General features: G+C 59.8%; 56 protein-coding genes and 1 pseudogene (1 of these 57 only partly in view). 27 read left to right on the forward strand and 30 right to left on the reverse strand.

Going from position 1 to position 56,010, the window contains the following annotated elements:
* Positions 1–175 precede the first annotated feature (175 nt).
* Positions 176–517, forward strand: a complete 342-nt coding sequence (locus NKH93_RS28665) for a hypothetical protein (RefSeq protein WP_352973939.1) — start codon at positions 176–178, stop codon at positions 515–517.
* A gap of 117 nt (positions 518–634) precedes the next feature.
* Here the strand turns inward: NKH93_RS28665 and NKH93_RS28670 are convergent, their stop codons facing one another.
* Positions 635–1,045 carry a hypothetical protein gene (locus NKH93_RS28670; protein ID WP_352973943.1) on the reverse strand — a complete coding sequence of 137 codons (411 nt, stop codon included), beginning with the start codon at positions 1,043–1,045 and terminating at the stop codon, positions 635–637.
* Positions 1,042–1,782, reverse strand: a complete 741-nt coding sequence (locus NKH93_RS28675; RefSeq protein WP_352974093.1) for a nucleotide-binding protein — start codon at positions 1,780–1,782, stop codon at positions 1,042–1,044. Before NKH93_RS28675 ends, NKH93_RS28670 begins: the two co-directional genes overlap by 4 nt.
* Positions 1,783–2,189: 407 nt before the next feature.
* Here NKH93_RS28675 and NKH93_RS28680 point away from each other — a divergent pair, with 407 nt between their 5' ends.
* Positions 2,190–2,597 (forward strand): plasmid mobilization protein, encoded by a 408-nt coding sequence (locus NKH93_RS28680; RefSeq protein ID WP_352973946.1) that lies wholly within the window; start codon positions 2,190–2,192, stop codon positions 2,595–2,597.
* Positions 2,594–4,816 carry a relaxase/mobilization nuclease domain-containing protein gene (locus NKH93_RS28685; protein WP_352973950.1) on the forward strand — a complete coding sequence of 741 codons (2,223 nt, stop codon included), beginning with the start codon at positions 2,594–2,596 and terminating at the stop codon, positions 4,814–4,816. The genes NKH93_RS28680 and NKH93_RS28685 overlap by 4 nt, the downstream gene beginning before the upstream one ends.
* Before the next feature lie 238 nt (positions 4,817–5,054).
* Here the strand turns inward: NKH93_RS28685 and NKH93_RS28690 are convergent, their stop codons facing one another.
* Positions 5,055–6,110 carry a GlxA family transcriptional regulator gene (locus tag NKH93_RS28690; protein ID WP_352973953.1) on the reverse strand — a complete coding sequence of 352 codons (1,056 nt, stop codon included), beginning with the start codon at positions 6,108–6,110 and terminating at the stop codon, positions 5,055–5,057.
* 125 nt (positions 6,111–6,235) lie between these two features.
* Between NKH93_RS28690 and NKH93_RS28695 the strand changes: the two genes are divergently transcribed.
* From NKH93_RS28695 to NKH93_RS28735, 9 genes are all read left to right on the forward strand, one after another.
* Positions 6,236–6,922, forward strand: coding sequence for a GntR family transcriptional regulator (locus tag NKH93_RS28695; protein ID WP_352973957.1), 687 nt, complete (start codon positions 6,236–6,238; stop codon positions 6,920–6,922).
* A 467-nt stretch (positions 6,923–7,389) separates the two neighbouring features.
* The gene (locus tag NKH93_RS28700) at positions 7,390–8,301 is read left to right on the forward strand and encodes a dihydrodipicolinate synthase family protein (protein WP_352973960.1); all 912 of its coding nucleotides are present in this window, start codon (positions 7,390–7,392) and stop codon (positions 8,299–8,301) included.
* On the forward strand, positions 8,294–9,811 hold the full coding sequence (locus NKH93_RS28705) for an aldehyde dehydrogenase (RefSeq protein WP_352973962.1): 1,518 nt from the start codon (positions 8,294–8,296) through the stop codon (positions 9,809–9,811). The genes NKH93_RS28700 and NKH93_RS28705 overlap by 8 nt, the downstream gene beginning before the upstream one ends.
* Positions 9,808–11,139 carry an NAD(P)/FAD-dependent oxidoreductase gene (locus tag NKH93_RS28710; RefSeq protein WP_352973965.1) on the forward strand — a complete coding sequence of 444 codons (1,332 nt, stop codon included), beginning with the start codon at positions 9,808–9,810 and terminating at the stop codon, positions 11,137–11,139. Before NKH93_RS28705 ends, NKH93_RS28710 begins: the two co-directional genes overlap by 4 nt.
* A gap of 82 nt (positions 11,140–11,221) precedes the next feature.
* Positions 11,222–12,073 carry a glycine betaine ABC transporter substrate-binding protein gene (locus NKH93_RS28715; RefSeq protein WP_352973967.1) on the forward strand — a complete coding sequence of 284 codons (852 nt, stop codon included), beginning with the start codon at positions 11,222–11,224 and terminating at the stop codon, positions 12,071–12,073.
* Between the two features lie 92 nt (positions 12,074–12,165).
* On the forward strand, positions 12,166–13,257 hold the full coding sequence (locus tag NKH93_RS28720) for a quaternary amine ABC transporter ATP-binding protein (protein ID WP_352973971.1): 1,092 nt from the start codon (positions 12,166–12,168) through the stop codon (positions 13,255–13,257).
* Positions 13,258–13,272: 15 nt separating this feature from the next.
* Positions 13,273–14,121, forward strand: coding sequence for an ABC transporter permease (locus NKH93_RS28725; protein WP_352973973.1), 849 nt, complete (start codon positions 13,273–13,275; stop codon positions 14,119–14,121).
* Positions 14,118–14,978: an ABC transporter permease gene (locus tag NKH93_RS28730; protein WP_352973975.1), complete on the forward strand. Its 861-nt coding sequence runs from the start codon at positions 14,118–14,120 to the stop codon at positions 14,976–14,978. Before NKH93_RS28725 ends, NKH93_RS28730 begins: the two co-directional genes overlap by 4 nt.
* A 19-nt stretch (positions 14,979–14,997) precedes the next feature.
* Positions 14,998–15,996: a 4-hydroxyproline epimerase gene (locus tag NKH93_RS28735; RefSeq protein ID WP_352973979.1), complete on the forward strand. Its 999-nt coding sequence runs from the start codon at positions 14,998–15,000 to the stop codon at positions 15,994–15,996.
* 506 nt (positions 15,997–16,502) lie between these two features.
* On the opposite strand, the gene NKH93_RS28740 is transcribed toward NKH93_RS28735, so the two are convergent.
* From NKH93_RS28740 to NKH93_RS28795, 12 genes are all read right to left on the reverse strand, one after another.
* Positions 16,503–18,653 carry a type IV secretory system conjugative DNA transfer family protein gene (locus tag NKH93_RS28740; protein ID WP_352973984.1) on the reverse strand — a complete coding sequence of 717 codons (2,151 nt, stop codon included), beginning with the start codon at positions 18,651–18,653 and terminating at the stop codon, positions 16,503–16,505.
* 12 nt (positions 18,654–18,665) lie between these two features.
* Complete coding sequence (gene virB11, locus NKH93_RS28745) at positions 18,666–19,691, reverse strand: P-type DNA transfer ATPase VirB11 (RefSeq protein WP_502896512.1); 1,026 nt, start codon at positions 19,689–19,691, stop codon at positions 18,666–18,668.
* Complete coding sequence (gene virB10, locus NKH93_RS28750; protein WP_352973991.1) at positions 19,688–21,151, reverse strand: type IV secretion system protein VirB10; 1,464 nt, start codon at positions 21,149–21,151, stop codon at positions 19,688–19,690. Before virB10 ends, virB11 begins: the two co-directional genes overlap by 4 nt.
* Entirely contained in the window at positions 21,151–21,948 is a 798-nt protein-coding gene (locus NKH93_RS28755; RefSeq protein WP_352973993.1) for a TrbG/VirB9 family P-type conjugative transfer protein, read from the reverse strand. The genes virB10 and NKH93_RS28755 overlap by 1 nt, the downstream gene beginning before the upstream one ends.
* Positions 21,945–22,658 carry a VirB8 family type IV secretion system protein gene (locus NKH93_RS28760; RefSeq protein WP_352760634.1) on the reverse strand — a complete coding sequence of 238 codons (714 nt, stop codon included), beginning with the start codon at positions 22,656–22,658 and terminating at the stop codon, positions 21,945–21,947. Before NKH93_RS28760 ends, NKH93_RS28755 begins: the two co-directional genes overlap by 4 nt.
* Positions 22,659–22,730: 72 nt before the next feature.
* A complete protein-coding gene (locus NKH93_RS28765; RefSeq protein WP_352973996.1) occupies positions 22,731–23,774 on the reverse strand; it encodes a TrbL/VirB6 family protein in 1,044 nt (347 codons plus the stop codon).
* A 182-nt stretch (positions 23,775–23,956) separates the two neighbouring features.
* Complete coding sequence (locus NKH93_RS28770; protein ID WP_352817800.1) at positions 23,957–24,691, reverse strand: type IV secretion system protein; 735 nt, start codon at positions 24,689–24,691, stop codon at positions 23,957–23,959.
* Positions 24,692–24,700: 9 nt separating this feature from the next.
* Positions 24,701–25,858, reverse strand: coding sequence for a transglycosylase SLT domain-containing protein (locus NKH93_RS28775; protein ID WP_352974001.1), 1,158 nt, complete (start codon positions 25,856–25,858; stop codon positions 24,701–24,703).
* Positions 25,842–28,244: a VirB4 family type IV secretion/conjugal transfer ATPase gene (locus NKH93_RS28780; protein WP_352974004.1), complete on the reverse strand. Its 2,403-nt coding sequence runs from the start codon at positions 28,242–28,244 to the stop codon at positions 25,842–25,844. The genes NKH93_RS28775 and NKH93_RS28780 overlap by 17 nt, the downstream gene beginning before the upstream one ends.
* Positions 28,241–28,534, reverse strand: coding sequence for a VirB3 family type IV secretion system protein (locus NKH93_RS28785; protein ID WP_352974008.1), 294 nt, complete (start codon positions 28,532–28,534; stop codon positions 28,241–28,243). Before NKH93_RS28785 ends, NKH93_RS28780 begins: the two co-directional genes overlap by 4 nt.
* A gap of 3 nt (positions 28,535–28,537) precedes the next feature.
* Positions 28,538–28,810, reverse strand: coding sequence for a TrbC/VirB2 family type IV secretion system protein (locus NKH93_RS28790; protein WP_023796406.1), 273 nt, complete (start codon positions 28,808–28,810; stop codon positions 28,538–28,540).
* 54 nt (positions 28,811–28,864) lie between these two features.
* On the reverse strand, positions 28,865–29,473 hold the full coding sequence (locus NKH93_RS28795) for a lytic transglycosylase domain-containing protein (protein WP_352974011.1): 609 nt from the start codon (positions 29,471–29,473) through the stop codon (positions 28,865–28,867).
* A 132-nt stretch (positions 29,474–29,605) separates the two neighbouring features.
* Between NKH93_RS28795 and NKH93_RS28800 the strand changes: the two genes are divergently transcribed.
* Genes NKH93_RS28800 through NKH93_RS28810 form a run of 3 tightly spaced genes read left to right on the forward strand, consistent with a single transcriptional unit; the run spans position 29,606 to position 30,914 of the window.
* Entirely contained in the window at positions 29,606–30,208 is a 603-nt protein-coding gene (locus NKH93_RS28800; protein WP_352974015.1) for a hypothetical protein, read from the forward strand.
* Complete coding sequence (locus NKH93_RS28805; protein WP_352974017.1) at positions 30,205–30,753, forward strand: thermonuclease family protein; 549 nt, start codon at positions 30,205–30,207, stop codon at positions 30,751–30,753. The genes NKH93_RS28800 and NKH93_RS28805 overlap by 4 nt, the downstream gene beginning before the upstream one ends.
* Positions 30,750–30,914, forward strand: a complete 165-nt coding sequence (locus tag NKH93_RS28810) for a hypothetical protein (RefSeq protein WP_224615604.1) — start codon at positions 30,750–30,752, stop codon at positions 30,912–30,914. The genes NKH93_RS28805 and NKH93_RS28810 overlap by 4 nt, the downstream gene beginning before the upstream one ends.
* Here the strand turns inward: NKH93_RS28810 and NKH93_RS28815 are convergent.
* The gene (locus NKH93_RS28815; RefSeq protein ID WP_352594310.1) at positions 30,911–31,255 is read right to left on the reverse strand and encodes a hypothetical protein; all 345 of its coding nucleotides are present in this window, start codon (positions 31,253–31,255) and stop codon (positions 30,911–30,913) included. The genes NKH93_RS28810 and NKH93_RS28815 overlap by 4 nt on opposite strands.
* A gap of 307 nt (positions 31,256–31,562) precedes the next feature.
* Here NKH93_RS28815 and NKH93_RS28820 point away from each other — a divergent pair, with 307 nt between their 5' ends.
* On the forward strand, positions 31,563–33,176 hold the full coding sequence (locus NKH93_RS28820; protein ID WP_352855467.1) for an RcgA family putative transporter: 1,614 nt from the start codon (positions 31,563–31,565) through the stop codon (positions 33,174–33,176).
* Positions 33,166–34,191, forward strand: a complete 1,026-nt coding sequence (locus NKH93_RS28825; RefSeq protein WP_352974021.1) for an RcgR family putative quorum lactone hydrolase — start codon at positions 33,166–33,168, stop codon at positions 34,189–34,191. Before NKH93_RS28820 ends, NKH93_RS28825 begins: the two co-directional genes overlap by 11 nt.
* Positions 34,192–34,273: 82 nt before the next feature.
* Here NKH93_RS28825 and NKH93_RS28830 read toward each other — a convergent pair whose 3' ends face one another.
* Positions 34,274–34,789, reverse strand: a complete 516-nt coding sequence (locus NKH93_RS28830) for a helix-turn-helix domain-containing protein (protein ID WP_352594307.1) — start codon at positions 34,787–34,789, stop codon at positions 34,274–34,276.
* Positions 34,790–34,885: 96 nt separating this feature from the next.
* Here NKH93_RS28830 and NKH93_RS28835 point away from each other — a divergent pair, with 96 nt between their 5' ends.
* Both NKH93_RS28835 and NKH93_RS28840 read left to right on the forward strand, forming a co-directional pair.
* A complete protein-coding gene (locus NKH93_RS28835; protein WP_352974026.1) occupies positions 34,886–35,485 on the forward strand; it encodes a hypothetical protein in 600 nt (199 codons plus the stop codon).
* 56 nt (positions 35,486–35,541) lie between these two features.
* Complete coding sequence (locus NKH93_RS28840; RefSeq protein WP_352526851.1) at positions 35,542–36,000, forward strand: hypothetical protein; 459 nt, start codon at positions 35,542–35,544, stop codon at positions 35,998–36,000.
* 766 nt (positions 36,001–36,766) lie between these two features.
* Here NKH93_RS28840 and NKH93_RS28845 read toward each other — a convergent pair.
* Together NKH93_RS28845 and NKH93_RS28850 are read right to left on the reverse strand one after the other, a co-directional pair.
* Complete coding sequence (locus tag NKH93_RS28845; RefSeq protein WP_352974029.1) at positions 36,767–37,645, reverse strand: MBL fold metallo-hydrolase; 879 nt, start codon at positions 37,643–37,645, stop codon at positions 36,767–36,769.
* Positions 37,632–39,137, reverse strand: a complete 1,506-nt coding sequence (locus NKH93_RS28850; RefSeq protein ID WP_352974031.1) for an aminotransferase class V-fold PLP-dependent enzyme — start codon at positions 39,135–39,137, stop codon at positions 37,632–37,634. The genes NKH93_RS28845 and NKH93_RS28850 overlap by 14 nt, the downstream gene beginning before the upstream one ends.
* Before the next feature lie 94 nt (positions 39,138–39,231).
* On the opposite strand from NKH93_RS28850, the gene NKH93_RS28855 reads away from it, so the two are divergent.
* The gene (locus NKH93_RS28855) at positions 39,232–39,714 is read left to right on the forward strand and encodes an Lrp/AsnC family transcriptional regulator (protein WP_023721564.1); all 483 of its coding nucleotides are present in this window, start codon (positions 39,232–39,234) and stop codon (positions 39,712–39,714) included.
* Between the two features lie 184 nt (positions 39,715–39,898).
* On the opposite strand, the gene NKH93_RS28860 is transcribed toward NKH93_RS28855, so the two are convergent.
* The 8 genes from NKH93_RS28860 to NKH93_RS28895 are packed head-to-tail and all read right to left on the reverse strand — an operon-like array spanning position 39,899 to position 46,511.
* Positions 39,899–40,591 carry an amino acid ABC transporter permease gene (locus NKH93_RS28860; RefSeq protein ID WP_352684729.1) on the reverse strand — a complete coding sequence of 231 codons (693 nt, stop codon included), beginning with the start codon at positions 40,589–40,591 and terminating at the stop codon, positions 39,899–39,901.
* Between the two features lie 18 nt (positions 40,592–40,609).
* Positions 40,610–41,326, reverse strand: coding sequence for an amino acid ABC transporter permease (locus tag NKH93_RS28865; protein ID WP_031194726.1), 717 nt, complete (start codon positions 41,324–41,326; stop codon positions 40,610–40,612).
* Between the two features lie 59 nt (positions 41,327–41,385).
* Positions 41,386–42,213, reverse strand: coding sequence for a transporter substrate-binding domain-containing protein (locus tag NKH93_RS28870; RefSeq protein WP_352508389.1), 828 nt, complete (start codon positions 42,211–42,213; stop codon positions 41,386–41,388).
* A gap of 24 nt (positions 42,214–42,237) precedes the next feature.
* Positions 42,238–42,978, reverse strand: a complete 741-nt coding sequence (locus NKH93_RS28875) for an amino acid ABC transporter ATP-binding protein (protein WP_352454991.1) — start codon at positions 42,976–42,978, stop codon at positions 42,238–42,240.
* 56 nt (positions 42,979–43,034) lie between these two features.
* On the reverse strand, positions 43,035–43,598 hold the full coding sequence (locus tag NKH93_RS28880) for a peroxidase-related enzyme (protein ID WP_352974035.1): 564 nt from the start codon (positions 43,596–43,598) through the stop codon (positions 43,035–43,037).
* The gene (locus NKH93_RS28885; RefSeq protein ID WP_023722143.1) at positions 43,595–44,077 is read right to left on the reverse strand and encodes a CMD domain-containing protein; all 483 of its coding nucleotides are present in this window, start codon (positions 44,075–44,077) and stop codon (positions 43,595–43,597) included. Before NKH93_RS28885 ends, NKH93_RS28880 begins: the two co-directional genes overlap by 4 nt.
* Positions 44,074–45,543 carry an NAD(P)-binding domain-containing protein gene (locus NKH93_RS28890; protein ID WP_023722142.1) on the reverse strand — a complete coding sequence of 490 codons (1,470 nt, stop codon included), beginning with the start codon at positions 45,541–45,543 and terminating at the stop codon, positions 44,074–44,076. The genes NKH93_RS28885 and NKH93_RS28890 overlap by 4 nt, the downstream gene beginning before the upstream one ends.
* On the reverse strand, positions 45,540–46,511 hold the full coding sequence (locus NKH93_RS28895; protein ID WP_023722141.1) for a LysR family transcriptional regulator: 972 nt from the start codon (positions 46,509–46,511) through the stop codon (positions 45,540–45,542). Before NKH93_RS28895 ends, NKH93_RS28890 begins: the two co-directional genes overlap by 4 nt.
* 213 nt (positions 46,512–46,724) lie before the next feature.
* Between NKH93_RS28895 and NKH93_RS28900 the strand changes: the two genes are divergently transcribed.
* Both NKH93_RS28900 and NKH93_RS28905 read left to right on the forward strand, forming a co-directional pair.
* Entirely contained in the window at positions 46,725–47,795 is a 1,071-nt protein-coding gene (locus NKH93_RS28900) for an NAD/NADP octopine/nopaline dehydrogenase family protein (RefSeq protein WP_023722140.1), read from the forward strand.
* Positions 47,796–48,145: 350 nt separating this feature from the next.
* Positions 48,146–48,688, forward strand: a complete 543-nt coding sequence (locus NKH93_RS28905) for a hypothetical protein (protein ID WP_156948253.1) — start codon at positions 48,146–48,148, stop codon at positions 48,686–48,688.
* A 21-nt stretch (positions 48,689–48,709) separates the two neighbouring features.
* Here NKH93_RS28905 and NKH93_RS28910 read toward each other — a convergent pair.
* The 3 genes and pseudogenes from NKH93_RS28910 to NKH93_RS28920 all read right to left on the reverse strand — a co-directional run.
* Positions 48,710–49,913: pseudogene (locus NKH93_RS28910) on the reverse strand (MFS transporter); the annotation flags it as partial.
* A 102-nt stretch (positions 49,914–50,015) separates the two neighbouring features.
* Positions 50,016–51,425: a chromate efflux transporter gene (gene chrA / locus NKH93_RS28915; protein ID WP_352974046.1), complete on the reverse strand. Its 1,410-nt coding sequence runs from the start codon at positions 51,423–51,425 to the stop codon at positions 50,016–50,018.
* A gap of 9 nt (positions 51,426–51,434) precedes the next feature.
* Positions 51,435–52,412 (reverse strand): chromate resistance protein ChrB domain-containing protein, encoded by a 978-nt coding sequence (locus NKH93_RS28920; protein ID WP_352974050.1) that lies wholly within the window; start codon positions 52,410–52,412, stop codon positions 51,435–51,437.
* Between the two features lie 125 nt (positions 52,413–52,537).
* Here NKH93_RS28920 and NKH93_RS28925 point away from each other — a divergent pair, with 125 nt between their 5' ends.
* The 5 genes from NKH93_RS28925 to NKH93_RS28945 form a co-directional block, all read left to right on the forward strand.
* Positions 52,538–53,008 carry a chromate resistance protein ChrB domain-containing protein gene (locus NKH93_RS28925; protein ID WP_023680167.1) on the forward strand — a complete coding sequence of 157 codons (471 nt, stop codon included), beginning with the start codon at positions 52,538–52,540 and terminating at the stop codon, positions 53,006–53,008.
* 64 nt (positions 53,009–53,072) lie between these two features.
* On the forward strand, positions 53,073–53,945 hold the full coding sequence (locus tag NKH93_RS28930; protein ID WP_352974053.1) for a DUF1259 domain-containing protein: 873 nt from the start codon (positions 53,073–53,075) through the stop codon (positions 53,943–53,945).
* A 62-nt stretch (positions 53,946–54,007) separates the two neighbouring features.
* Positions 54,008–54,592 (forward strand): ATP-binding cassette domain-containing protein, encoded by a 585-nt coding sequence (locus NKH93_RS28935; RefSeq protein ID WP_352974059.1) that lies wholly within the window; start codon positions 54,008–54,010, stop codon positions 54,590–54,592.
* Positions 54,579–55,493 carry an ABC transporter permease subunit gene (locus NKH93_RS28940; RefSeq protein ID WP_352974069.1) on the forward strand — a complete coding sequence of 305 codons (915 nt, stop codon included), beginning with the start codon at positions 54,579–54,581 and terminating at the stop codon, positions 55,491–55,493. Before NKH93_RS28935 ends, NKH93_RS28940 begins: the two co-directional genes overlap by 14 nt.
* Positions 55,494–55,956: 463 nt before the next feature.
* On the forward strand, positions 55,957–56,010 hold the start of the coding sequence (locus tag NKH93_RS28945) for a hypothetical protein (protein WP_352974073.1). It continues 591 nt past the right edge of the window; 54 of the gene's 645 nt are visible here — the first part of the coding sequence; the start codon lies at positions 55,957–55,959; its stop codon lies beyond the right edge, outside the window.

Genomic DNA, 56,010 nt, shown 5'->3' on the forward strand with positions numbered 1-56,010 from the left:
ACCTTCCTCTTTCTTTTGTGCGGCGGGGCCGGGGGTGGCGGGCCCCCCCCCCCGGGCGGGGGCGGCCCGATTATTTTATCCTCTTGGGTGCCCCGCCCCCCCCGGGCCCGCCGCCGCGCCCGGCCCCCCCCCCCCCCCCGCCCCCCGGCTCCCCACCGGCAAAAAGGAGGTTGCAATGAGCCGTTACACCATCACTGTCACTGGCACCGTCACCAGACAGATCCGCTCGGATCCAGACGCAGTCATCGGCTACGACCCACCACTTCGCACCTACTTCCTGCAAGCGTTCCCGCACGAAGAAACTGACGAGCCCGCGCTCTGGCTTGGCACCCGCGATCGCCCCTTCGAATCGCTTGAGGATCTTCGCCATGCAGCTATCTCACACGGCTACGACTTCATGGAGCTGCCGCCCGAATTAGCCGCAATGCTGGTCGACGACAAAGCGGCAGCAAGCGCGCGTCCGGAGCGGGACGGCATCCTCGGTCAGTTGCTGAAACACCTCGACCAACCCAAGTAGGCAAACGCAAAAAAGGGCCCGGGACGGAGTACTCCGTCCCGGGCCCTTTTTTTGCGCGTCGCAAAGAGCCACGAACATCACCCGTCACAGCATGCGATGGAGACTCCAAACCGCCGATTATTCCTTCGGCAGTTTGTGCTTATGAATGCGGATATAATCCTGGACAGCCTTTCGCAGCAGTTCGGTCATGCTGTGCCCGTTGCTGATCGCCAGCAACTTGAACTGTCGCTGCTCCGCAGCCGTCAGGTAGTACCCGCAGCGGATCATCTCCTCCTCGCGTATCTTCTTGCCGGCGATGGGATCCTTTTTCTGACCCTGCCGCAGCAGCTTGCGAAAGTCAGGCGTTGCACCCGATGCCGGCTCGAGCGTCTGCGGCATGGCCGATCCGGCATTTGGCTCCAGCTTCTGCCCCTCATTTTTCGGTGATGAAATGAACATGCTCGGCAGTGCCGGCGGCTGCGTGGAAATCGCCTTCATCATGCGGGCTTTCTTGTCGTCACCGGGTTTCGGTGCGGGTTCTTCGCTCATGCCGCGTTCCTTGTGGCTTCGATGAAGGTTTGCAGAAGGTCGTCGAAGACCCCTTCGCTCTCGGCAATCGCCTTCGCGTCAGGCACCGCGGGACTGTAAAGCGTCTGCCCGGTCTGAAGGTCGCGGTAGGCAACGCGATTATGCAGGACGTGTTCTGCAATCGGCGTGCCGTTGGCCTGGATGATGGCGCGCAGTTCGGTCAGGGCTCGCGCCCTGCCATCGATGATGGTCTGCTTGGTCAGCACAAATATCGCAGGCAGCGGTTTACCCCGGCTCTCGACCGCCAGCGGAATGTAGTGGTCGGTGATCTGGATGGCGGCGGTCACATCGTCGAGGGCAAAATAGACCGGCACGACGACAATATCGGCCGCGAAGAGCCCGGCCATGAGGTTGTCGTTTGTGGTCCCTTCCGTATCGATCAAGACAACGGAGCGTTCACCGTTGTGAATGGCTGCGGCGCCAAGGATTTCCTGCGGGGTCATCGCGCTCACCAGTTGCAGCCTGTCAGGGCGATTGCCGGCGTCACCCAGCATCTGGAACCAGCGGTTCATGTTCTGCCGCCGGTCTCCGTCGATGAGAGTGACCGAATAGCCCCGATGCAGCGCGACGGATGCGAGGGCGCGCAGCATCGTCGATTTGCCAGTGCCGCCCTTGGGGATCGCAGCGGAAATGATCATGAGGGCCTCCTTCCGGCGTGGGCTCCTTGTTTCCATGTTAACATGGAAACAAGTCATCATGGACACATGGAATAATCACAGTCGAAACGGGGTGACATAGTCAACGGGGCGAACCGGTTTGGCAACCCAGGCGCGCGCCGTAAGGCCCGCTCGGGGTGCAGACATTGCGCAGCTGCTATCAGTGAGGAAGGGGTTTGGCCGGTTGACCGCATTGCGGACCGCGCTCTGGTGTTACCATGTTAACATGGAAACAAGTCTTCAACACATCTTGGACACATCAAAGCAAATCGCGATGGAGACATTTTCGACGTTGCGGTTGTCGGACCGTGCCGTTGGCAATTGCGTTGGGTGAGAAGACGTGCGCTCGTATTTTCTATTCTCCTTGGCAGGATAGCCTATTTTGTGATACACACAAAATAGGCGGCGCGGCCCTGGCGGGCCTTAGCGCCCGCAAGCGAGCTTGAGAGATGGATGCAGACGCCCAGAAAGCCGCGGTGAAGAGTGCGTCACGACGCTATGGCGAGGTGACGCACATCCGGTTTTCGGCTGACGAGTTGGCCAGCCTCAAAGCCATTGCGGAGCGGGACGGCGTGACCGTCAGCGAAGTCGTGCGGCGTCTAGTGCGGGCAGAGGCCGGGCATCTGCCTGTCGCGTCAGAGGCGTTGCGGCCGGCGATCGTGGAGATGACCGATCAGCTGCGGCGCGTCGGCGTCAATTTCAATCAGGCCGTGCGTGCCATGAACGACGGCCGCATTTCTTCTGATGAGAATCTTGAGCAGGCGCTGATCGCCGTGGGCGACCTCGTGCGGCAGTTCCGCGAGGAACTGAAGGCGATGACTGGGGGCTCCCGCAAGGCGAGGGAGGCCAGGCCATGAGCGGTCGTCTTGCCGGCTACGCGGCCGAAATCGAACGCTATCTGCGGGGCGAGTCCGGCGTGAAGCGTGACGACCTGGACGAGGACAAATCTCAGACGGCCGCCGGACGCGCGGCCGGTGAATTCCAGGCGATGAAGAGTTATGAGGGGACCGGTGGCGGCGGACGCCTCGGGCAAGGACAAGCCGGCTCGGCGCTAGGTGGCGGCAGGAGCGCCGCTCGTTCTTCGCCGGGAGGGACAGGAGTGGCGGTGAGCTCCATGTCTAGCAGGACACCGAAGTCCACTGCTGCTGCGAGTTCGCCCAAGGCCGCCAGCGCGCCGATCATGGTCTATGGCGTCACGCTCGCCGGTTTCCGGCCGGAAGAGGAGGAAGAAGACTGGAAGCGGCGCGGCCGTGGTGCTGGTCGCTCGAGCGGTACAGGACGAGCGGCGCGGGCAGGCTATCAGGCGCGGGCCGTGGCGGCACGGGCAGGCTATGCGGCGGGCGCGCAGCCTGCTGTTTTTAAGGTCATGCCCAATCCGCCATCGACCAAGGAAGCCGCCGCTCGGCTGCTCAATTACATCGGCAGGCGCGAGGACGAAAAAGGCGAGAAACACGACATCGAGATTTTCGACGAGGATGGGCAGATCCTTGCGACAGGCGGCGCACGAAAGGCGTTCCTGGAAACGTTTTGCGAGACGTTCGAACCGCCCTTGGAAAACACCAATTTTCTGGAGGTTCGTTTCGAGCTGGCCGGCGAGGTCACCGATGCCGCCTTGAGTGAGGCGTTGAACAAGGCATTCGGTTCGAAACCGTTCATCTATGCACGGGGCGGACAGACGGTGCAAGTTTACGCACACACCGATGAGCGGGCTGGACCGCTTGCGAAAGTCCTTGCCGGCGGGCGGGAGAATTCGCGCAGCAAGGCGCTCGACAAGATCGAGGCGCGCTTGTCTGAAGCAATGGGCGCGGCGGGCGTGGTAGCCAAGGCAGAGGTAACGGCGGCCGTGAGCCGTGAACCCAAAGCGAAATATTTCGTGCAGAAGTTCATCCGCACCCACAGCCAAGTCCGCCACGCAAATGGCGAGCCTATGCCTGGGGTGAAGAATTCCACGAAGGCGGCGGCTGCGGTCTATGAACAATGGCGCCCGCAATTTTCGGGGCGTGAGCGGCGCAATGCCTATCACCTGCTTTTCTCGGCAAGAGCCGGCACCGATGCCAACGCCGTCATGGCCGCGGCGCGCGCCGTGCTCGAGGAGCGCGCGCCAGGATACAAGTTCGTCCTGGCGCATCACAAGGACACCAAGCACGTCCATATCCATGCGATGGTGCAGGCACGGTCAGCCGATGGCGAGCGCCTGAAATTCTACAAGCCGGATCTCGCAGCCTGGCGCGAGAGCTTTGCGGAAAAGGCACGCGAGAACGGCATTGCGATGGTAGCGACGCGGCGTATGGACCATGCGATGACGCGTCCGTTCACGAAGGAGCACGCCGGGGCTTATAGCCGGGCACAGAGCGACCCCCGCTATCAGGTCAGCGCCAGGACGATCGAGCGAGTGGAGGCCAAGCGGCAACGCCGTTTGGATGCACAATCCCTGGTCGTGAACGGCGATGCAATCGCTGCCGCGTGGCAAAGGACCGTGACGACGATGCGCGCAGTCGGTGTGGTTGGCCAGGCGCTCACGGCGGCCGAGTCGATCAGCAAAAACATTCTTCAGTTCGGTCGGGATCGGACAGGGAAGGGGCAGCCAGGTCCTGCCGCGGATCGCGGAGCTGATCAATCGGGGCAGAAGTCTTTTCTGTCCCATCCCGGTATGAGAGAATTGAATGCACTGATAGGAGATTTGGACATGGCGCAGACCCCCTTGGAAATGCGGCGTCAGATGGCCCGCGTCAATCAGGCTCTCGACAACATGCGCGAGACGCTGCCGCCGGCGAACCAAGGTCAGTTCGAACAGTATCGTGAAGAGGTCAACGACAAGATGCACGACCGCCTCGCGCGGCTGCAATTCGAGCGGCAGAAGCAGCGTCGTGGTGGTGGTGACGAGCCGACCCCCGAGCGCGAGGCGCGAGGGCGAGACCTTCCAACGGACGATTCCCGCCAGCCGGAACAGCCGCGCACCGGCACCGAGCAGGAGATGAGAGCCAAACAGAAGGACGCGAACAAGCAGAAGGCTCAGCAGGCTGAAGAGCAGGACCGCAAGACCCAGCGTTCAAACGACAACGACTACGAGCGTTGAGAAGAGGGGCGAGCTAGCGTCCTCGCGCGGTGGTCGATTGAAACGGCGCATTCGTTACAGAATGATCAGGCTGGATGGCAGCAATGCGCAAACTCGGTCGCAGAGTTCAATTTTGCGATTGCCCGAAAACAGACATGTCCTGTGAGACAGATGGGATCGCGGTTGCGCCAGAAGCAGACATCGGCGACTTAGCAAACTACGCACCCGAGGTGCACATTCCCTTCCCAGCGTTTGATGATCAATCTTTGGCGGGATTGCTGGCCGAGCGGGTCGGATGCCTAAGATTGGTAGGCGTCATACTGGTCTGCTGACGGAATACCCGGCTGAAATGCCCGGCATTTTCGAAACCGCATCGGTACGCGATTTCGCCTATCTGCAAGTCGCTGTCCTCCAGCAGGGACTTCGCATAATGCACCCGCAGCGCGAGATACGCCGCCATCGGGCTGACGCCCAGTTCAGTCCCGAAAAGACGCTCCAGCTGGCGCCTGGAACAATTCAACCGGCCTGCGATCTCGGTGATCGAGACTTTCTCCTGGATATTGCTTTCCATCAACAGCAGGGCCCGCTTTACGGCGCGGCTCGACGCTTCGGGAAACAGATCCCCGACGGGCTGCACGTCCCTGGTGTTTCGAATACGATCAAGGACAAGGATCTTGGCGGCTTTTTCCGCCGCTTTCCGACCGATGAATTGCGACACGAAATAGCCGGCAAGGTCAGCCGCGCCCGTGCCGCCGGCACAAGTCGAGCGGCCACGGTCGACGGAAAACAGACTATCGGCATGCGCGTTCACATCGGGGAACTCAGTCCGAAAATCCTTGATGTGGAACCAGCTGACGGCGGCGCTATAGCCATCCAGCAAGCCGTAACGGGCGAGCACGAAACTTCCCGTGCAAAGCGCGGTAAGAGGCACTCCCTTCTCGGCGGCCCTCAAAAGGAATGCCTCTTTCTCTGAACTGAGGGCACGGTTGGTGTCGAGCAAGCCACCGACCACGACGATGTTGTCAAAGTCCTTGGGATTGCCGATCTCCTTCGTCGGAAGCAATTCGACGCCGCAGCTCGCCCTGATCGGCAGGCCGCGTTCGCCAACGATCTGCCAGTCGAATTCGACCCTGCGGCTCCGGTCGCCCTCATCGCCAGCCAGGCGCAGCGTATCGATGAAGAGCGAGAGCGGCGACAGAGTGAAGTCGCGAACCAGGAGAAACGCAAAGCTCTTAGCCATTTTCACGCTGTCCTTGGGCGTTGCTCGATCCGCAATGGACGGATTCGTCTGTCTCCCTCCTGATGGGTGAGCCATCGACAATCTGTCCATATATTGTGTACCAAGAAAATACAATCCGTTGACTCGCTTACCAACGCATGCGATTCTTCCTCCCGTACTAGATGTCATTGACTATCAGAACCATTCCGAAGGTGCGCGCAATGAAGGGCAGCAAGGGCAGTCTCTACGACGATTTGAAGCGTCGCATCCTGACGATGGAACTTGATCCTGACGAGGATCTGGACGAGGTGGCGCTAAGCGAGCGCTACGGCCTGTCGCGGACCCCGGTCAGGGAAATCTTCCGCAGACTGGAGGGCGAAGGATACATCGAAATTCGCGCGAACAGGGGTGCTCGGGTTGTCCCGATGAACCATTCGACACTTCGGCATTTTTTCCTGGTCGCGCCCATGATCTACGCTGCCATCGGCCGATTGGCCGTCCAGAATTTCAAGCCCTCGCAGCTTGCGGACCTGAAGGACACACAGGAGCGTTTCCGCAAGGCAAGTGCGTCCAGCGACGCGCTCTCGATGGTGCTCGAGAACAACAGGTTTCACGAGATCATCGGCGAGATGTCCGGCAATGCCTATCTGCAGCCAAGTCTCGGCAGGCTGCTGATAGACCACGCCCGTATCGGTCACACTTTCTTCCGCCCGCGCAACGCTGACATGCGCAAGCGGCTCGAGACAGCAGTCGAACACCATGACGGCTTCATCTCTGCTATTGGCGCTCACGAAGAGGACGCCGTTGTGGACCTCGTGTTCGAGCACTGGGAACTGTCGCGCGAGAACATGGAGATGTTTATCGCGCCCCAAGGATTGAAGGCGGATGCCCTCGTTGGCGATTCTTGACCGCATCGCCGTAAGCGACCCGGCGAAATTCGAAGACCTCGACTTTTCAGGATCAGCGCCTAACCTTTGGGGTTAGGATCATCCCTTTTTGCTGAAATCGCCTAGGATCCGTCCAGGACGGGCTCGAAACGCGCCGCGTGCGAGGAGGAATGCTCGCTCTCGCTGCTTTTGGTCTTGCGGCTCCTCTACCACGAGCCCGCTTCTACTCGTGCGCTTAGGCAGTTTGCCCGGCAATCGCATAGGCTCTGCCCATGCGAGCAGGCAGTGTGTTATCAAAATATAAAAATTGTGTACGCAGATAATACAATCCATTGACTCCCCCGCGACCGTGTGCAATTTTCCAGCCATCAAATGCGATCGACGGGTCCGGGGCACTGAGAATTCTCGCGTGAGAAGTTCGCAGACGGCTTCGTGCGCCTCGAAAAGCGCATTCGTAGAAACGGCCACTCCATCGACGGAGGAATGACTTGAAGTTCGAGGGTATCTACACCCCCGCGGTGACGCCGCTTGAGCCCGATGGGCAGATTGATCGCACCGCTTTCGCGGCCGTTCTCGAGTCACTCATCGAAGCCGGGGTGCACGGTATTATCGTCGGCGGTTCGACGGGCGAATACTACGCGCAGAGCGCCCAGGAGCGCTTCGATCTTGCCGCCTATGCCAAAGAGGTAATTGGCACCCGGCTCCCGCTCATCATTGGTACTGGCGCCATCAGGACCGAAGACTCAGTCGAGTATGCCAAGGCTGCGAAGGAGATCGGTGCCGACGCCATCCTCGTATCGTCCCCGCCATACGCTTTGCCGACCGAGCGCGAGAACGCGGTTCACGCACTGACCGTCGACCGCGCGGCGAATTTACCGATCATGCTCTACAACTACCCGGCCCGCATGGGCATCACCATGCGAGAGGACTATCTCGCCCGCGTCGGCAAATCAAAAAATGTCGTGGCGATCAAGGAAAGCTCGGGTGAAACGAGCAACGTCCACCTGCTCGCCCGGAAGTTTCCGCACATCTCGCTTTCCTGCGGCTGGGATGACCAGGCGCTCGAATTCTTTGCATGGGGCGCCAGGAGCTGGGTCTGCGCCGGCTCCAATTTTCTGCCGCGCGAACATGTCGCGCTCTACGAAGCCTGCGTCCTCGAAAGGAACTTCGACAAGGGCCGCGCCATCATGACCGCAATGCTGCCGCTCATGGATTTTCTGGAGTGCGGAAAATTCGTCCAATCGATCAAGCACGGCTGTGAACTGATCGGCCTCAAGGCAGGCCCGGTGCGGGCACCGCTGCGCCCGCTCAATTCGGAAGAAAAGCGAACTCTCCAGACTGTCGTCGCCACCTTGAAGCGCACGGTCGCCCAGATCACGTCGGGAGCAAATCATGCATGACCTTTTGACCGCTGCCGAATACAAGGCGATCGCCGCGGACATTCAATTTCCGACCAATGCCTTCATTGATGGTGCATTTCGTCCGGCGAATTCAGCCAAGACATTCAAGACGACCAATCCAGCGACGGGCGACACACTTGCCGAGATCGCGGCGTGCGACGCTACCGATGTCGATTTCGCGGTGACCAAGGCCAGGCAAGCTTTCGACGACGGCCGCTGGCATCTCCGCTCGCCCGGTGAGCGCAAAGCCGTACTTCTCAAATTCGCGAAGCTTTTGGAGGATAACCGTCACGAACTCGCTGTGATGGAGAGCCTCGACAGTGGCAAGCCGGTCCGCGAATGCCAGACCGTGGATGTTCCGGACACGATCCATACCATCCGCTGGCATGCCGAACTGATCGACAAGCTTTATGACAACATCGCTCCCGTGGGCTCGAACGCGCTGACCATGGTCGTGCGCGAACCGGTCGGCGTCGTCGGGTGCGTCCTGCCCTGGAACTTTCCACTGCTGATGCTTGCCTGGAAAATCGGCCCGGCGCTTGCCGCGGGATGCTCGGTGATCGTGAAGCCAGCCCAGGAAACGACGCTGACGACGCTTCGTGTTGCCGAACTGGCCTATGAGGCGGGTATCCCGGCTGGCGTCTTCAACGTTGTCACGGGCGGCGGCAAGGATGTCGGCGAACCGATCGGCATGCACATGGACGTCGACATGGTGGCGTTCACCGGATCGACGCCGACAGGTCGCCGTTTCCTGCACTATGCAGCCGACTCCAACCTCAAGCGCGTCGTCCTTGAATGCGGCGGCAAGAACCCGGCCGTGGTGCTCGATGACGCTGAGGATCTCGACCTCGTCGCCGAACAGGTGGTCAACGGCGCGTTCTGGAACATGGGCGAAAACTGCTCGGCCACGTCGCGGCTCATCGTCGACGCCAAGATCAAGGACGAATTGCTCCAGCGGATCGGCGCTTATATGCGCGAGTGGAAGACCGGCGACCCGCTCGATCCCGAAAACCGCATCGGCGCGCTCGTCAGCAAGAGCCATTTCGAGAAGGTGAAGTCGTTCCTCGGCGACGTGAAGACTGAAAAGCTCTCCGTCGTCCATGGCGGTGCCACGCACAAGGGTATCTACATCGAGCCGACCGTCGTTGACGGTGTCACGCCTTCGAGCCGCCTGTTTCAGGAGGAGATCTTCGGACCGATCCTTTCGGTCACGACGTTCAATTCGCTTGCCGAAGCCGTGGCTCTCGCCAACGACACGAACTACGGCCTGACAGCGTCCGTCTACACCGGCAGCCTGCGCAAGGCGATCAAGCTTTCGCGCGAAATCCGGGCGGGTGTCGTGACCGTCAACTGCTTCGGCGAAGGCGACGCGACAACGCCGTTCGGCGGCTACAAGGAATCCGGTTTCGGCGGACGCGACAAGTCGGTCTTCGCCCATGACAACTACTGTGAATTGAAGACGGTCTGGATCGACGTCTCGGATCGTTCTGTCGACGAGACCGTCAGATGAGCGACATCGTCGTCAAGCGTCTTCCGGCGGAATCCGGAACCTCGGGCTGGGAGGCGCTCAGCAGACGCAGCTTCCCCGTCCGGACGCTCGACGGCGACGTTTCGGCCGACTGGCTGATCATCGGTGCCGGCTTCGCGGGCCTCTCCGCCGCGCGGCGGCTGTCTCAACTACGGCCTGGCGACCGGATCGTCGTGCTGGAGGCGGGAGAGATCGCCAAAGGGACCTCGGGCCGGAACTCCGGCTATATGATCGATGTCCCGCACAATCTGACGTCCGGCGAATATTCCGTCGCCGGTGAGACTGCGACAAGGACGGAGATCGCTCAGAACCGTTTTGCGATCTCTTTCGCCGCCGATGCCGCCGCCGAATATGGCATGACCGTGCGCACCTTCGACCCATCGGGAAAGATCAATGCTGCGGCGACAGACCGCGGGATGAGGCTCAACGAAAGCTACGGCCACTCGCTCGCTGGCATTGGCGAAGAGCACCGCTTCCTGGATGCGGACGAAATGCGGGAGATCACCGGCTCATCATACTACCGGGGAGGTCTCTACACGCCGGGCGCCGTGATGATCCAACCTGCAGACTATATCCGCGGGTTTGCGGCCGGGCTGGCATCGAAGGCCGACATATTCGAGCACTCGCCGGTGCTCAAACTGGAGCGCCGGAGCGGGATGTGGAAGGCCATGTCGCGCAACGGAAGTGTGACCGCTCCGAAAGTCATCCTGGGCGTCAATGGCCACGTCGAGGATTTCGGCCACTTCCGCGGCCGCCTTATGCACATCTTCACCTACGCATCGATGACCGCCCCTTTCACGTCGAGGTCCACCGGCAAGGACAGGTGGGCGTTACTCCCGGCCGATCCGATGGGGGCGACGGTCAGGAAGATCACATCAGATGGGTCTTCGCGTATCGTGATCCGGACCCGGTTCACCTACGACTGGACCGTCCAGGTCGGCGAGAAGCGCTTGGCCGGGATTGGCGCTGAGCAGCGGACATCCCTGGACGCCAGGTTTCCGGACCTCAAGGATGTGCCGTTCGAGCACGTCTGGGCCGGGCGGCTTTGCCTCAGCCGCAACCATGTGCCGGCCTTCGGCGAAATAGAAGAGGGCCTCTACTCGGCGTGCTGCGAGAACGGTCTCGGGACCGTGAAAAGCACGCTCGCGGGCGTCATGGCCGCCGATCTGGCGACCGGCACCCACTCGGACATGCTCGACAAATTCTCGGATCAGCCGGAGCCCGCCAGGCTCCCTCCGGAGCCGCTCGCATGGCTCGGCGTCAACACCGTGATCCGATTGCAGGAATTGCGTGCAGGCCGCGAGGGATGAGCCCTCGCCGCGCAATATGAGGACTGAGCCGACCGCAAAGTCTTCAAATGAGAATGGGAACAACAATAAGGAGTGAGTAAAAATGAAGACGTTGTGGAAAGCGCTCTGCGCTGCCGCGATGGTCGGTATGACCATGCTGTCCGCGCAGGCGGAAGAAAAGACCATTACCATAGGCACGATGTCCTGGGAGGACCTCACCCCCATCACCGGCATCACCAAGAAGGTGCTCGAAGATTCCGGCTACACCGTGAAGGTGGTGCCTTTCTCAGAGTGGGGCATCGCCTACGCCGCGTTGGCCAAGGGCGACGTCCAGATCCTCGCCTCGCAGACGGACTATGTCGCCCAGGACTACTGGGACAAGAACAAAAAAAAGCTCGAGAAGATCTCTCCGGTTTCGCACGGTCTTTTCCAGGGCGTTGCGGTGCCGAAATACGTGACGATCGACTCGATGGACCAGTTGAATGACAACGCCGACAAGTTCGGCGGCAAGATCGTCGGTATTGAGCCGGGATCGGGTCTGATGCGTGATACGGCGAACTCGGTGAAGGCATACGATCTGAAACTTCAGCTCGTCGAAGGCAGCACCGCGGCCATGACCGCGGCGCTCAAATCGGCAACCGACCGCAAGGAATGGATTGCTGTCACCATCTGGGAACCCTCGTGGATGATGCAGAAATATGACGTGAAGTTCCTCAAGGATCCGAAGGCAATCTTCCCGCCGCCGCAGAGCTATTACTGGATCGGCAAGAAGGGTTTCTCGGCTGACAATCCGCACGCACGCGAGGTCATCGCCAGCGTCTACGTCCCGCTCGCCGACATCACCTCGATCAACTCCGCCGTCAACGAAGGCAAGACCATGGACGAGGCCATCAAAGCCTGGACCGACAGCCATACCGATCTCCTGAAGCGCTGGGAGAACATCAAGGCCGAGTGATCATCGAAACGACGGGCCGCCAACGCCGGCGGCCCGTCTCGGAACTTCGATAAACACGAAGGCCAGCGTCAGGCCGGCCCATGGGGAACGCAATGAACAGTGCGATGAAGGACTCCAATGAAGTGCTGGTGGACTGCCAGTCCGTATGGAAAATTTTCGGTAGCCGCGCTCAGGCTGCCGTCAAGGCCATAACCGAACGTGGGCTATCCAAGAAACAGGTGCTGCAGGACTTCGACTGCGTGGTGGGCGTCTCCGATGCCAGCTTCCAGGTCCGCCGTGGTGAGATATTCTGCGTCATGGGACTCTCGGGGAGCGGCAAGTCGACACTGATCCGCCTCCTTAATCGTCTGATCGAACCAAGCCTCGGCAAGATCACGGTGAAGGGAAAGGAGATCGCAAAGCTGAATGCTGCAGAACTCCGCGACATGCGCGCTCGCAACATCGGTATGGTGTTTCAGAGCGTGGCGCTTCTGCCCAACAGGACGGTGCTAGAGAACGCCGCCTTCGGTCTTGAGGTGCGAGGCGTTGCGAAAGACGAGCGCAACAGGACCGCCCGCGCAACCCTCGAAAAGGTTGGCCTTGCCGACTGGACGTCGCGCTATCCCGCCGAACTGTCCGGCGGCATGCAGCAGCGCGTCGGCCTCGCCAGGGCGTTGGCGGCAGACCCCGAGATCATTCTCATGGACGAGCCGTTCAGCGCGCTTGATCCGCTGATCCGCCGCCAGTTGCAGGACGAATTCCGCAACCTCACCAAGTCGCTCGGCAAGTCCGCCGTCTTCATCACCCACGACCTTGAGGAAGCCATCCGTATCGGCGACCGCATCGCCATCATGAAAGATGGTGTCATCGTCCAGGTCGGGACGGCGGAGGAGATTGTGACCAAACCTGCCGACGACTACGTCTCCGATTTCGTGGCCGGCATATCCAGGATTCACCTGGTCAAGGCGCACTCGGTGATGCGACCTGTAGCCGAGTTCAACAACTCGCAGCCGCATTGCGACGTCAACACGCTGCTTCGGACTTCGCCTGAGGCCGACATCGGCGAACTCATCGACCTCACCATGCGGTCCGATCGCGACGCGGTCGCGGTCGTCGAGAATGGCACCGTCGTCGGTGTTGTCACCATCCGCGGACTGCTCCGCGGTGTCGCCGGGGCGCCCGCGGGAGAACTCGCTGCGGCGTAGTTCGGGAGGAGCGAAATGGACAGGTTATTCATTACCGACACGTTTGATGCCTGGACGGACGCCGCGCTCGGCTGGATCAGCGACAAAGGCGAATGGTTGTTCGACTCTCTCAGGGCGGTGCTTGAAGGGACCTACGATGGTGTCCTGTGGCTCCTGCAACTCGCACCGTTCTACGTCATCGCGATCATCGGGGCGCTGCTCGGATGGCGCTTGATAAATGCAATGGCCGGCATCCTTGCGGGCCTTGCCTTGATCTTTTGTGCGGTCATGGGGCTCTGGACTGAAACCATGAGCACATTGGCCCTGGTGACCACCGCCACGATCCTCGCCCTTGTCGTCGGTATTCCAACCGGGATCGTGGCTGGCTTCGTCAAGTCGTTCGACCGCGTTCTCGAGCCGGTGCTCGATCTGATCCAGACGCTCCCGCCCTACATCTACCTTCTTCCGGCGATCGCGCTCCTGGGTTATGGGCCCGCTACCGCGCTCGTCGCCACCGTCATCGTCGCGATGCCGCCCGCCATCCGGCTCACGTCCCTCGGCATTCGCATGACGCCACACGAGTTCATCGAGCTCGGCCAGGCGAGCGGCCTGACGCCGTGGCAGATGTTCATCAAAATCAGGCTTCCCTTCGCCATCCCAAGCGTCATGGCCGGGATCAACCAGAGCCTGATGATGGCGTTCGGCATGGTCGTCATTGCCGGCATCGTCGGCTCGGGCGGTCTCGGAGAGACGATCTACACAGCCGTGCGCACGCTCGACATCGCTACTTCGATCAACGCCGCGATCGCGATCGTCATTCTGACCATGGTGCTCGACAGGCTCACACAGAGCGCGGCGCATCGCGCCGAGAGAGGTGGAAGATGAACCTTGATTTGGTCCAGTTTTCGCCGGGGGCCTACCTCGCCCCCGCAGTGGATTGGCTGAACAAGAACTTCCATCCGTTCTTCGACGCGCTGACCAAGCTAATCGAGGCGGTGCTGGGCGGCATCGAAACTGCCCTGCTCTACCCGCCTTCCTATGCGACGATCGTCGTGGCTGTCCTTCTCGCCGCGTTCTTCGTCAGTGTCCGGGTCTCGGTGGTGACGGCCATCGCGCTCGCGTTCTGCCTGCTGGCAGGTTTTTGGACCGCATCGATGCAGACGCTGGCGCTGGTGACGGTGGCAGTGATCATTTCCGTGTCGATCGCCTTCCCGCTTGGCATCTTGGCATCGCGCTACCGGAAGTTCGAAGCCGCGATCCGTCCCGTGCTGGACATCATGCAGACCGTGCCTCCGTGGGTCTATCTCATCCCCGCCGTCATGATCTTCAGCCTCGGTCGCGTTCCGGCGATCATCGCCACGATCGTCTACGGCATACCACCGATGCTGCGCCTGACAACTCTGGCCTTCAACCAGGTGCCAAAGGACCTCCTGGAGCTCGGCCAAGCCACCGGCGCCTCGCCACGGTCGATTCTGTTCAAGATCGAAATCCCTTCAGCCACCCCGACACTTCTGGTCGGTCTTAACCAGTGCATCCTTCTGTCGCTGGCGATGGTCGTCCTGGCGGGCCTCGTCGGCGCTGGAGGCCTCGGAGCCGAGGTGACGCGGGGACTGACACGGATGGAGATGGGCCTGGGCCTGCGGGCCGGACTGTCGATCGTCGCAGTCGCCATTCTTCTCGACAGGGTCTCCAGGGGGGTGCTGCAACGCAGCCAGGCGCCTGGCGCAAGGAAGCCCGCCTGAACCACCGAAGGGAAATACCATGCGCCACAGTTTCTTCTGCATCGATTCCCACACCTGCGGCAATCCGGTGCGCCTGGTCGCGGGCGGCGGTCCCCTGCTGCCCCATATCCCGATCGCAGAGCGGCGCGACCTGTTCCTCCGCGACCATGACTGGATCCGGCAGGCACTGATGTTCGAGCCGCGCGGGCACGACATCATGTCGGGCGCGATCATCTATCCTGCGTATCGCGAGGACTGCGACTTCGCCGTGATCTTCATCGAAGTCAGCGGATGCCTACCGATGTGCGGCGCCGGCACGATCGGCCTCGTGACGGCGGCAATCGAAGAAGGCCTCGTAATGCCCAAGGTCCCGGGCAAGCTGTCAATCGAGACGCCGGCCGGCAGGGTCGATATCCAGTACGACAAACCGGGCGAGTTCGTGGACTCCGTCCGGATGTTCAACGTCGCCAGCTATCTGCATACCGCGGACGTCGCCATGGATGTCCCCGGTCTCGGTCGCCTCGTCGTCGACATCGCCTATGGTGGCAACTACTACGCTGTCGTCGAGCCGCAGGAGTCATTTCAGGGCCTCGATGGCATGTCGGCGAGCGACATCGTCGACCTCAGCCGCAGTCTCCGCGACGCGCTCGAACCCATCTGCGATCCGGTTCATCCCGAAGACGAGAAAATACGCGGTGTTCATCACGCCATCTGGTGCGACAGGCCCTCAAGCAGCAATGCCGACGGCCGCGGCGCTGTGTTTTATGGCGACAAGGCGATCGACCGTTCGCCGGGCGGCACCGGAACTTCAGCGCGTATGGCGCAACTCTATGGTAAGGGACGACTGAAGGTCGGCGATAGCTTCCGTCAGGAAAGCTTGATCGGCACAGTTTTCGAGGGCCGCGTCGAGGCCGAGACCGACGTTGGGCCGTTCAAGGGCATTCGGCCAAGCGTCGGCGGCTGGGCGAGGATCATCGGCCACAATACGATTTTCGTGGACGATCGCGATCCGCTGGCCCACGGATTCCAGATGCGATGACGACATGCACGCCTCTTCGCAATGTCCGCTTAGGATTTAGATCACGTCTATGCTCTGCGGGTCTGAAGGACCGCTTCTGAAAACCAATGCGCAAAGCCGCCGGTCTGCTTCCGTGAAGAGTTTCGGGTGCGGACAGGCGTACGAAAGTCGCCGAGGAAGGAATCCGCGGGCCAGAGGTCGATGACTATGGAGATTTCGATCTGCGGCTGATGTCCGCGATGGCGTGACCACGGCTCCATTCGTAGGCGATATATGCCTGCGTTCGCGCAGAGTCCCACTCTGTCGAACGTTCGCCAGGGCGATTGTCCGCTACCCGATCGACAATGTCGGCAGGCCGTGCATTTCGATATCCGAGGTTAGCCACGCCGTAAGGGAATATTCCGCTTTGCGAACTCACGGATTGGGAACTTATCGATCTCATTGCGCGAAGCGCGATGGACGCGGGATTTGCGGTTGAATTCGACGCCGCGGATTCTTGAGACTCCTCCGCCGCATCGAAATGCTAGTTATCCATCGACTACATCAGGCAAAGTATCTTCGACGACGCTCAAATTTCGATCGAAAGCCTCGGTGTCGGATGCGTGGGCTCGGAGAGATCGCACCTTGTTTAGGATAGCCGCAACCGCCGCTTCTTTTTCTGGCGCTATGCGTGTTGTCACCGCTTTGGCCGCCAACGCGGAAAAATCTATGGCGGCATAAGGTGGCACACCTGCAGTGTCGCTTGCTTTCGGCCGTTCTTTCACGATTGTGCGCCGGCCCCGCGGCGGAGCCATACGGCCGGCTTTTGCGGCAAATGTTGCGCCGCGCCGCAGGCGCGTCTGCAAGAGGCCTGAGCGGTACGCCGGTGCTGTCGGCACAATCGTCGGGAGCGCAGGAGATGGAACCGCCGCGGAAGCGTCCAACGCAGGTCTTTTCGTGCGCGAAGCGTCGGTAGAGGCGGGCAGGGGCATGAATGCGCGTTTGGCGAGCTGGCCGTCGGCGAAATAGAAATTGCGCGTGCCAAGGATCGGCAGCTCGCCGCGCGGCAATATGATGACCTTGTTCTTGTCGAGCGTGCGGATTTCGTCCGGCCGCATGAGCGGCCGCCGCACTTCCTTGCGGTGCTCCGAGCGCGTGTAATAAGTGTCGAACAACGTCGCCTTGGTGCGCGTCACGTCTTTTTGCACGTCCGACCTTTCGCCGAGCTGCTCGGAAACGTAGCGCAGATCGTCAGCATCCTGCGCGCCGAAAAAGATCTGCACGCGAGCGGCATTAATGAGCGTCTTGCGCCCTTCCTGGCGATAGATCTCGTCTACAGCCTTCAACGACTGCACGAAAAACCACATCGAAACGCCGTTGCCCCCGAGCACGCTCGCCATTTCGGTGACGTTCTCGAGCTTGCCGAGGTTCTGGAACTCGTCGAGCAGCACAAGCACCGGATGCTCGGCCGGCTGCGGCAGGCTTTCCGACATAAAGTTCATCATCTGCGTAGTCAGGACGTTGAACAACGGTCCAAGCGACGTAATCTGCTCACGCCGCACGTCGAGATAAAGAGAAATCCGGTCACGCTTGAGCTTGCGAATATCGAACGTGCTGCGCGACGTAGCTCGCATCAGGCGCTCGTTGAGAAAGGGGGTCATGCCGGTGCGTACGCCGGCGTAGATTCCGGAAAACTGCCGCTCCGACATTTCGAAATACGGCAACAGGGTTTGCAGCGTGAAATGCGAACATTCGCGGCGGCGTTCCTCGCGCAGCGAGCCGATGAACTCGAGGAGCGGATGCTCGGCACCGTTCATGATCTCGAGGATTGTGGCGAAGGTCTTCTTCTCGTTCGGGATCGCGGGCGATTCCATGACGAAGGACGCTATTCCGGTAAAAAGGAGGCGGGCATCGTTGACCCAATACGGGTCTGCGTTGGACGGGGGGCGCGGAAACAGCGCCGCAGCGATGTTGCGAAGGTCGATGTCGCGCTGAGCTGAGTCCAGCGAGATGAAGTCCATCGGATTGTAGCAGGCGGTATTGCCGTCGGGGTCAGCCGGCGCGAAACGCACCACGCGGCTCATGGTTGAACGGTAGCCGGCGGTCGCCGCATAGGTCTCGCCCCGCAGGTCGAGAACCACGAGCGAATGCGGCCAGGTCAAGGCGTTCGGGATGATGAGAGACGTGCCTTTACCGGAGCGCGGCGGCCCTATGACGAAGCCGCCGACATCATCGCCATCAATCCATAATTTCTTGCCGCCGATCAGCCTGCGCTGCATCAGGCGAATCTTGCCAGAGCGCTGGTCGCGGCGGGGCGACAGGATTTCGGCAAGCCTGCCGCCGGCTCGACCGACGAAGACGCCGCCCACTTTCGTCAGCCCGGTTTTCGATACGTCGCTCATAGTCATGAAGCGAGAGTCATTGCGCTTTCTCGGACGCATGAGAAACAAGCTGACCAGTGGCAAGAGAAACCCTAATGCGCCTGCTGCAACGGCGTATTGTACCCGGCCAAAATTCCTCGCCATCGTGTCCGCCCAGGCCAGACGAACGACCGGCCAGGGATTGGCGTTCAGCTGGTCGAACAGGACGTGGGCGCCAGTCCGATACCAATCTGTCGCGGCATAGGCGACCGTGAAGAGCAGTGCGCCCAAGGCCATCGCCATAAGCATCATGAAAATTGCTGTTGCGATTTTCTGCATGGATGGGCCCCGCTAGATCGTCTCCGCCTTGGTGAACTTGATCTCGCTGATGCCGCGCCGTCCGCCTTCGGTGCGGATCATCTGGACGACCACCGGAATGACTTCGCGCAGGTAGTCGAGGATTTCGCCTCGTGAGAGGCCCGAGCTGCCCTGCATGACCATCAGCGCCAGCCGCTCGTAGGCGGACCGGGCGGAATTCGCATGAACGGTCGTGAGCGAACCCGGATGGCCGGTGTTGATCGCCTGGAGGAACGCGAAGGTTTCAGCGCCGCGCAACTCGCCCAACAGCAGACGGTCCGGCCGCATGCGAAGCGAGGCCTCGAGCAGTTGTTGCGCGGAGACCTTGGCAAGGCCCTGGTCGCCCTTCGAGGCTATCAGGGTGACGTTGTTGGGAGCAGGCAGCCTCAATTCGCGGGTATCTTCGATCGTGATGATCCGTTCATGGGCAGGGATCTCCTTCAAGAGCGCATTCAAAAACGTCGTCTTGCCGGTGGATGTACCGCCAGAAACGACGATCGAGACGCGGTTGCGGACCGCGTATTGCAGGAAGTCCATCGGCGACGTGTCGTGCAACATCTCGACAAGTCGCTTTTCTTCGGTTGAAAGCGCAAGGCCGCTACCCATTGCCGTGTTCTCGAATGCGCCGAGATCGTTGTAGGCAGCAAGGCTCATATCCATGATGACCTGCTTGCGAATCGAAATCGCCCCGCCTTCGGGAGCCGCGGGCGGCAAGATGCATTGGATGCGCTCACCCGAAGGCAGAGCAGCCGACAGGACCGGCTTTTCTTCGTTGATGACCTGATTTGTCGCCGAGGCGACGCCGGTCGAGATGTTACGAATCCAGCTAGGTGTGACCTCGCGCTTGACGACGTGCTCCATTTCCTTCGCGCCGAGGCGTTCGATGAACAATTCACCCGGCCTGTTGATCGCAATCTCGGAAACCGAATCTTCGTTCAAATAGGACCATATCGGTTCCAGATGAGCGCGCAGGACCGGGGCTCTCGCCCAAGGATCGGGGAGGGGATGCACGGCATTCATTTCACTGGGCTCCCATAGCCGGGATACAACTGATCCTTGGGCGTGCTGTAGAGAGGCGTCGGATCGATCGCCGTCTTCGGCCGCGCACCTGCCTTCAGGCGCGCCAGTTCTTCCTGGACGGGATCGGCGTACAAGTCCGAGAAATCGAGATCTCGCCGTACCAGCACGACAATGGATGTGCCCTGGTCGACGTAGACTGTCGGGCCAATGTTCTGCGTGTCGCGAAACGCCTCTTGCGCAAGTTGTTGCAAGGCGGTCGATGACTTGTCAAACGCGATGCTGCGCACGTCGCGCTGCGAGCCATTGCCACCATAAGTTACCGTCGTGGTCTCGCCCGTCATGGGATCAATCGTCGACACCTGGCGCTGTTGTCCATCCTGGCTGCTGTCGCCAAGCGAGGACAGATATTCAGAGACGCCGCCAACGACGGAAAGCATGATGGCGTTACCGTATCGTTCAAGCCAGTGCGTATCGACACGGCCGCCCATGCCACCGCGCCCGAGCGCGTCCGCCCCAGGCGACTTGATATCGACGGAAATGCCGTCCGAGCGGATGACCCTGTTCCAGACGATGAAAACACGCTTCTGACCGCGCGCAAGCCCCGAGCGGTACTCTCCGGTCAGGCGCGAGCCCTTCGGAATGAGGAGCCGCCTGCCGTCGAGCGAGAAGACATCCTCACGCACGACAGCGCGCACGGCACCGGGAAGGTCGGTGTTGATCGCGGTTTCCAAATAGCCACGAATGATCGTTCCTTCAGGGATCAACGCATCGGTGCGTCGGAAAACCTTGGCTTTGACGATGCTGGAAGAACTTGCCTCAGACTGCGCCAGGAATGCCTTGTTGGGATCACTGTCGGCCCCGGGAACCGGGATGATCTGACCGTCGGCCGCGATTTCGACCTGTGCCGCCTGGGCACCGGCATCCGTCGAGCCGGTTTGATCATTCGTCACCATCTGGTTCGACCGCAGGCGTTCCCACACCGCTTTTTCATGCTCGGCGGCCTCTGCCTTACGGCTAGCCTCGTCCTCAGCCGCGGCCTTGCGGCGGGCTTCTTCCGCCTCGGCCTTGCGGCGAGCTTCCTCGGCCGCCATTTGCGCCTCCAGCGCGCGCCGCTGCGCATCAAGATCCGCACCCTCCTGCACGGTCTGATCGACATTATCGGCTTGTTGCGTGCCGTTCTGGTCGGCGGCCGGTGGCGGCACCACGATCTGGTCGATCGTGCCGTCGGCAGGTTGCGGCGGTTCGTTCAACGCCGGCGGGCGGAACTCGGGCGGGTTGAAGTTTTCCTCGCCATCGCTGCGAACATCGCGCGATACCGGCTCTCGAGGCCAGTTCAGCCATATCAGCGCGCCAACCAGCACCACGCCGAGGGCGACCAGGGCGATCCTGGTACCCACGCCCGCACCGCGGCGTGCGACCGTCGGGCTGCCGTCCAGCTGGTTATAGTCGATCTGGGTCATCACCGCCCTCCGCTGGTTCCGAACACCGTGGAACCGCCTGTCAGTTTCGTTGGGCCGTAGACCTGCTCGACCGGATCGATTTCGTTGGGTCGCGCCCGGTTGTAGAGGCAGAGCGTCTTGCCATCGGCCCGCAAGGTGAATTGCCGTGCGACCTTGTCGATGACGGTGTATTTGCCCTGCGTGCGAACGTTGACCAGCGACTCCTGACGCTTGTCGTCGACAACGAAGATCGCCGGAATGTCGCCCTTGAACTCCAGAAACACCTTGGTGCCGTCGTCGAATACGGTGTGCGGCTTCAGGCTGTCGTCGCCCTTGTAGGCGTAGTCGTAATTGAGATCGGCATAATTCAGGTCCTTCAAATCCGGATCGGCGGCGCTCTCCTTGGCCTGTGAGAGCAGGCGCGCGTTGATATCCTCGTCCGGATATTTGAACCGGACCTGGAAGGATGCCCGGTCACGGCTATTGTCGGTTGCCTGCAGCAGCAAGGAATAGACGCGCCGGTTGGTGACCACGTTGACGTTGGTCCACGCATCGCGCTCCAGCGGCTTGACGAACAGAAATCGCGATCCGCGTTTGGGGATGATCGACCAGCCTTTCGTGTCGCCAGCCGACACGGTTTCGATGACTTCGGTCGGGCTAAGCTCGACCATCGTTGAAATGCCAAGAGCTGCGCGCACCGACGTCACATCGTCATTGTTGAAGGTGACATACCGAATCCGGCCGTCGCGTGCGGCCGCGCCGTGCATCGTGCCGAGCAGAAGGGTGGCCGACAGGGCGAGGCTCACGCGCCATCTCATTGCAGGCTCCCCGCGGCCGGCGCCGATTCCTGGTCGCGGCGGTAATCCGTAACCTGAAAGCCCAACGGGTTGTCGAAACGCCATTCGTTCTTGAGCGGCGTTGAGGTGTAGCGGAATTTTATGACCGCCACCCAATTGTCGGCGGTGGACGAGTTGTCCCGCCGCGTCGTCGTGGCAAAGCGCACCGAGGCTGTATTGCGATTGAGCAGGGAAACTGACTTGATCTCGACCGAGACAGTGACATTGCGGCCAAAAATCTTGTCCAGCGATTGCGGATTTGCAGGCGTGAAAAGCCATGTCAAATCCTTGGACGCGGCGTCGGTCGAATAGAGCTGTGCCAGGTCGTAATTCTGTTTCAGTTCTCGCGAATCGTAGGTTTCGCGGGCCCTGATGTAACGCACAAGATTGGCCGCCGTGACGGCCTCGTTCTGCGATAAATCTCCAGGCTTCAGCGCGCGCATGATCTCGAGGTAGCCCGTCGATTTGTCGACCTCGACAACGTACGGTTCGAACTGCCGGAGTGGCAGGATCAGCACGAGCGCCAGCAGCGACAGCACCGCAACCAGTCCCGAAATGCCGCTGACGATCCAGGCCAATGTACGCGATCGACGCATTGACCTGTGCGTGTCGTCTTCCCAAGTCGCGCCCGCCCTGTAATAGCGCTTGTCGACGAGTTCGCTGCTGCGGTCAGCAGCCGTTTCCACTGGCATTGCCACGTTACTATTGCCTCGTTTGCGCGACGCATTCTGATCCACGCCGCGATCGGTGATCGTTCTTGTGTCCTAGGCCAGAGGCCTGGAGTTATCGCGCGCACCTTGCTGGATGGCGGACCGGGTTGCGGCATCCGCCCTAGCTGCTCGCGAAGATCGAAAACTGTTTGCCGCTAGCTGCCGGGCGCCGCGAGCGGCGCGGCCTGCGACCCATCGCCCGCCGGAATAGCGCACGGCATTCCTGCCGAACGTACCATATGAGTAGCGAGCGCCCATGGTGCTGAGATACCCGCCGCCATTCAGGATCGAAGCAATCGAGGGTATCTGCATGAGAACGTAGATCCCGATGATCGTCACCAGCACCAAGGGCAGCACCAGCGACATTTTGCTGTCCATTGTCGCTCCGCCGGACGTTGCGGTGTTCAGCGCCGCATTGACGAGCGAGAAGTAGAAACCGAGAAAGCCATAGATCAGGACTTGCTGGATCATCAGAAAGGTGGTCAGCGAAAGGAAGCCTTCGCTCATCCGTGAGGACCAGCGGTAAAGCCAAAGAATGATCCATATCGGCGCCAAGGCGAGGGTGATGAACAACATCACTTTGGCGGCGATGATCGCGGCAATGGCAAGCGCTGCGAAAATGATGGCAGACAGCAGGACGAGCAGCGACAAGAGCGCGCCAAAAATGTCATAGAAGGATCCGCTATAGACCTGATTGGCGACGTCCTGCGCCCCTTGGTAGAGATTGTCGATAAGCGCTGGAATTGCCGCCTGGTCGCTAAGCTGATTGCCTGTGGCCCGCGACACGGCGCCGACGATCACCTTACCGACCTCGTCTGGAATGCTTTGCACGAGCTGATAGATCGTCGCGGAAAATGTGCCCCATCCGGTCAGCAGCAGATAGATGATCACGGCGCGGCCGAGGCGATAGGCCGCTTCGATTGCCGAAATCGACTCACGCCCACTCAGAATCGAATAGCCCCACCACACGATATAAAGGGTCAGCATCAGCGTGAAGACGTTGCCCATCGCATTGCCCAACTGCATATAGACGGTGCGAACGAAGTCCTGGCCGATGTTGTCAATGCCACCGAGGATGCTTGCGGCGAGACCGTTCATGGATCCTCGTCAATGATGCTGGCGAATGGCGTTGAATTGACCGGCTTCAGCGCGCCGCATTCGTCGGCGTGCGTATACGCCAAAGGCCCGCACGGCGCTTTCAGTTCGCGATTTGCGCATCCGAAAAGCACGGCGCTGAGCCCAATCATAAAGCATATGCGCAACACCCGCCTCGACAAGTGCTACCCTCCGCTCTTGCCAAAGTCCGCGAACGGATTGACGTTGCGCGGTGTCATCATCTTCTGCACCTGGCTCTGGCGAAGAAGATCTCCCTTCAGCTTCTCATTCAGGGCCGCGACCGCACCGTTCTGGACGCCGATCAATTCGTTGACCGCGCGCGCGTTTTCCAGCTGCATTCGTGTGTTCTGGTCCACCGAACCCTTGACGTCCTGCGACTGCCCGATCTGCCCGCTCGCTGACTGCAGAGACCGTTGGCGCTGGGTAACGCCCTGCGAAGCCTGGGAGGTCAATGCGCTTAGCAGCGAGGCCACATTGACGCTGCCGCCATAGGCGGTGTTGACGGCGCTGGTCTCCTTGCCGGCAATCTGCTGGAGCTGCTTCACCAGCTGGAGCCCATTGATGACGGCGCCGGCGATTTTCTGGATTTCGGGCGAAAGGCCGCCAAACGAAAGCGCACCGCCGTTCAGGATCGATCCGAACGACGGCGCCTGGGCAATCGACATATTGCCGCCAAGGCCCATCTGTCCGATCCCGAGCGAACCGTCACGACTGCCGCTGAGAGCCTGCAGGATCTCCTCGCTCTTTTTCAGAATGTCCTTGTTCGAATCCATGATGGAGTTGGTGTTCTCCGCATTTTTGCGGGCGACATCGAGATTGGCGCCATCAATGACCGCAATCTGTGCAAAGGCAGCGCTGGTCCAAAGCGCCATGCCGGCAGCAATCGCGAATTTCTTCATGTCAGCCTCCTATTGCTGTAGAGAATTGATCACGCTGGCAGCGCCGGCAGGATCACTGGTGATGATCATCGAGCGGCTGTCGGCCGAGCTTGCCCCCGCGTTCTCAAGTGCGCATGGTAGCCACCGGCCGCGATCGATCCTCAACCGCTCCAATTCCGCGGGATCACAAGAGAACGGGTTTGGAGAGCCGCTCTTCGGCTGTTGCACCAGCTTGGACGACTGCGATGCCTGAACATTCTGCAACGATAGAAGTTGGGCCAGCAACGCCGTAAAATCCCCCGCCTGGGCGAGGTACTGGTTGGTGACACCCGCGTTGATCCCCCGAGCGGACGAATTCAGCTCCCAGGCGTCCTTGTATTCGGTCACTTGGCCAACGTTGCCCGCCAGGGCGTCGATCGCCGCATTGTTGGCGCCGATCTGCGATGAGCTTGCATCAAGGCCGCCAGCCGCCTTTCTCACCGTGCCCATGGCGGTGTCCTGGGCCGTGCCGCCCGCGCCGTCGGCCGTTACGATCGAGAACGGTGGCGGCGCGGCGGCCGGAGCCTTGCCGCTCGACACATAGTCGTTGAAGTAGCTGTTCCAACGGCCGACGCCGCCGGCCCATTGGTTCTGCTCCCCTTCGTTCGATCCGTTGTAGAAGGAAGCGAGACAGCTGTAATTCGTCGCCCCGCATTGCTTCACGCCCATTCCGAGATATTTGACACCGCCTTCGACATTCTGCTCGTTCACGTCGCGGTCCAGTCCCATGGACTTGCCGGTGCCCTTGGTCAGCTGCATGACGCCTTTGACGCCGGTGTGGCTCCCGGCGCATGTGTCGAAGCGCGATTCCTGATAGGCGACGGAGAGCGCCAGGCCTTCTGGCACGCCGTATTTTTGCGCGTAATAGCGGATTAGCTTCACGTTGCCCGCGTCGCGCTGCAACGCTTCGGCCGGGGATCGGCGAAACATCTGTGAGCGGTATTTGTTCGAATAGGTGCAGACGACGCTTTTCTTCTTGTCGGTTTCGTCCCTCTTGGCCGCATCCGACTTCGCACTGTGCTGCTCGTCCTCTTGCCGCTTGTCGAGGTTCAAATCGTCGATGACCGCGATTTGCGCGACAGCCACGCTCATGCTTTCCGCTGTCGCTAGAGCCACGGCCAGACAAGCGCTGCTAAGCCGCTTCGTCATGCTCGTTCTCCCATCCGCAGAAGTATGGCAGCCACATCTCCGGCTCGTCGCCGAAGGTCTCCCGGAGCCGTGCGCATTCCTTGCTGTTGGCTTCGTTCGAGGACAAGACCTTGATGAGATCGGGCATCGCCGACAAATCGAGCTTGGCGACGATCGAGTCGCTGTCGTGCTTGACGAGGAAGGTGCGTGTTTCCTTCGCGGTGCGGCGCACGAACTCGAATTCCTTCGCCGTCAGCGAGAAGCGCTCCATGTAGGACTCCTTGCTCGCCTTCGGGTTGGGGAAGAAAATGTTGGTCTTCGTTTGCTCGATCAGTGACGACGAGATGGAGGAATTGACGACGTCTTCCGCTGTCTGTGTGCCGAAGCCGACAACGCCGTTCCGGCGACGAATGGTTTTCAGCGTCTCGTTGATGAAGGCGGCGAAAACCTCGTCGTCCAATAGTTTCCAGCCTTCATCGAGGAAGAGCATGATCGGCGAGCCGTCAATGACGTCCTCAAGACGGTGGAAGATGTAGAGCAAGGCCGCCGAGCGCAGCTTTCTGTCACCGAGGATCTTGGTCATGTCGAACCCGACAACGTGCTTCGAGAAATCCACCAGATCGACGGGATTGTTGAAAAGCCAGCCCTTGTCCTTCGGGTCGAGCCAAGGCTGTATCCGCGCGGCCAGATCGTTCATGTCGGGCATCAGCGAGCCCCGCAGCACTTCCGGCAGCAGGTCGAAGATCCGCTGTTCGCGCGGAATCTTGTAGATCATGTCGACGGCGGCGTTGATGACGCGCATCTCCGCCACGTCAAGCGCGCCGCCTTCCGGCGTCAGAATGTAGATGAGCAGATCTTCCAGGAAAGAACGGTTTTCTGCCGTGTCATCAAGCTGCAATGGCGCGAACCCGGTCGGCTGAGAAGGCTCCATCACCTCGTAGCGGCCGCCGAGCGCCCGAACAAAAATCTCAGCGCCGCGCATATAGTCGAAATAAACACATCGCGGCCTCGGCATGATGCGCATGGCCTGCGCCATCAGGAAGGACAGCACCACGGTCTTGCCCGAACCAGTCGGGCCGAACACCGTGAAGTGCCCGACATCGTGAACGTGGAAATTGAAGTAATAGGCCGTCTGGCTGGTCGTTTCGAGCAAAGCGATAGGGCGTTTCCAATGCAGCCGCTCACGTTGGCCGGACGGGAAATTGTGTCCTGAGAAAAGGCCGGCGAAGTTAAGCGACGAGATCAACGCACGTCGCGCGATGTAGCTGAAATTTCCCGGCAGCTGCGCCCAAAAGGCGAGTTCCGTGTTCAGTGTCTCGCGGACCGGCACGATCGACATGCGCGAAAGTTCGGCCGTAATGTCGGATAGCGCACGGTTGAGCCCAGTCATGTCCGATGCCAAGGCCATGACGCTCATGTGATGTTGTCCGAACACGACTTCGCCACCGGCCAGCTTGTCGGCGCCGTCGTGGACGGACTCCTCGACCGTCGTGCCCGCCTCGTCCGATCCCTCAACCTGGTTCGCGATGGTGTTGATCCTGCGCATCGCCGTGACACGGTCTTCGATCGCAAAACTCTGCGTCAGGACAAACTCATGCGGCAGGCGCAAGAGACCGTCCAATGAGCCCGGCGCGGTGAACGGTGGGTATTCCTTGATCGACACCATGGCGCCGAGCTTGCCAGCGTCCGGTCCGCGAAGTTCCAGCGCGGACTTGCCGAAAAACAGCTGCCGCGTCGCCAGCACATCGCCAAGGCTCATGCGCGGCAAAGGCATTTCCACATCGACGCCGCCGGCGAGGATCTTCGCCAAAAATTCCGCCGGCTCGGAAAAGAAGCTGTCGCGGCGCTTCACGACACCGAGAAGACGCGCACCATAAGCGGTAAAATCCTTGACGACGCCGTCGAGAACGTCATGCAGTTCGGCCATCGCCTCTTCGCGGGTTTCTTCGCCTGCGGTAGTGATGCGGAACGCGTTAAGTGCCTTGTCCACCCAGCCGACACGGCCGACCATCGGCCGGCGTATGACCGCCAGATACGCCTCGTTGACGAAAAGGTTTTTCGCCCCAAGCTCATCCATGTAGCGGGCGTCGAGCTCGGCCACGAAAGGATTGTCAAAATCGCCTTCGATCTCCGGCATCACGTGGCGGCGGATGATCGTAGTGTAGACCGCAAAGCGAGACGTCGAGAGATTGCGAAACGTGGTGTTGCGGTTGAACAGGCGGCTGTTCAACTCGGCCTGGTCCATCGTCTGGAAGGGCAGGCCACTGAGCTGGATGACGCCGACCAGAAAGCCGCTCTTCGTCACGATCAGGTTGTCATCGACATGGCGAAGGTAGGGGACGTGCATCGCCGCGGGCTTTTCACGCCGGCGCTCACGGCCAAATTTCAGGTCGGCATCGAGGCTCATGGCGAATAGCTCCTCGCCCCCCAGAAAGTAAGGTTCGCCACCGCTCCGCGCTTGGAGACGCGCCGCTCGAAAATGTGGAACATGTAGGGGTCAAGCTGGCACAGATATGCACTCACCAGATGCACCACGCCGAACACGCCAAGGCCGAGCATGAAGCTGCTGGTGGCAATAAAGCCGATCACCGCCAGAATGCCGTTCAGCGCGAAAACCTCGTAGCGCACCCCCCATTTCATCGGGGGGCGTGTCAGTGGCAGACTGACCGGCTCGACATAGACCTCGTCGTCGTCCATGCGTCAGCTGCCTCCCGCGGTCGCGCGAACAGCATCCACCAGCTGCGCGGCGCCGAAGATCAGAGCGATGCCGATGATGATGGAGAAAGCCATCATCCACGCCAGCCGGCCCGTCATGGCGAGGAAGCCAAGAAAACAAACGGCGATGATGGCGAATGACCGCGCTATGTTGCCCTGCAGGACTCCGACGAACCACTCCAGCACATTTTCGACTGGTGCCGCCGACTGGGCGTACGCAGTGGCTGGCGCGAGAGCTATTCCGACCGCCGAGGCCAAGGCCAGTTTCAGGGCAAATATGCCCGCTTTCCTGTATTCCACCCTTGGCTCCTTTCAGTTGCCGAAATCCATGACATGACCATCCTGCCAAGCGTCCTCGCTTGCTGGCGGAGCGGCCGCGAGCATTTCGGATTTGGTCAGGGCGGACTTCTTCACGACACCGCCGAACTTCCAGCGGTTCAGTATTTTCGCGATGTATTCCGCCGTCTCCGGATTCACCGGAATGCCCTGCGCCTTGTAGACGCTGTTGGGCCCCGCGTTGTAGGCCGCCAGCATCAGCAGCGGATCTTGGAACTCGTCATAGAGTGACTTCAGATAGCGGAGGCCAGCCCGGACATTTGCCTCTGTATCGCAACGGTCGCTTACGCCGAGATCGGCCGCCGTGCCCGGCATCAGCTGCATGATCCCCAGGGCTCCGGCCTTCGAGGGACCCTGGCTGGCGCCGAGATCGCTTTCGGCCCATGCAATTGCCTCGGCCAGATCGGCGTCGAACCCTTCCTCTTGCGCGATTGAACGCACAAGTTGGGAGACCTCGGCACGATTTACGGTCTTGCACTCCCCCGGCCTTTGCGCCCCGACTCCGGAAAGGGCTTGCGCCGGTGTTGCGAAGGCGATTGCTACGCGGTCTGATGCCAGGTCCCGGCCGTGCGCATTGAACGGCATCGTGGCGCCCCAGAGGGTGAGCAGAAGAGCGAATCGAGTGTTCATACTGTCGCCAAAATTTAACACTTTACTATGGCTACACGCAGCCATAGTAAAGTGTCAACACGATATGCATTGCAAGGACGGATTTCGATGAAACAGACGGCCCTTTGCACGGTTTTGCTGCTCCAGGGCACCGTGGCTTATGCAGCCGGCGCCGACGCCCCGAGTGCCTTCGCGCAGCCATCGAAGCACTACCTGCTTCAGTTCGCGAAGCCGGGCGAGAAGGTGTTCGTCTATGAACGCTACGATGCAAAAGGCGCGCTCTTTCAGCGCGATGCGGCGACCCTCATCTCGCCGGTCAAGGTGCCGTCGGCGACCGAGCGCGTCATCAACGGCGTGACGTACCGGCTGCGCGGCCTTGCGGCCTGCCCCAAACCGAAGATTGCGTACAAGACGCAGCAATGGGACTGCACGAAGGCCGCGCAGGACTATGAAGAGGTAATCTACAACGATCGTGCGTCTGTCGTGCTTTGCAAAACACTTGTGCTGCAGAGCAGGAAGGGTGAACCCGACGCTGTGTCGTGCTTCTCGCTCGTGGGTGCGGGCAACGCAAACGACCCGTACAACGTCGCCTACGACGATGACGAAATGGTTTTTTTCGACATGGCGGCAATCAGACGCAACAAGGACGGCAAATCGCTGCGCCCCGATCTCGAGCATTCCGCCGACCTCGGTGGACAGTTTCAGAAATGAAACAGGCGAGCTTCGCAGTGCTGGCGGCATTTGGTTTGTGCGCATCGGCACAGGCCCAGGATGCATCCGAGTCTGCCGTGCCAACGCCCTTAGCGGTATCGAAATCGGCTCAACTGCTGACCGGTGATACCTGGCGTGACGGAGATCACCTTTTCCGCCTCTATGGCGTCCAGTCATGTCTTCGAGGCACATCAGCTGAAGAGCCAAATGGAAACAAAATCGATTGCGGGAACACCTCGCTGGCGCACCTTGCAGCCCTATTCGATAGCGCGGCGGTTACATGCCAGCCAATCGGCTACGCCTTGGATAAGGCGGTTTTTGTCGTGTGCGGTGCGCAGCTGAATGGCGAAACAATCGACGTTGGCACAGCGCTCATAGCGACCGGATACGCGTTTGCCGCAACGACAGCAAAGGGCAAAGCCGTCAATGAGAACTACCTCGTCGCGGAAATCAACGCTAAGATGAAACGTGCAGGTTTGTGGGGCACGACGTTTGAGCATCCTGTGCAACTGCTGCTGAGCCAAGTATCGAAGAGACAACAATGAAGCATGACGATGAAGCGCACAGATATTACTATCCAGTGGAAGGTCGCACCGACGGCGCCATTGGCGATGCTATCGCTCTCATCGCGATCATCTTGGTGCCGGCAGGCCTCTATGCGGCCTGGAATACCGTGGCCTCATGGATTTCCGCGCTTTTCTCTTAGGACTGCAGTTTCGTGAAAGAATCGAGCAACGCGCGCAAATCGTCGACATCAATCTCGCACCAGCCATGGGCCGTCAGCCGTTGGAAGTAGGCAGCCTTCATTTTCATTTCTGCGATAGTGATTACCGGGGCAATCGCAGCACGCCTTCGCAGTGCGGCCTCCTCCGCCATGACCGCGTCCAGCCTCTGACCCACCAAGATCGCGTCCGTACCCTCGGCCTCCATCGCTCGCTTGCCGAGACGTTCAAGCTCTGCAATGCTCCGACGATGTTCCGCAATCAGTTTCGCGACGCCTTCAGCCGCTACCACCTGTCCGTTGCTACAGACCAATTGAATAGACATCGACCGGCTCCACGTAACTGACTTGGGGAGGCGAGAAAATAGGGATGGGTTCATCCCTCTGCTTCTCGGGCTCCCGAAGCCCTGGCTTCCCCTGCCTTTCGCTCATGCGAGCACACTCCGCCCTGCCATCAGACAAAACGTTTCAGATTCTATGCCGAAATTGCCTATCCCGAATTTGACCTTGGCGCCTTGACTGGCCTCTCTCCCGGCCGGCCAAAATCGAGTTGACAAAACCGTTGATTGAGGACGAAGGCACGATAAAATACGAAGCCTAGCGAAATGGAACGAAACTAGAGCCCGTAAGTCATTGTTTACGAACGGAAAGTTATTTCTCCCTCCGCCGAGAGACGGGAGTGATTTCAAAGAATTATTCAAACGACTGGCGGCGGCGGGTGCGGGTCGGCCGTTAGGCAAAGACGGGTTTCCTGCAGGCCCATGGACGCCCGAGCTTCTTGCAGAGGCGATTTCACAGATTGATTCCAATCAGGTTGGGGTCGATCTGCGAACGGTGCAGCTTTGGTTTCAGGAGAACGAGAAGGGGATTAGCACTACCAACATTCGTTGGCTGGCGAGGATTTTTGGATGCGATGATCCGATCGCAACTAGCGAATGGCAGATGGAGCTTAGTGCGGCGCAATCGCGCTTATCGGCCAAGAGACGAGAATGGAAGAGAGCCGGAAGCAGCGTTGCACAGGAGACTCCAGATACGGCACTGACTGGGACTTTCGATGACAAGACAGACTCGCCGGCAGAGCTGACACGGGATACTGACGCCAAGGGGCCGAGGCGGCGTTTTAGTTTGGCGAGGAAATCGGAGGCGTTTTTTAGTTACGGATCTCCCCTGAATTTACCGGCGTCGGTGTTTGCCGGCATGACCGCCCTCGGCTTTTTGTCGTACATCATTGGTATCCACAACGTCACCTACGAGCGAGCGGACGGGCTCGTTAAGCAGGTTGGATTTCTTTGGGCCGCAAATTGGACACTCGACTTTATGGTGTTTTTACCGCTGTTTTTCTTCTTCGTTATAGAGTTGCTGGTCTTCTGGAAAAGTGAGGGGCGCAGAAAGCTTGCAGTGCAGGGCGATCAGGTGGAAAGCGACGACGCCTGGTTGCACAACGTTGACGCTTCCTCGTACACCTATTGGTCGGTTTTTTTGATTTGCTTGCTGTTCGCGGGTCTTTTTCAATGGATCGGCGTGTCCCTGATCCCGTTGATGAAGGGCGGTGGCAACTATGCTGTGGATTGGGGAAAAATAGCTCTTGTGCGTCCTGAGGTCATATCTGTCCCAGAAACAATCGTTTTTACGGGGATCGCTTACCTATACATGTGCCTGGTGTTTTATCTTTTCTTCGCAGGTCTCATTTTGGTCTATACGGTTGTTCATGATCTTTGGAGAATTGGAGACAGATTGAAGAAGCTCTCGTATGTTGATCATCAGCAAGAGCTCAATGAAGCCGGCCTCACAGTGATGCGTGGGGTTTTTCGGTGTACTGTTTTGGGGGTTCTGGTCGCCATATGGATGAAGGTCCAAAGCTCTTATCTGGCGTCCAGTGGTGAGAATATTGTGGCGTGGTTGGTCGGCGATATGTCTTCGATGTTCCAAGGTCGCGATCATGTGAGCACCGGGTTCCGCTATCGTATGCCGACGCATTACAGCAGCCTTCTTATCGTTATTTCGACCTGTTTTGTATTTCTGTATGGCTCCATCCGATTAGGTGTCGGAGGTCGATTTGATGCGGCTTTGTGGAAGATGTCGGCGGTCGTGGCGTTACTTGTTGTCAGCTATTTGTTGATCGACGCGTTTGCCGGCTTTTCGACCCTGCTGGCCATTTCAGTGCTAGTCGCACTATACGGCCTGTTCGATCCAGGGTTGGGGCGATGGCGAGGGAGTAAGTTAGGAAACAATCAGAGTGTATCATAGTTGGCTTGATGGTTGGGACGAACGCCGGGCCCTTCGCGGTGAGGAAGGGAAGAAACCAACGGATTTCGTCCTTGACGCGGAACGCGCCTTTCCAGGTGCGAAGAAGATGACAAGTATCGAGGAATTCTGTGCCCTTGCGGACCAAGCCGTAGTTGATCCAGCCTTTTTCGATGAGCCGAGTGTGAGTGATCAGGGTTTTGAAAGGCTAGATGGGTGGCTCAAATTTCCATCGGACATTTCTACTGATATCGAACAAAACAATGTCGTCTCAGCGAAAATCACAGAAAGCGGGGCGTTCGATCAGGCGATGGTGATTTTTCACCATTGGAATGCAAGCGCCCGGAATCGTCAGATTGCCAACTTTTTCTCGCAGCGTGGCATCACGGTTGTCGAGATTGCTATGCCTTATCACTTAGAACGCAGCCGTCCCGGCTCCGTGCACGCCGATTATATGCTTAGCCCTAATCTCGGTCGAACGATCCAATCTGTAAGGCAGGCAGTGTTGGATGGGCGAAAACTCATACGATGGTTGAAGAGCGAAGGCTATCGAGAGATTTCGGTTCTCGGTATGAGCTTAGGCTCGTGGGTTGCGGGGCTGGTCGCGGCGCACGACTCGGCTGTGTCAAAAGCCTCGCTGTTTCTGACGGCGGGGAGTCTAGCGGATATGGTTTGGACGGGTCGCGCGACACGACTGATACGTGATGGCATTGAGCCTGAGATTGAGCTGACCGATCTCAGAAGGGCCTGGGGTCCGCTTAACTTGGAGAATTACGCACTTTGTTTGGCACGGCCTGATCTCGATCTTCACGTTGTGTTGGCTAAGAGAGACAAAGTGGTGTTGCCAAAACTATCGGAGAGGTTCATGCGGAGGCTGAAGGATGCCGGTGCTAGGCCAAGTATTTTGGAGTTAAACTGTGGTCACTATTCGCTCGCCATGCCGCCTTACATTTTGTGGGCCGGTTTGAGCTTGAAGCGGTTTCTGTCGTGTGCTGACAAGTCGGCCCGGCGAGCGTGAGTGTGGCGTTGGCCGGTCAGTTCACCAGAAAATTCTCTGTTAGGCGTGCCTGCGCGTCCGGCTGCAGCCAATAACACGTAGATCAGGTTGGTGGGACCTTATCCCAAAATAGGAACGTCCGTGGATCAAGCTTCAACGCCTTGGCGATCGCGGCAATCGTGTCCACGCTGATGTTGCCGCTCGCGCGCTCCAGTTTCATGAATGTCGCCTCCGCCACGCCGATCAGCTTCGCCATCTCATAGCGGAGCATATTGCGTCGTTGCCGCTCCATGTCGATGATGTGTGCAAGGCGCTTGCGGATAGCCGTTTCGTCCAGCTGATGCGCCCATTCGGGGAGTTTTTTCCCGCCGGAGAGCAGTTCTGCGACAGACACTTGCAGGCCGTTTGCCATGATCTGCAGCGTCGTCAATGTGACATTATTTTTCTGCCGAACGGTCTGGATGTAAGTTCGGTAAGCGAGCCCTTCGCCTTCAGGGGTGCGGAACAGCTCGGCCATGTGCATATGGGATAGGCCACGCTTGGCTCTCTCCCGCTCCAGCACGGTCGCAATGTTGACGCGCAAGGGGTTGTCGACCGCGCCCGCATCGTCTCGTTTCATAAATCGATGTAATCGCACAAACCTGCCTTCTTGATTTGTCCTTTTTCGCGCGAGTGATCCATAGTAAAGTGTCAAAATCGCAACGAGGAAAAGGCTATGACCATGCTGAAACATTTCTTGGTGAGTGCCGCCGCCGTCGCGGGCGCCGCGGCTCTCCCATCCCAATCACAGGCATCGGAATGGGGCTGTCAGGTGCTCCTCTGTCTGTCCGGTGATTGGCAGGGCACTCCTTCTTGCCACCCGCCAATCTACAAGTTGATTGCGGCGATGGAAGCCCCGGGTTTTAACTGGCCGACCTGTCCGCAAGCCAACTCCAGCGCCGCGAAATTTGAGAAGTATGAGGATTGTCCGCTTGGCTGGCAAGCAGTTGGTGCCAACTCCGACCGGCCCGGAATGGGGCAAGAACGGAACATCTGCCGCATCAGCTCCGACAGACTCACGTTACCCGTCGTTCTCAAAAACAGCGGCCTCGGCGGACGTGATGGAGACGGATCACGACAGGTCCAAATCGAAATCGAAGGTAAGGTGGTGACGGCAACAATCCAGACAAGTGGCAACGACAAAGGGCATTCCCTGGCTAATGGCCCAACCTACTACACCATCGCTCGACCGATGCGCGGAGAGCCCTGGTTCATCGAGTATGACGACGCGAACGGCATGCGCCAGAAAAGCTGGTTCAATCTCAACATGCCATAAGCCAAGCCATCACGCAGGACGAGGACTGTGAGGACCACAATTCAGGGAGGTTTGTAGTGTTCAAGGCGCTTCTCCTGTCCACTATGATTATGAACACAGGCGCAGTGTTGACGGCGGCTGGTCAGAGCGACAGGCCGCGATCAAGCGTGGACAATCCGATGTGGCCCGCTTCACTGAAATGGGACTGCAAGACCGCTGCCAAAATCGTGTGTGAGCGTGATGGCAGTTGCTCGGTGGCTGAGGGCCACACCGGATTTGTGCTGAACTACGGCAGCAACGAAGCTGAGTTCCCGGCCAGCAATGTCAGGATCAAACGCCACTATCAACAGACTGTGCAGGCAAGCCCTTTGCAGCAGGAAGTTAAAGTCGAACTGGCCGACAACCGGGTTCTATGGCTGACGGCCGTGGATGCCAGCCGCACGTATTCGGAAGCGTGGGTCGGCGCACTGAGCGAGTTGAAGGGTGGCGCGGTACTGATGGAATCCGAGGGAGTCTATTGCATGCCGCACAAGTGAGTGCGCCGAGAGGGCAGGCGAGCAAAGGGCGATATGGTCTGACCGGGGCGCCGGACCTCGGCGTTACAGAAGCGTTCAGAGTGTTCCGTCCAGGTTTATCGGGCGATGAGGTGATAGTAAGTAATATAGATCCGTCACATCGAGACTTAGAGTGGGAGCGACTGTCACAACAATTGATATAGATCCTCCAGGTAACTGTCAAAGACGCTGAGACGCGAGCCGTGCATACTTAGAATAACTGAGAAATATTTACTTTTTACTAATGAAAGTCGCATAATCTATCTTATGGAACTTCGATTTCGTTAAACTGAAGCACTACACAAATCTGAACGACGTGCCGTGATATGGTGCGTGATGGCCCGCGGCTGGGCGCAATCCCGAAGCTGTGCGCGAAAATCTCGTGGCGCCAACGATGCTGTCTATGGAATCGCGTCAAATCACCAGTACATACATCGGCTATTTGAGGTTCGCCTCAAGCTTTTCATCCCCAAAAGAATTGCCTCCCAGGTGCGGCTCGATAACCGAAGCTTGGCGATCCTATTCCACATCCGAGATACCTCCTCAGAACATGATCGATAATAGTGTTGCAGGCGCGCCACCGCAATTGCTTACCGCGATCACCTCCGAGAGCGCTCCGAGGATTGCTCATCCCGACGACGTACGTGGCGAGGATCGACCCGCCTGCGCCAATTCGGACGAGCGTGTATCCGGCGCAATCCTGAATCGATCGTGAGCTGAAGCTGCTGGAGGGAGCCCTTCCAACTCGTCACTGACCCCAGACCGATCCTGGCAGCGCGTTGAGCGGGATTTTCAGATAACGCAGGCCATTTTCCTCGACCTGAGGCAGCTCTCCTCCGCGAATGTTGACCTGGAGGGCATGCAACATGAGCCTTGGCATCGGCAATGCCCTGTCTCGCGCCTCTCGAAGCCTGATGAACGCACTCCGAGATTGACCGGCGACGTGCTGGTTTTTCTCTTTCTGCTCCGCCACCGAACTCTCCCAGAGAGCCCGGCGCCCTCCCGGCCTGTAGTCGTGACCGGTAAAGAGACGGGTCTCGCCGGGTAAGCTCAAAATGTCCTGGATCGACTTCCATAGGTCAGCTGCGCTGCCGCCTGGAAAATCGGCGCGGGCGGAGCCGCTATCGGGCATGAAAAGCGTGTCGTGAATGAACGCCGCGTTGCCGATGACATACGTGATCGACGCCAATGTGTGCCCTGGCGAGTGTATGACGCGGGCTTCCAGCTCGCCAATCTTGAAGATCTCGCCGTCGCCAAACAGCCGATCCCATTGTGAGCCGTCGCATGCGAGATCCGGCCAATTATAGATCTCCTGCCAGATCTGCTGCACTTCCTTCACGCGCTCGCCGATCGCTATCGGCACTCCGGTTTTTGCCTTGAGATAACCCGCGGCCGAAAAGTGATCGGCATGCGGATGGGTGTCCAGGATCCACTCGAGCTTCAAATTGTGGCTGTTGATGTACTCGAGGATCGCGTCCGCATTTGTCGTTGCCGTCGAGCCAGACGTTTCGTCGAAATCGAGCACCGGGTCGACAATGGCGCATCTTCGCGAACTCGGGCACGCAACGACATATTGGATGCTGCCCGTCCGTGCATCGTAGAAGCCGACGACTTCAGGCTGCTGCATGGGCGATGCCCTCGACTGCGGCTCGCGGGAAAAAGATCGCCCGGCCAGGGTCGAGGTCGTAGTCACGCTCGAAGTCCGTTGCATCGGACGCAATCTGCGCCACGGCATCGAGTATGAACTGCACCTTCTCGTCCGGCAGCAGAACGCCGAAATTCAGCCGGGTGAATCCCGGCTTTTTCATTTCGTCGCCGGAGAGAATGGCTTGCCTGATTTCCTCGGACTGTTCGTCGTCGATCGATAGTAGTCTGTGCACATACGGGCCGGCACAGGCGCAGCCACCGCGCGCCTGGATCCCGAACCGGTCGCTTAGCATGCGCGTGATCAGCTGCTGATGGACGTAGCCGCCCTTTCCGTTTTCGACCCTAAAGGAAAAGATCGGAAGCCGCTCAGGATCCGACAGGCCGAGGAGCTCCAGCCGCGGCACGTCTTTCCATGCGCGAAAGGCACGGCGCGCCAGCTCGCTATTGCGCGCTGTCATCGCGTCGAGTCCGATCGCATCTTTGACGATGAAGGCCAGCGCGGCTCGTATGTCGCCGATCACGTTCGGCGTGCCGGCTTCCTCGCGGGATTCCAGGCTGTCGCTGTAATCGTGTGTCTTCGGGGAGACAAACTTCACCGTCCCGCCACCTGGCCACGACGGCGTTTTCGTCGAAGATACGTCGCGTCGAACGATCAAGATGCCGGAAGCGCCGGGGCCTCCGAGGAACTTGTGAGGCGAAACAACTATAGCGTCGATCTCGGCATTAGGGGCGGGCGACATGGAAATCGGCAGGTAAGGACCTGCGCTCGCATAGTCCCAGATCATCTTTGCGCCGGCGGCCTTCACGATCACGGTGATGGCCGCGACATCGCTGGTGATGCCCGAGACGTTCGAGACCGCGGACATCGAGCATATCGTCAGATCTGACGACCCCTCGCCAAACGCGTCCTTGAGCTGAGATAGGTCCGGCCCGCCAGACGGATCCTCGGCGATTTCCACGATTTCTGCTCCGCTCTCGCGCCAGGGCAGAATGTTGGAGTGATGCTCATAGGGACCGATAATGATCCGAGCGCGCTTGCCCGCTGCCACGGCTTCGGCGACGCCGAATAGCTTGACGAGGCGGTTGATCCCCGACGTAGCGCCGGAGCCGGTGAAGATCACAGCATGCCGTTCGGTGGCCCCGCAGAATTGACCGACCAGGGCGCGCGCTTCCCGACGCATGCGGGTCATGAAGCCTCCGCAATACGAGGCTTCCGTGTGGCTGTTGGCGTAGTACGGCAGGACCTCCTCAAGCACAAAGCGCTCGATCTGACGGAGTGCGCGGCCTGACGCGACATAGTCGGCGTACACCAGGTCCTTTTGCCCGTATGGACCCACGATTTTCGCCGTCGATCCCACAAGCCCATCCCGGAGGTCGGCGGTCACGTCAGCCTTTTTCTTTAGCCCCTGGCGGAACTTTGACAGAGGGGTCTCGGTCTGCCCTGTCGTCGGGCGAGCTGCTTGCACGGTCATTCTCCCCGGCTCGGATATTGACTCGGATTGTAGCCTGCTCCACGGTCGAAAAAATTCACCTATTTTCTGCAATTTCTTGCAAAGAGCGTGTCAGATGATCGAAGATCGGGCGAAAATCGATGCATTTGATATGAAGATTTTGACGGCCATGCAGATCGATGCAAGCCTTTCGCAGCGAGATTTGGCGGAGAGGGTCGGCCTGTCTCAGAACGCGTGCTGGCGGCGGATCCAGCGCCTGCAGTCGCTAGGTCTTATCCGGGGGTCGCACAGCAATATCGATCTGCGAGCGCTGGGACTCGACCTGACGGTTTTCGTAATGGTCCGCACTCGCCACCATTCCAAGGAGTGGAGTGAGGCGTTCCGTGCCCATGTTGAACGGTTGCCGGAGGTGATCGATTTCTATCGGATCGGAGGGGACTGGGACTATCTGATCAAGGTAGTGACACAAGGCATGTCCGGCTACGATGCGTTCTACCAGAAACTGATCACGAACTTCGACCTGGCTACGGTGACAGGCTTCTTCTCCATGGAAGCGATCATCAACAATCGTCCAGTGGATCTGACCAATCTGCGATAATCCGGCGCGCAATTGGACGCGCCGCTGGCCGTCGAGCAAGCCTTCGGCCGCAGGCCCCGCCAAGGTGTCTATTACAAGCCCACAGATCTGGCTGCGAGCTGGCCCCGCACGTCGGCTGTTTGCAGGCTCTCAACAGAGCCTTGAGTTCCTCCGCCTTGATGCGCGGGTTCCGACGACGCTTCGCTCAGGTCCGTACCCTAAGGGCTTGCTCCAGCCTGTCGGCAATCTGGGTGACGATATAGGCAATCACCATGTAGATCACGACGGCAATCACGAAGGCTTCGAGGTAGTAGTAGTTCAGCGCGGCGGTCAGCTGGGACTGGGCGAAGATATCGACAACCTCGATGGCGAATCCGAGAGAAAGCGCCTTCATGATGACCATCATCGAGGTTGTCAGGTCGGGAATTGCCGTGAGAGCCACCTGGGGAAACAGAATCCGTCGGAACAATTGGCCGTTCGTATAGCCAAGCGAATGGGCGGCGTCTGACTGACCGGTGTCGAAGGCGTTCAAGGCTCCCTTGATAATCTCGGATTGGAACGCAGCGATACAGCCTGTCACCGCAATAATAAGGATAACCGAGTTGGGTGTTTCATGGGCGTTGAAGTTGACCCCGAGCAACGAGAGCAGGAACTGGAACGCCGGGGGCAGACCGAAATAGGCGAGGAAAATCACGATGACCATCGGAACGCCCTTGAAGACGATCTTGTAAGCCATGATGAGCTCTCGCAGCACCGGGACTCGTCTATATTCGACGAGTGCAAAAATGCTGCCGACTAGCGTCGACAAGACGAAAATCGTCAGCGCCATTCCAAGCGTTACAGGTACGGCGCCCAGAATTTCCTGGGTGTCCTGGAGCAAAATTTCGGTATCGAACATGGTTTAATACCCTTTAGGTCAGACGCTGGCGATGGCCGCGTTCTTGATCTGAGCTGTTGTCGTGGCCTCAGGCGCCTGCATCGGCGAGCGAAGCTCGAACAAGTGCACGATGAACCAGGCAATCAGGCACATAAGCGCATAGATAACCGCCAGGACGAGGTATGTTTCGAACTGGTACTGGTTATAGTCGCGCTCCATGATCAAATGCGCGGTCGCCATCACGTCCGCCGCCCCGATGTACATGACCAGCGCAACGTTGTGGATCAGATAAATGATGGAGTTTCCATAGCCGGGCAATGCGAAGTGCACCGCTTGCGGGCCCACGATGCGGGTGATCTTCTGGCGAAAGGTATATCCTAGACTGTCGGCCGCATCATGCTGGCCGCGATCGACGGCCAGGTATGCGGGCCGAAGGACTTCCGACAGATACCCGCCATGGTAAAAGCTCAGTCCGACCATCGCAGCGATCGTCGGCGAGAAGAAATCTGCGGAGCCGAACAGGGCCACCAATAGGGGGAGCCCGTAGAACGCGACGAACAACTGGAGGACGACGGGAACGCTGCGGGCATAGGACACGTAGAGGTCAGTGAGGTGGCTGACCACTGGTATCCTGCGAATCCGCAATGTTGTCGCAACGAGCGCCAAGCAAAAGCCGACCAACATGGCGGTAAACGTGATAGCGAGCGTCAGCGGCAATGCCGAGAGCAACTCGGGAATCATAGCAGAAACATCCACTTTGAAACGCTCCTTCTTGCAATTCAGACTTGCCGCTGACGATATCTACTCAGATCGCATCATTTCATATACTTGACGATGCCTTCGCCAAACCACTTCTGCGAGAGCTTTTCGATCGTACCGTCGTCTTTCAACTCCTTCAGAACTTTGTTCACGTCATCGACTAGAACCTTGTTTTCATCTGACTTGTGAATAAGCATATAAGTATTGTTGGTGAAGACTGGTTCGGACGCCACGATGTCGAGCTTCTTTTCATCGATGACGGTCTGCTCACCAAGATTTGAAGGCAGGACCAGCGCGTCGAACTTGCCGTTCTGAACTTCGTCCAAACGGTTTGGATACGGGATTCCGGCGCTCGACGCCGTCACGTCAAGCTTGTATTGCGGATTTTCTTTTTGCCAGTTCATGATGAACTTATAGGTTCCGCCGCCAGCCGTGGTCGGAACGATCCTCTTGCCGACCAGGTCTTTCATTTCTTTGATGCCGCTGCCCTTTTTGCTGTAGATCTTCATCAGGCTGGCGCCCATGGGGTTTTCCGGAATGAAGAACTGCTTGGCGCGCTCGGGTGACTTGTAGTAACCGCCGACCGCGATGTCGTATTTGCCTGTGGCCAGGCCAGTTTCCTGCGCGATGTCGGAGACACCTTCCATTTCGAACTTGTATTGCGGCAGCTTTGCGTTGATCGCCCTCAGCAGATCGGGTTCATACCCTTGCGGCTCGACGCCGAGCGCGCCCCAAGCCAATGGCTTGGATTCGGCAGAGGTCGCGATCTTGATTGTCCGAACGGTCTGACCATAACTGATCCCTGCTGTCGCAAGGGCAATTGCGATGCCGCCGGCGACGGCCAGGGCATAACGACGCGAAAAACTGGATTTGATTGCAGACATTTCTTAGGTTCCCTTCTTGTTGGATTATTGAAAAGCGAGTTCAGACTGCAGGAATTGAGCAAGTCGTGGGCTGGAAGGCGCATCGAAGATCTCAGCCGGACTGCCGTCGGCGGCAACCACGCCACGATCCATGAAGACGATCCGGTTCGAGATGTTCTTTGCGAATTGCATCTCGTGGGTCACAAGCAGCGAGGTGATCCCGGATGACGTGACGTCTTTGATCACCTTCAGAACTTCACCGACAAGTTCTGGATCAAGCGATGATGTCGGTTCGTCGAAGAGCATCACATCCGGTCGAACCGCTAGCGCTCGTGCGATTCCAGTCCGTTGGAGCTGTCCGCCTGACAGTTGGGACGGATAGCTGTCCCGCTTAGCGGAGAGGCCGACCCTTTCGAGCTCTCGCAGCGCGATTTCACGCGCCTCGTCCGTGGACTTGCGCTGCACGACGACCAGCGGATCCATGACGTTCTGGAGGACGGTCATGTTCTTGAAGACGTTGAATTGCTGAAAGACCATCGCTGTCCGCAGCCGGATCGCCTGGATGGCTGCCTTGTCGGCGCGCTGGTAATCCATCCGAATCTGGTCGAACGCGATGGTTCCAGATGCCGGCTTAACCAGGTAGTTGATGCATTTCAGCAGGGTGGTCTTGCCAGTGCCGCTTGGGCCGATGATTGACACAACGTCACCTCGCTTTACCGAGAGATTGACGCCGTTCAGGACCTGCGTGCTTCCGTAGGACAGCTTTATATCTTTGAGTTCAAGCATTCTGATTGGTGCCCTTCAGAGTGTGGGACGGAGTGCCTTGATCGCATGCGATATCATCACCCGCTCTCCGCATGGCCGAGAACGTGCATCAGCCGGTTTGCCCAGCCGAAGATCGATATGGCGTGGATAAGGTCGATGATCTCGACATCATTCATGCCGACGGATCGCAGCGCGGCGATATCGTCTGCCGTCGCTTCCGACGGCGCCGCCGACAGGCGGCGGGCAAAGCTGTAGATTGCCGCATCGCGCGGCCCAAGCTTTTCGGGTTTGTCGAGGTACAGCGCGGTGACCACATCGTCGCTCTTGGTCAGCTCTGCATGCCTGCGGGCGTGGACAACGGCACAGAATTTGCAGCCATTGACGATCGAGGCCCCCAATGCGCCAAGTTCGCGATCGGGACGGGCGAGCCCGCCTTCGACATACATGATCGCGTTGAACAAGTTGGTGCGGGCAAGATAGCTTTCCGGATCATGCACAAGGGTCCGTACATATTCCGAAACTTTCTTGGCGGAGGGCGTGACCTTCATCGCATCGAGCTGTTCCCGCGTGGCCTCGGACAGCTCGACCGGCGCGATGTATGGCTGCCAGTTCAGCGGCTTCAGACGAACCGAGGAGATCACGCCGACCTCATCAGGCGCAAGCCGGTCGCCACCCGTGTCTGGAAGTTGACAAAAGCAATCAGTTCGGAGAGCGCGACGATCTGAGGATTGTTCAATCCAGCCTTCTCCAGGAGAGCGATATGGCTCGCTTCCGCCTTTTTCGGCGTCAGGGTGATCAGGTCAACATGACGAACGATGGTCGCCAGGGGTTCATTCAAATCCGTTTCCCCCTGGGCCAAGGCCAGAAGCTGCTCGGTCGGACCAAGCTGAGCCAGCTGCACATCATATTCGGCCACCAGGACCGGATCGGCGTTCAGGGCGGCCATGCGACGGGCAAGAGCAACACGCAAATTCGGCGCCAGCCCCTGATCGGTTGCCGGGTGCAGCACCGAGAGGCGACATTCTTCTGCCCCTCGCACGAATTCGAGCCGAAACCGCCTTGCGGCGAAAAGGGTATCATCCGGTGAAAGGCCGGCAGCCTTGTCCATCGCGTCGATCACAACGCGGCCTCCTTCTGCAGCAAGGGAGTTGAATCGACCCATTCGTCGCCCAGAAGTTCCGGCGTGTCGTAGGCGATCAGATTGGCGAAGTGGGTTTCGACATCCTCGGCAAACAGCGATGCGGCAATGCCGCGGACCAGACGGTCGGCCCCGGCGCTGACGGCCGGGATATCGCCGGAGACCTTGCCATGGGTCAGCATGGCGGCGTCGTTGAAGCAGTGGATATGCGCCAGCATCGGGCAGGAGCCGGGGACGCGTTCGCGAAACTCGAAGGCCGGACCGAGATCCGGCGCGTCCGACATACCTGCACGACCGGGCCCCATATCCGGCCTATATCGGCCATCCGACCAGGTGCGGATATGTGGGGCGATCGCCGCGAATTCCGGGCGGCCGTCGAAGTCATTTGAAAAGCCGGTCGCCGCGATCAGGAAGTCGTAGCGCAACGGTCCCTGCGTGGTTTCCACCAGCAGGGTCCCTGCCTCCTCCTTCACCGCAACTATGCCGCAGTCGAGAAGGAACCGAGCATTCGAATGGCGAGACACGCGGAGTGTCGATGAACGCGGCGGCGGTGTCTGGGTCGAGGCGGTATAATCGAAGAATTTCCACTTCCAGGCATCCGGCAAGTGATGCATGCCGAGTACGACACCCGGGCTGCCTATGCCGGTCAGCTTGTTGATGCGCGGCATTTCCTTGCGCCGGATCAACATGTCAACACAGCCGGCTCCCGCCTCGAGTGCCGTTGCGGCATTATCCATGGAAGAGGCACCGGCGCCGATCACCGCCACACGCTTGCCTTTCAGCGCATCGAAATCGATGTCGTCGGCAGAATGGGCCCAATAGGCGCGATCGATGCCGCTGAGGAAATCGGGCACGGCAAAACCGCCCAACCCGGACCGACCAGTGGCCAGAACGAGACGACGGGTGAGGACCCGGCCAGTCTCCGCGCCCTGGATATCGATCGCAATCAGATCTCCAACGGGTGCCAGTCCGGTCATGCGCACGCTGTTGCGCACCGGCAGACCGAGAACCTTGCGGTACCAGACCAGGTAGTCCATCCACTGGCTCTTGGGGATTTTGTCCAGCGACCGCCACGCCTCAACGCCCCATTGCGCCGTGAACCAGGCGCGGAATGTCAATTGCGGCAGGCCGAGCGACGGACCATGCAGGGTTTTCGGCGACCGGAGCGTTTGCATGCGAGCAAAGGTTACCCATGGTCCCTCGCGCCCGGCCGGAGCCGCATCATAGGCCACGACATTGGTTATCCCGGTCAGCACCAGCTTTGCCGTGGCAGCAAGTCCGCACATGCCGGCGCCGATGACAACGACATCACGGATCGGCACGCCATCGTGCGAACGCGCGGGAACCCATGGCTTGGCGGGCAGTTCGAGAAAGTCGAGATCCTGCGCGAGCTGTGCTTCGAGCGCAGCAAGACCTGTCGACGTTGGCGCGGCAGGGGTATGCTTCATATTCCCGTTCCGTGATTTGTGTCGGATGCCGGATCGTTCACCAATTGGCCAGCGAGGGCCGGATCTAGTTTCTTGAAGCCGACGATCGACCGTTCAGCCACCGCTTCGACCGCATCCATCAACGCCTGCGCAACTGGACGAAGGGGGCGTTTCTCGGCAGCCACAACGCCCCAATAGAAAAGAACGGTCACGTCGATCGGGCGAATGACGACCCCAGGCAGGGCCACGCCATAGGCGGTGAGGGGATCAATCACAGCCGCAACGCCAGTCCGCCGAACGATCTGCAACGCGCCATAAGCAGTATTCGTCCGGATCACTGGCCCGGTGTCGATACCCCTGGCCGCCAATGCCTTGGAGACATGCAACTGGAAACGTAGGGGGTTGAGCAATGTGGCGACGCGGCGACCGGCAAAAGCGGAAAGCGGTATGACGTCAAGTTCAGCCAGCGGATCGTCCTCCCGCACGGCAGCAACATCAGGCGCTGAATAGAGCCGCAGGACATCCAGACCGGGCGTATCGAGCGGCAGGCTCGAAAACCCGATCTCGGCACGTCCGCTGCGCACCTCCTGGGCGACGATCGAGGGGAGAAACTGCCCCAGATGCGTCTCGTGCGGAAGTTCGACACCTTTGAGTTCGGCCATGGCCGTCGGGATCAAGCCAGTACCGATCGCGGAGGTGGTAACAATCTGCAGGATCCGCCCTCTGCCGGCGGCAATCATCTTGGCCCGCGCGGCTAGCTCGGTGAAGGACATCAGCAAGCGCCGCGCCTCCTCCTCGAAGGCCACACCCTCCTCGGACAACTGCACCCGCCGACCGACACGGTGCAGCAATTCGAAGCCGAGCTCTGCCTCGAGATCCTGAATGGTGCGTGTCACTGCAGGTTGGGAACGACCGAGCATGTCAGCCGCCTTGGTAATGCTGCCGCTGGCAGCAACCGCAAGGAAGCTCTGAAGGTCGCGGGTTTCCATGTTCTCTCTACATGCGCAATCCATATGATTGACATCGTCTCATTCATTTTTGATATATGTCAAGCGGAAACGAATATTCGCTGAGGCATGTTGCAATCGCGGGCTCAGGCCGGAATCCCATCGCCAGAAGCCGACGATGGCAGATGCGGCTCCGATTTGTGGAACCTCCTAGTGAGAAATGGAGGCTGCATTGCCCGCAACAGGAGGGAATTTATGCGCGTAAGCATTCTTGGCGCCGGAGCGATTGCTTACGGCCTTGCCGCCTTTCTGGCCGAAGCGGGACATGACCCTATGCTTTGGTCGCCTTCCGGAGAACGCACCAAGGCGCTGGCCGCCGGTGGATTGCTGAAGGCTACCGGAGCTATCAAGGCAACGACTAAGGTGCGCATCGCCAAGGATTGCGAAGACGCCATTGCCGATGCCGACGTCGTCATAATCGCGTTGCCGGCTTACGGGCACAAGATGGTGATGGACGCTGCCACTCCTTATCTAAGGGACGGAACGCCGGTTATCATCAGCTCGCACAGTTCCTTTGGGGCACTGTATCTCTCCAAGCGGCTTGCGGACCGGAAGGTTAGCCTGCCGATCGTCGTCTGGGGTACCACGCTCGTGACCGGGCAACAGCGCGGGCCAGCCGAAATCGATGTTGCAACCGTTCGCCAGAAACTGGATGTCGCGACGCTGCCTTTCAGTGCTCAGGACCAAGGGTTCGAGCTTTGCACGAGCTTGTTCGGCGATCGTTTCGTCAAGCGCGACGGCATGCTTGCTATCGCGCTCAGCAACCTCAATCCGCAGAACCATCTCGGGATCGCTCTTCTTAATCTCACACGCATGGAGAAGGGAGAACAGTGGAGCCAGGCCGGAAACGTCACCCCGGCTGTCGGCCGCTTTATCGAGGCTCTGGACGCGGAACGATTGGCGATCGCCGCCCGTTTTGGAATTGCCGTGCGCACAGTTGAAGAGCATTTTTCATTGTCGTTTCACGTCCCTATGGGCACCGTTTCGGAAATGAACCAGGAGATGGATCGCCAAGGCCGCGGCGGCTTCGGCCCGTCAACTATCGAAAGTCGCTATATTCTCGAGGACGTTCCGTTCGGGCTGCTGCCGACCGTTTTGTTGGGGAAGATCAGCGGAAATTCGGCGATTCTCCATGAATCTGGAATTGCCATATTCTCGGCGGCTTACGGTCGCGATCTTAAGGGAGATAATGATATTCTTCCCGCGCTGGGCTTCGAGGGAATGGCAAAAGCGGACCTCGAAAACCTTTGCCGTAACGGATTTTAACAAGTTTCACAGTGGACTGGGACATAGGCCAAGTGCCCGAAAAACCACCGGGGCTGGTTGCCGGCGAGCACGACATGCAGGTTCCTCGGCGAGCGCCGGGAGATGTCTCCAGGAACTCAGCACGAGATCAAATGGCCCGCCCGGCGGTGTGAGTGGGTCTGTAGCAGGGTCCGTCATCGAAACCCAGAGCGGCATGGTTCCATCAGTTGCCAGATGCCTGAACATTGCATCAACTGCGCAGGCGCTTCGCGCCTCCATCAAGCCATGCAGGCGCCGACAGTCCGGAACAACGAGTGTCGTAGCCCGTTCAGGATAAGTGGTTCGTCCACAATCAGCTACGCGAGATAGACATGTTCCGATTTCTAGCGTTGGCAGGGACCATCTTGGGTCTGACGATCTCGCCGGCGCAGGCCGCCAGTGATGCGGATCAGGCTGTCGAACAATTTCACCGTACCTGTCTGGCCGAGGGTCCCAATTTCGAGCGCATGATAGAGACCGCGCACGAACGCAGGTGGACACTTATTGCCGAAGCAGGCTTCGCCGAACTCGCGCCAATCGCTAATCCAACCTCAGTGGAGGCATGGCTGGTGGCCGAAGCGGAGGAAGGATTGCCAGCAGGAACCATCATCGGCACCACCAAGGCAACGATGAGTGGCAAACCGGTGCAGACGTGTACGCTGGCATTTCCCGATATCGATCATGAGGCATTTCGGAAGAGTTTCTTCACCCGTACGGATGCCGAGAAGATTGCCGATGATCGCGATACGGAGGAGTTCTCGCGTCTCTACATCCTCGTTGCCGGCGGACGTAAGCAATTTGTCCGGCTGGTGGTCCTGCCTTCAACGCCACCAGGAAACCCGCGCGTCGTTGCCAGTTCGATCATGGCCGACTGACATGTCATTCCTCCCGCCCCCGTGCTCCCCTGGAGGGCGAACATTGCGGAACGTCGCGAGCAGCAGGAGATCGTAGATAATTTTCAGCCCACCGGCGATGATCAGGGGCCAGCCGAAGCTGGAGACGGCAAGGAGAGCCCCTGCGAGGACTGGACTGGCGGCCGCCGCGAGGCTGCGGGGGACGGCGGTGATGCTCGCCGCGGCAGCGCGCACTTCGGGCGTCACCACGGCCATGACGTACGATGTGCGGGTCGGCACGTCCATCTGCGACAGCGCGCTTCTAATCAGCAAAAGAGCGATCGCCGGAGCGACGCTCGGCATGAAGGGGATGAGCACCAGACAGAGGCTCGACGGAAGGTGCGTAAACACCATCGTGTTTATGAGTCCGATCTGCTGGGAAATTCGCACAGCGACCAATAGGACGCAGCCGGAAGGACACCCGTCCAGAAAAAGATTGCGCCGGTCGCGGCGAGCGACAGGCCGAACCGTTGAAAGAGCCAGAGGGCCAACAACGACTGGACGACGAAGCCGCCTGCGAAAGCATCGAGGCTGAAGAGCGCGGCGAGCGTTAGAATGATGGAGCGAGACCTGCGCAATGGCTGTGCCGACACTCTGTTTGCGCCAGGCGCGTCACTCGGCCGCCGCCGATAGAGGAGCACCGCCGCCAACCCAAGCGAGGCATAAAATAGAAAAGCTGCCTGGAGGGCCTGCTTCATTTCCAGGCCGATGGCGTCGCGGAGAAAGTCGGGCGCTCCGGCGGCCAGCGCCCCGACGGCGCCGGCGAGAGAGCCGATGAGGCTGTAGCGCGCAAAGAGCGCCGTGCGGCCGCGGTCGGTGACGTTCTGAGCAAGCTGCGCATGTTCGAGCGGTAGAAACACGCTGACGTCCCCTGAAGATGGGTTCAGCGTGCCGACGAACGCGATGAGAAGCAGCGGCCAGAAGTCGTGAACGACAGCGAAGACGATACCCGTGGCTATCATCAGGACAGCCGCTGCGGTCAGCAGCGCTCGACGGGAGAAGCGATGCGCGACGATCCAACAGCCAGGGTGAGGACGGCTGAGCCCGCGAGCGTCGCCGTCGACAGGGTTCCGATCTCGAAGGCGTCGAAGCCGAGCGTGGCCAGGTAGGCGGGAAGCAGGATGCTGACCACACCGTCACCGAACGCCCGCAGTCCCCTCGATGTCAGCAGGTTCGCAACAGTCGGCTCAGCACCGGCAGGAAGCAGCCTGAAGCGCCGCTTCGGAATAGCTTTGCGCAAACCGTGCGCGAGCCACTGTAATGTCAACGATGCCTCCTCACCACTGGTAAGCGGCGCTGGCTGCACGGCTTAGATCGCTCCCGTCGCCATCCCGTAGAGCAGCCCGAGGATCGAACAGCCGGCGAGCACCGGGAGCATGCCGATCTTGAAGCGAAACACCGCTAGCAGCGCACCCAATGTCAGGACAAGCGACGGGATGTTGACAGAGCTGAATGCGGGCACATCGACCGTCATGCCGAACCCTTTGACCTCGCGCAGTGCTCCAAACAGAACGTGAAGCGCGAACCACACTGCCAGGTTCAGGATCACGCCCACCACGGCTGCCGTTATGGTCGCCAGCGCGGCGGACAAGGCCTTGTTGCTGCGCAGCGTTTCCACGAACGGCGCACCGACAAATATCCAGAGGAAGCAAGGTGTGAAGGTGACCCAGGTGGTGAGCAGGCCGCCCAGCGTTCCGGCGAGCAGCGGATTAAGCGATCCCGGCGCTCGATACGCGCCCATGAAGCCGACGAACTGGGTCACCATGATCAAGGGGCCAGGCGTCGTCTCCGCCATGCCGAGGCCGTCCAGCATCTCGCCTGGCTTCAGCCAGCCATATGTATCGACAGCCTGCTGCGCCACGTAAGCAAGGACGGCGTAGGCGCCTCCGAAGGTCACGACCGCCATCTTCGAGAAAAAGACCGCGATATCGGCGAAGACATTGCCGGACCCGAACAGCACGAAAAGGCCGAGGACAGGTGCCAGCCATAGCACCAGAAACACACCTCCGATCTTCAACGACCAGCTGACCGGCGGGCGAGCATGGGCAGGAATGCCTTCGCCGAGCGCCGATTCCGCGTCGGCGACCTGCTTGCCGCCGACCTTGCCATGGCCGTTGCCCGCCATGAACGCTGCCAGCTCGGCCCGCCCGCCGACGTACCCGATCACTCCGGCCGTCAGGACAACGAGCGGGAATGGGACATGGAACAGGAAGAGCCCGATGAAGGCGGCGGCGGCGAGGCCTATCATGACTTTGTTCTTGAGCGCCCGCTTGCCGACCCGGATAACCGCCTCGAGCACGATGGCGAGGACGGCGGCCTTCAGGCCGAAGAAAAGCGCCTGCACCGCGCCGACGTTGCCTAAAATCGCATAGATCCAGCTCAGCGCCATGATGGCGATGACGCCGGGCAGTACGAACAGCGTGCCGGCCACGAGCCCGCCTCGGGTTTTATGCAGGAGCCACCCGATGTAGACGGCGAGTTGCTGGGCCTCCGGTCCTGGCAGCAGCATGCAGTAGTTCAGCGCATGCAGGAACCGCGTCTCGCCGATCCAGCGCTTCTCCTCAACGAGGATGCGATGCATTACCGCAATCTGGCCGGCCGGGCCACCAAAACTCAACGCAGCGACTCGCGCCCAGACCCGCACTGCTTCGCGGAAGGGGATGCCATGCGAAGGTTCATCCCCCAGCGCATTCGGATGGACGGCATGGACGCTGGTCATTGGTTCCCCTCACCCGCGCTTCTGGCGGAAATACTGGTAGAGATTGTCGAAGACCGGGCCGCCCTGCCCGATCCGCTGCTCGTCGCCCTTATTCGTTATGGCGATGCCCGCGATTAGGCTGGCAATGCCCGTCGTCTCGTCGCGCCCGAACTTGCCGTCCTTGAGGTCAATATCATGGACGATCTCGGCGATGGCCTGCAGCGCCGGGTCGTCAAGCCCGGCCCGGGCGAGCAGCACCTCGAAGCTGCAGCGGTCGCCCTCATGGGTGATCTCACCGTCAAACATATCAAAGCGCAGCTCTCCCGGCTTTGCCGCATAGCTCTTGCCCGGGACGAAGCGGATGACGGCGTCTGGATCAATGAAGCGGCGGATTAGCCAGCTGCAGGCCATCCGGTCGACGTGCACGTCGCGGCGTGTCACCCAGATCCGGCCCTTGAGGTCAGTAATCGGCTCAGTCGCCTTTGACTCCTCGGTCATGGGCTGGTCCTCCACGAGATGCGTCTCGAGCTCGGCGAGCAAACCCTCGACCGCGAGGCGACCCGTGGCGCCGAAGAAGTCGATCGTGTCCACCTCGGCGAGCCGCTTGCGTATTCGGCCGAGCTGCGACCGTGTCTCCGCACGCTTTTCCGGCGTGGCGTTCGCGCCGATCTCGGCGGCGAGACCACGCGCTTCCTTGGCGATCTCCGCATAGTCGGCATCACGCGCCGCATCGAAGAGCGCTTGGACCTCGGCATCCGACAATCCGTCGACGAGACGCGCCTCGCACACCATCGCCTCGCCACCACCCGCGACGATCTCCTTCAGGAGCCACTCGAAATCCTCCTGCGTCTCGGCATTGGCCGGCAGTGCATAGACGGTGCTTTTTACCGCGACCGCGCCGATGCCTTGCAGCCGCCGCCAGATCTTCACCCGGAAATAGGCCGGCTTGCTCGGCAGCCGATGGATAAGGAGCAGCCAGCGCTGTTCCGTCGTTTCCCCCTCACTCATAAGTGAACCGTATCACGTGCACAAATAAATGCAACACTTGTATCATTTCATATTCGGGCGTAGCCTTGACCTCCTTATGGCAGTGGGCCGCCTGGGCTTGTTGCCAAAACAAGGGAGACAAGGCCGTGAAATGGGTTACCCGCGAACGTCCGGTCATCGACCGCATTGCCTGCCCCTGGCTGATCGCCCGCTTCATCGACAAGGAGTCCGAATTCCTGTTCGTGCCACCCGATCAGGTGATCCGTGTTGCCCAGGAAACGGGCGCCACACCGTACGACGTGCCGGGCGTCGAATTCACGCATGTCGGCGACGGCTGCAGTTTCGACACCTTCGTCTCGAAATACGGCCTCGAGCGCGATCCAGCCATCGTGACGATCGCTTCGATCGTTCGCGGCGCCGACACGGATCGGCACGATCTTACTCCACAGTCGGCGGGGCTGCTTGCGATCTCCATGGGGCTCAGGGACGTGACGCCCGACGACCAGGAAGTGCTCAAGCACGGCTTCGTCATCTACGACGCGCTCTATGCCTGGGCTTCGCGCCGCAAGGCGGAAACGCATAGTTGGCCACCTGCCATGAAACCGGCCGTGGCTTGAAAAGCTGGGCGATGGGGGCAGATCAAGGAGAACTCCCATGCGTGCAAAACTCGTGAGCGGCGCGATGCTGATCGCGGTCTCGGCGCTGCTGGAACCGGCATCGGCGGCATCCAATTGGCAGACAGTCGCGCAAAGACTGGGCAAAGCCGGAACGGAAATGCCTGGCGGCGTCTACCGGGTCGGGTTGCCACGAACGGACCTGAAGGTTTCGCTCGACGGCGTGGCCCTTCAGCCCGGCTTTGCGCTCGGAGGCTGGGTCGCGTTCGAACCCATGGGAAGCCAGACTATGGTCATGGGCGACATCGTTCTGACCCAGGACGAGGTGAACCCGGTCATGAAGAAGCTTGAAGAAGGTGGGATCGAGACCACCGCGGTGCACAACCACTTGTTGCGCGCCGAACCGATGACACTCTACATGCACGTCTTCGGCCAGGGTGACCCCGTCACGCTCGCCACAGCGCTTCATTCCGGTTTGGCGCTGACAAAGACGCCGATGAAGAATGCCGCGTCCGGTGCGTCACAATCGCAAGCATCCACGCAGCAGATCGAGTTCGACACAGCGGCCGTCGACCGGGCTATTGGTTACAAAGGAAAGGCCAATGGCGGCGTCTACCAGTTCAGTATCCCGCGCGCCGAACCGGTCAAGGAGAACGGGATGGACGTGCCGGCTGCCTTGGGCACGGCCATAGCGATCAACTTCCAATCGACCGACGGCGACAAAGCAGCGATCACGGGTGATTTTGTGCTAATCGCCAAGGAGGTCAATCCGGTTATCAAGGCCATACAAGACAACGGCATCGAGATCACGGCGTTGCATAGCCACATGCTCGAGCAGCCCCGGCTCTTCTTCATGCATTTCTGGGCGAACGACGATGCGCAGAAGCTGGCGAAAGGCCTGCGCGCAGCCCTCGACAAGGTCGCCGTCAAGAAGAGCTAAACATTGGGCCTCCACGCGATCGCACGCCGGGAGGGAATCAGCCAATGTTGATGCGAAGCCGGATGTCTGACAAGGCGCAAATCGTTACACGGCAAGAGGGAGGATATGCCCTTCAGGTCGGTGCGTTGACCAAGCGCTATGGCGAGCAAACCGCGTTGGCGGATGTTGCCTTCAACGTGAAGGCCGGCGAAGGTCTCGGTCTTATCGGGCCGAACGGCGCCGGCAAGACTACGCTGTTGGAAGCGATCGCTGGCCTTCTTCCGGCCGACTCGGGAACGATTCTCCGGCACGGCGCCTCTCTGCCGCCTGCATCGCGCCGCAGGTCGATCTTCTTCCTTCCCGACGGCCTGCGGCCCTGGCGCGACCAGTACGTCGAACATGTTCTTGCGTTCTTCGCTGATGTCTACCGGACATCGCACCTCGACGTCGCGGAGACAGTCGGGGCCGTCGGACTTGCACCGGTGTTAATCAAGCGCGTGTCTGAATTGTCCAAGGGGTATGCCCGTCGACTGACGCTGGCGCTTGCCCTGATCACGCCGCATCCCGTGCTGCTGATGGACGAGCCCTTTGAGTCCCTGAGCGACCTGCGGGCGCGTGCGGGAATTTCGTCCGGTGGGTTGGAGGAGGTTTTCCTTGCGCTCACCTGAGGCAGCCGTACCGCTCGGCGCTCCCTTCGGCCCCTTGCTGGCCAAGGAGCTGCGGGAAATGGCGAGCGGCCGGCCGCTCTGGATAATGCTGCTGATACTCTGCCCTCTCATCGGCTTCAGCTTCTTTCAGGCCGTATCGCTCTACAGCAATGCGAGCGCCACGGCGCTCGACGCGTCGGGGCTCGCGAGCGCGCTATCACCGCTTGACGGCGTGTTGGTCCCGACGTTCGGTGGTTTCTACGTCGCGGTCACACTGCTGTTTCCCTTTGTTGCCATACGCGTGCTCGGCAACGAAAACGAGTCCGGCGCCTTGCGGCTCCTGATCCAACTGCCCTATCGAACGCCGACCTTGATTGGCGCGAAGCTGGTTGCCGTCTTCGCAGCTTGGCTCATTGCCGCGGTGCCTGCGATCTCTGCGCTCGCGATTTGGGAGTTCATGGGCGGACACCTGTTCGTTGCCGAGACGCTGAATCTTGTTCTCGGACATTTGCTCTACGGGCTACTGGTCGGCGCCATTGCATTGTTCGCAGCCGCGCTTGCCGAGAGCGCGGCAACCGCCGCGATCGTCACGCTCGGTTTCACGATTGGATCGTGGGTCATCGACTTCGCGGCGGCCAGCCAACCCGACCTCCTTGGCTGGTCGTCGTGGCTATCGCTCACCGAAACGCTGCACACGTTTGAGCTCGGATTGCTCTCGATCAGTCTTGTCGTCGGGGTGCTCGCTGCGATCTTGGTTTTGCTGCGCTCGCTACCATTTGGCTCCCGATGGGCGTTGCCCTGCGCACCAAGGTTGCACGTTCGGTCGTCTGCATCGCGGCGACCTGCCTTGTGCTGGTCGCTGCAGCCCAGATCAGATGGTCGGTGGATTCGACCGAGGACCGGCGGAACTCTTTCTCGCTAGCCGACGAGCAGGCGCGGGCGCAGCTCAGCAAGCGGCTGACCATCACCGTTCACCTGGTACCTGAAGACCCCCGGTATGCGGATTTGCAGACCAGCATCCTGTCGAAGCTCGAGCGGATCATTCCCCGGATTATCATCCGTCCTGCAGGCGACCAGCAGAGCGCTGTCGGCAGCGCAAGCGACGAGTCGTATGGTGAAGTGGAGTACAGCTACGGCGGCCGGTCGGCTGTCAGCGATCGACGGGCACCGAGGAAATTCTGCCGCTCCTCTACGGGCTCGCAAACGTACCCCTGCTCGCACCGGTCACAGGAACCGACGACTATCCAGGTTATCCGCTCGTCGCCGCGCCCTGGATCGCGCTTCCCTGGTTCCTTGGCGGCCTGCCGCTGCTCATCGGGGTCGCCTGGTGGCGGTGCCGCCGGGTACCGCCATCGAATACGCTTCAAGCCAGAAGGAGATCAGCCGTGAAAATCTCAAATAGCCTCGTGACAGTCGCCGTGGCTGCCGGCCTGGTGGCC

It is taken from the genome of Mesorhizobium sp. M0954 (genome assembly GCF_040319155.1).
Lineage (GTDB): Bacteria > Pseudomonadota > Alphaproteobacteria > Rhizobiales > Rhizobiaceae > Mesorhizobium.

Bases quoted from the DNA above. Each gene is read 5' to 3' on its own strand.
- NKH93_RS28770 (WP_352817800.1), bottom strand. From the start codon at position 24,691: ATGAAGAAATTCGCGATTGCTGCCGGCATGGCGCTTTGGACCAGCGCT.
- NKH93_RS28795 (WP_352974011.1), bottom strand. From the start codon at position 29,473: ATGCCGTTCAATGCGCACGGCCGGGACCTGGCATCAGACCGCGTAGCA.
- NKH93_RS28920 (WP_352974050.1), bottom strand. From the start codon at position 52,412: ATGAGTGAGGGGGAAACGACGGAACAGCGCTGGCTGCTCCTTATCCAT.
- chrA (WP_352974046.1), bottom strand. From the start codon at position 51,425: ATGACCAGCGTCCATGCCGTCCATCCGAATGCGCTGGGGGATGAACCT.
- NKH93_RS28860 (WP_352684729.1), bottom strand. From the start codon at position 40,591: ATGTTCGATACCGAAATTTTGCTCCAGGACACCCAGGAAATTCTGGGC.
- NKH93_RS28870 (WP_352508389.1), bottom strand. From the start codon at position 42,213: ATGTCTGCAATCAAATCCAGTTTTTCGCGTCGTTATGCCCTGGCCGTC.
- NKH93_RS28835 (WP_352974026.1), top strand. From the start codon at position 34,886: ATGACCATGCTGAAACATTTCTTGGTGAGTGCCGCCGCCGTCGCGGGC.
- NKH93_RS28875 (WP_352454991.1), bottom strand. From the start codon at position 42,978: ATGCTTGAACTCAAAGATATAAAGCTGTCCTACGGAAGCACGCAGGTC.
- NKH93_RS28670 (WP_352973943.1), bottom strand. From the start codon at position 1,045: ATGAGCGAAGAACCCGCACCGAAACCCGGTGACGACAAGAAAGCCCGC.
- NKH93_RS28805 (WP_352974017.1), top strand. From the start codon at position 30,205: ATGAAACAGGCGAGCTTCGCAGTGCTGGCGGCATTTGGTTTGTGCGCA.
- NKH93_RS28760 (WP_352760634.1), bottom strand. From the start codon at position 22,658: ATGCCAGTGGAAACGGCTGCTGACCGCAGCAGCGAACTCGTCGACAAG.
- NKH93_RS28695 (WP_352973957.1), top strand. From the start codon at position 6,236: ATGAAGGGCAGCAAGGGCAGTCTCTACGACGATTTGAAGCGTCGCATC.
- NKH93_RS28850 (WP_352974031.1), bottom strand. From the start codon at position 39,137: ATGACCGTGCAAGCAGCTCGCCCGACGACAGGGCAGACCGAGACCCCT.
- NKH93_RS28665 (WP_352973939.1), top strand. From the start codon at position 176: ATGAGCCGTTACACCATCACTGTCACTGGCACCGTCACCAGACAGATC.
- NKH93_RS28890 (WP_023722142.1), bottom strand. From the start codon at position 45,543: ATGAAGCATACCCCTGCCGCGCCAACGTCGACAGGTCTTGCTGCGCTC.
- NKH93_RS28855 (WP_023721564.1), top strand. From the start codon at position 39,232: ATGATCGAAGATCGGGCGAAAATCGATGCATTTGATATGAAGATTTTG.
- NKH93_RS28935 (WP_352974059.1), top strand. From the start codon at position 54,008: ATGTCTGACAAGGCGCAAATCGTTACACGGCAAGAGGGAGGATATGCC.
- NKH93_RS28830 (WP_352594307.1), bottom strand. From the start codon at position 34,789: ATGAAACGAGACGATGCGGGCGCGGTCGACAACCCCTTGCGCGTCAAC.
- NKH93_RS28680 (WP_352973946.1), top strand. From the start codon at position 2,190: ATGGATGCAGACGCCCAGAAAGCCGCGGTGAAGAGTGCGTCACGACGC.
- NKH93_RS28930 (WP_352974053.1), top strand. From the start codon at position 53,073: ATGCTGATCGCGGTCTCGGCGCTGCTGGAACCGGCATCGGCGGCATCC.
- NKH93_RS28735 (WP_352973979.1), top strand. From the start codon at position 14,998: ATGCGCCACAGTTTCTTCTGCATCGATTCCCACACCTGCGGCAATCCG.
- NKH93_RS28815 (WP_352594310.1), bottom strand. From the start codon at position 31,255: ATGTCTATTCAATTGGTCTGTAGCAACGGACAGGTGGTAGCGGCTGAA.
- NKH93_RS28755 (WP_352973993.1), bottom strand. From the start codon at position 21,948: ATGAGATGGCGCGTGAGCCTCGCCCTGTCGGCCACCCTTCTGCTCGGC.
- NKH93_RS28785 (WP_352974008.1), bottom strand. From the start codon at position 28,534: ATGGACGACGACGAGGTCTATGTCGAGCCGGTCAGTCTGCCACTGACA.
- NKH93_RS28675 (WP_352974093.1), bottom strand. From the start codon at position 1,782: ATGATGACTTGTTTCCATGTTAACATGGAAACAAGGAGCCCACGCCGG.
- NKH93_RS28720 (WP_352973971.1), top strand. From the start codon at position 12,166: ATGAACAGTGCGATGAAGGACTCCAATGAAGTGCTGGTGGACTGCCAG.
- NKH93_RS28765 (WP_352973996.1), bottom strand. From the start codon at position 23,774: ATGAACGGTCTCGCCGCAAGCATCCTCGGTGGCATTGACAACATCGGC.
- NKH93_RS28905 (WP_156948253.1), top strand. From the start codon at position 48,146: ATGTTCCGATTTCTAGCGTTGGCAGGGACCATCTTGGGTCTGACGATC.
- NKH93_RS28810 (WP_224615604.1), top strand. From the start codon at position 30,750: ATGAAGCATGACGATGAAGCGCACAGATATTACTATCCAGTGGAAGGT.
- virB10 (WP_352973991.1), bottom strand. From the start codon at position 21,151: ATGACCCAGATCGACTATAACCAGCTGGACGGCAGCCCGACGGTCGCA.
- virB11 (WP_502896512.1), bottom strand. From the start codon at position 19,691: ATGAATGCCGTGCATCCCCTCCCCGATCCTTGGGCGAGAGCCCCGGTC.
- NKH93_RS28895 (WP_023722141.1), bottom strand. From the start codon at position 46,511: ATGGAAACCCGCGACCTTCAGAGCTTCCTTGCGGTTGCTGCCAGCGGC.
- NKH93_RS28900 (WP_023722140.1), top strand. From the start codon at position 46,725: ATGCGCGTAAGCATTCTTGGCGCCGGAGCGATTGCTTACGGCCTTGCC.
- NKH93_RS28775 (WP_352974001.1), bottom strand. From the start codon at position 25,858: ATGACGAAGCGGCTTAGCAGCGCTTGTCTGGCCGTGGCTCTAGCGACA.
- NKH93_RS28715 (WP_352973967.1), top strand. From the start codon at position 11,222: ATGAAGACGTTGTGGAAAGCGCTCTGCGCTGCCGCGATGGTCGGTATG.
- NKH93_RS28845 (WP_352974029.1), bottom strand. From the start codon at position 37,645: ATGCAGCAGCCTGAAGTCGTCGGCTTCTACGATGCACGGACGGGCAGC.
- NKH93_RS28710 (WP_352973965.1), top strand. From the start codon at position 9,808: ATGAGCGACATCGTCGTCAAGCGTCTTCCGGCGGAATCCGGAACCTCG.
- NKH93_RS28725 (WP_352973973.1), top strand. From the start codon at position 13,273: ATGGACAGGTTATTCATTACCGACACGTTTGATGCCTGGACGGACGCC.
- NKH93_RS28730 (WP_352973975.1), top strand. From the start codon at position 14,118: ATGAACCTTGATTTGGTCCAGTTTTCGCCGGGGGCCTACCTCGCCCCC.
- NKH93_RS28800 (WP_352974015.1), top strand. From the start codon at position 29,606: ATGAAACAGACGGCCCTTTGCACGGTTTTGCTGCTCCAGGGCACCGTG.
- NKH93_RS28690 (WP_352973953.1), bottom strand. From the start codon at position 6,110: ATGGCTCACCCATCAGGAGGGAGACAGACGAATCCGTCCATTGCGGAT.
- NKH93_RS28685 (WP_352973950.1), top strand. From the start codon at position 2,594: ATGAGCGGTCGTCTTGCCGGCTACGCGGCCGAAATCGAACGCTATCTG.
- NKH93_RS28780 (WP_352974004.1), bottom strand. From the start codon at position 28,244: ATGAGCCTCGATGCCGACCTGAAATTTGGCCGTGAGCGCCGGCGTGAA.
- NKH93_RS28740 (WP_352973984.1), bottom strand. From the start codon at position 18,653: ATGCAGAAAATCGCAACAGCAATTTTCATGATGCTTATGGCGATGGCC.
- NKH93_RS28705 (WP_352973962.1), top strand. From the start codon at position 8,294: ATGCATGACCTTTTGACCGCTGCCGAATACAAGGCGATCGCCGCGGAC.